This window comes from Rhizobium sp. BK529 (genome assembly GCF_014194105.1).
GTDB lineage: Bacteria > Pseudomonadota > Alphaproteobacteria > Rhizobiales > Rhizobiaceae > Rhizobium.
Genome location: NZ_JACIAU010000001.1, coordinates 1,281,786 through 1,336,900 on the forward strand (window position 1 = coordinate 1,281,786; position 55,115 = coordinate 1,336,900).

Annotated in this window: 58 protein-coding genes and 2 pseudogenes (2 of these 60 cut by a window edge); 31 read left to right on the plus strand and 29 right to left on the minus strand. The window is 60.7% G+C overall.

Annotated elements, in window-relative coordinates; translation table 11 throughout:
- Window positions 1-254, plus strand: partial view of a LysR family transcriptional regulator gene (locus tag FHX08_RS06545; protein WP_184327036.1) — the 3' portion only. The gene continues 652 nt to the left of window position 1, outside the view; only the last 254 of its 906 coding nucleotides appear in the window; its start codon lies off the left edge, out of view; it ends in the stop codon at window positions 252-254.
- Window positions 255-342: 88 nt separating this feature from the next.
- Here the strand turns inward: FHX08_RS06545 and FHX08_RS06550 are convergent, their stop codons facing one another.
- Window positions 343-810: a MarR family winged helix-turn-helix transcriptional regulator gene (locus tag FHX08_RS06550; protein ID WP_132651729.1), complete on the minus strand. Its 468-nt coding sequence runs from the start codon at window positions 808-810 to the stop codon at window positions 343-345.
- 45 nt (window positions 811-855) lie between these two features.
- Between FHX08_RS06550 and FHX08_RS06555 the strand changes: the two genes are divergently transcribed.
- Together FHX08_RS06555 and FHX08_RS06560 are read left to right on the plus strand one after the other, a co-directional pair.
- Window positions 856-1,806 carry an alpha/beta hydrolase gene (locus FHX08_RS06555; RefSeq protein WP_184327037.1) on the plus strand — a complete coding sequence of 317 codons (951 nt, stop codon included), beginning with the start codon at window positions 856-858 and terminating at the stop codon, window positions 1,804-1,806.
- A gap of 48 nt (window positions 1,807-1,854) precedes the next feature.
- Entirely contained in the window at window positions 1,855-2,466 is a 612-nt protein-coding gene (locus tag FHX08_RS06560) for a pyridoxamine 5'-phosphate oxidase family protein (RefSeq protein WP_132651727.1), read from the plus strand.
- Window positions 2,467-2,574: 108 nt separating this feature from the next.
- On the opposite strand, the gene FHX08_RS06565 is transcribed toward FHX08_RS06560, so the two are convergent.
- Window positions 2,575-2,973: a cupin domain-containing protein gene (locus FHX08_RS06565; protein WP_184327038.1), complete on the minus strand. Its 399-nt coding sequence runs from the start codon at window positions 2,971-2,973 to the stop codon at window positions 2,575-2,577.
- Between the two features lie 273 nt (window positions 2,974-3,246).
- On the opposite strand from FHX08_RS06565, the gene cax reads away from it, so the two are divergent.
- From cax to FHX08_RS06595, 6 genes are all read left to right on the plus strand, one after another.
- Window positions 3,247-4,335, plus strand: coding sequence for a calcium/proton exchanger (cax, locus tag FHX08_RS06570; RefSeq protein WP_409527403.1), 1,089 nt, complete (start codon window positions 3,247-3,249; stop codon window positions 4,333-4,335).
- 68 nt (window positions 4,336-4,403) lie between these two features.
- Window positions 4,404-4,784, plus strand: a complete 381-nt coding sequence (locus tag FHX08_RS06575) for a potassium channel family protein (RefSeq protein WP_246698290.1) — start codon at window positions 4,404-4,406, stop codon at window positions 4,782-4,784.
- 88 nt (window positions 4,785-4,872) lie between these two features.
- Window positions 4,873-5,202 (plus strand): helix-turn-helix transcriptional regulator, encoded by a 330-nt coding sequence (locus FHX08_RS06580; protein WP_132651724.1) that lies wholly within the window; start codon window positions 4,873-4,875, stop codon window positions 5,200-5,202.
- Complete coding sequence (locus FHX08_RS06585; protein WP_184327040.1) at window positions 5,199-5,696, plus strand: SRPBCC domain-containing protein; 498 nt, start codon at window positions 5,199-5,201, stop codon at window positions 5,694-5,696. The genes FHX08_RS06580 and FHX08_RS06585 overlap by 4 nt, the downstream gene beginning before the upstream one ends.
- A gap of 17 nt (window positions 5,697-5,713) precedes the next feature.
- On the plus strand, window positions 5,714-6,127 hold the full coding sequence (locus FHX08_RS06590) for a GFA family protein (protein ID WP_132651722.1): 414 nt from the start codon (window positions 5,714-5,716) through the stop codon (window positions 6,125-6,127).
- A 95-nt stretch (window positions 6,128-6,222) separates the two neighbouring features.
- Window positions 6,223-6,759, plus strand: a complete 537-nt coding sequence (locus tag FHX08_RS06595; RefSeq protein WP_132651721.1) for a 2'-5' RNA ligase family protein — start codon at window positions 6,223-6,225, stop codon at window positions 6,757-6,759.
- A 15-nt stretch (window positions 6,760-6,774) separates the two neighbouring features.
- Here FHX08_RS06595 and FHX08_RS06600 read toward each other — a convergent pair whose 3' ends face one another.
- Window positions 6,775-6,936 (minus strand): DUF1127 domain-containing protein, encoded by a 162-nt coding sequence (locus tag FHX08_RS06600; protein WP_132651720.1) that lies wholly within the window; start codon window positions 6,934-6,936, stop codon window positions 6,775-6,777.
- A 169-nt stretch (window positions 6,937-7,105) separates the two neighbouring features.
- On the opposite strand from FHX08_RS06600, the gene FHX08_RS06605 reads away from it, so the two are divergent.
- On the plus strand, window positions 7,106-8,005 hold the full coding sequence (locus FHX08_RS06605; protein ID WP_165911833.1) for a LysR substrate-binding domain-containing protein: 900 nt from the start codon (window positions 7,106-7,108) through the stop codon (window positions 8,003-8,005).
- Between the two features lie 15 nt (window positions 8,006-8,020).
- Here FHX08_RS06605 and FHX08_RS06610 read toward each other — a convergent pair whose 3' ends face one another.
- On the minus strand, window positions 8,021-8,410 hold the full coding sequence (locus FHX08_RS06610; protein WP_132651718.1) for a YkvA family protein: 390 nt from the start codon (window positions 8,408-8,410) through the stop codon (window positions 8,021-8,023).
- A 174-nt stretch (window positions 8,411-8,584) separates the two neighbouring features.
- Here FHX08_RS06610 and FHX08_RS06615 point away from each other — a divergent pair, with 174 nt between their 5' ends.
- On the plus strand, window positions 8,585-8,881 hold the full coding sequence (locus FHX08_RS06615; protein ID WP_132651717.1) for a hypothetical protein: 297 nt from the start codon (window positions 8,585-8,587) through the stop codon (window positions 8,879-8,881).
- 28 nt (window positions 8,882-8,909) lie between these two features.
- On the opposite strand, the gene FHX08_RS06620 is transcribed toward FHX08_RS06615, so the two are convergent.
- The 5 genes and pseudogenes from FHX08_RS06620 to FHX08_RS06640 form a co-directional block, all read right to left on the minus strand.
- On the minus strand, window positions 8,910-9,059 hold the full coding sequence (locus FHX08_RS06620; protein ID WP_132651716.1) for a hypothetical protein: 150 nt from the start codon (window positions 9,057-9,059) through the stop codon (window positions 8,910-8,912).
- A gap of 87 nt (window positions 9,060-9,146) precedes the next feature.
- On the minus strand, window positions 9,147-10,025 hold the full coding sequence (locus FHX08_RS06625) for an NAD(P)H-binding protein (protein WP_132651715.1): 879 nt from the start codon (window positions 10,023-10,025) through the stop codon (window positions 9,147-9,149).
- A gap of 62 nt (window positions 10,026-10,087) precedes the next feature.
- Complete coding sequence (locus FHX08_RS06630; protein ID WP_132651714.1) at window positions 10,088-10,984, minus strand: helix-turn-helix transcriptional regulator; 897 nt, start codon at window positions 10,982-10,984, stop codon at window positions 10,088-10,090.
- Window positions 10,985-11,061: 77 nt separating this feature from the next.
- Window positions 11,062-12,611: pseudogene (locus FHX08_RS06635) on the minus strand (acetolactate synthase large subunit).
- 124 nt (window positions 12,612-12,735) lie between these two features.
- Entirely contained in the window at window positions 12,736-13,617 is an 882-nt protein-coding gene (locus FHX08_RS06640) for a LysR family transcriptional regulator (protein WP_132652008.1), read from the minus strand.
- A 97-nt stretch (window positions 13,618-13,714) separates the two neighbouring features.
- On the opposite strand from FHX08_RS06640, the gene FHX08_RS06645 reads away from it, so the two are divergent.
- Window positions 13,715-14,461, plus strand: coding sequence for a sulfite exporter TauE/SafE family protein (locus tag FHX08_RS06645; protein ID WP_132651713.1), 747 nt, complete (start codon window positions 13,715-13,717; stop codon window positions 14,459-14,461).
- A gap of 6 nt (window positions 14,462-14,467) precedes the next feature.
- On the opposite strand, the gene FHX08_RS06650 is transcribed toward FHX08_RS06645, so the two are convergent.
- The gene (locus FHX08_RS06650) at window positions 14,468-14,848 is read right to left on the minus strand and encodes a VOC family protein (protein ID WP_132651712.1); all 381 of its coding nucleotides are present in this window, start codon (window positions 14,846-14,848) and stop codon (window positions 14,468-14,470) included.
- Window positions 14,849-15,029: 181 nt separating this feature from the next.
- Between FHX08_RS06650 and FHX08_RS06655 the strand changes: the two genes are divergently transcribed.
- Window positions 15,030-15,341 carry a hypothetical protein gene (locus FHX08_RS06655; protein WP_132651711.1) on the plus strand — a complete coding sequence of 104 codons (312 nt, stop codon included), beginning with the start codon at window positions 15,030-15,032 and terminating at the stop codon, window positions 15,339-15,341.
- Between the two features lie 172 nt (window positions 15,342-15,513).
- Here the strand turns inward: FHX08_RS06655 and FHX08_RS06660 are convergent, their stop codons facing one another.
- Window positions 15,514-17,346 carry a chloride channel protein gene (locus FHX08_RS06660; protein ID WP_132651710.1) on the minus strand — a complete coding sequence of 611 codons (1,833 nt, stop codon included), beginning with the start codon at window positions 17,344-17,346 and terminating at the stop codon, window positions 15,514-15,516.
- Between the two features lie 85 nt (window positions 17,347-17,431).
- Here FHX08_RS06660 and FHX08_RS06665 point away from each other — a divergent pair, with 85 nt between their 5' ends.
- From FHX08_RS06665 to FHX08_RS06680, 4 genes are all read left to right on the plus strand, one after another.
- Complete coding sequence (locus FHX08_RS06665; protein WP_132651709.1) at window positions 17,432-17,878, plus strand: winged helix DNA-binding protein; 447 nt, start codon at window positions 17,432-17,434, stop codon at window positions 17,876-17,878.
- A 31-nt stretch (window positions 17,879-17,909) separates the two neighbouring features.
- A complete protein-coding gene (locus FHX08_RS06670; protein WP_132651708.1) occupies window positions 17,910-18,365 on the plus strand; it encodes a MarR family winged helix-turn-helix transcriptional regulator in 456 nt (151 codons plus the stop codon).
- A gap of 334 nt (window positions 18,366-18,699) precedes the next feature.
- On the plus strand, window positions 18,700-20,358 hold the full coding sequence (locus FHX08_RS06675; protein WP_132651707.1) for an arylsulfatase: 1,659 nt from the start codon (window positions 18,700-18,702) through the stop codon (window positions 20,356-20,358).
- 105 nt (window positions 20,359-20,463) lie between these two features.
- Window positions 20,464-21,906, plus strand: coding sequence for a transglycosylase SLT domain-containing protein (locus tag FHX08_RS06680; protein WP_246698291.1), 1,443 nt, complete (start codon window positions 20,464-20,466; stop codon window positions 21,904-21,906).
- 79 nt (window positions 21,907-21,985) lie between these two features.
- On the opposite strand, the gene FHX08_RS06685 is transcribed toward FHX08_RS06680, so the two are convergent.
- The 4 genes from FHX08_RS06685 to FHX08_RS06700 all read right to left on the minus strand — a co-directional run bounded on the left by FHX08_RS06685 (window position 21,986) and on the right by FHX08_RS06700 (window position 24,577).
- Window positions 21,986-22,795, minus strand: coding sequence for a hypothetical protein (locus FHX08_RS06685; RefSeq protein ID WP_132651706.1), 810 nt, complete (start codon window positions 22,793-22,795; stop codon window positions 21,986-21,988).
- Window positions 22,796-22,819: 24 nt separating this feature from the next.
- A complete protein-coding gene (locus FHX08_RS06690; RefSeq protein ID WP_132651705.1) occupies window positions 22,820-23,398 on the minus strand; it encodes an OmpA family protein in 579 nt (192 codons plus the stop codon).
- Between the two features lie 4 nt (window positions 23,399-23,402).
- Entirely contained in the window at window positions 23,403-23,825 is a 423-nt protein-coding gene (locus FHX08_RS06695) for a hypothetical protein (RefSeq protein ID WP_132651704.1), read from the minus strand.
- Between the two features lie 119 nt (window positions 23,826-23,944).
- Window positions 23,945-24,577, minus strand: coding sequence for a LysE family translocator (locus tag FHX08_RS06700; RefSeq protein WP_132651703.1), 633 nt, complete (start codon window positions 24,575-24,577; stop codon window positions 23,945-23,947).
- Between the two features lie 173 nt (window positions 24,578-24,750).
- Here FHX08_RS06700 and FHX08_RS06705 point away from each other — a divergent pair, with 173 nt between their 5' ends.
- Complete coding sequence (locus FHX08_RS06705; protein WP_132651702.1) at window positions 24,751-25,656, plus strand: DMT family transporter; 906 nt, start codon at window positions 24,751-24,753, stop codon at window positions 25,654-25,656.
- A gap of 125 nt (window positions 25,657-25,781) precedes the next feature.
- Window positions 25,782-26,993 (plus strand): chromate efflux transporter, encoded by a 1,212-nt coding sequence (chrA, locus tag FHX08_RS06710; protein WP_132651701.1) that lies wholly within the window; start codon window positions 25,782-25,784, stop codon window positions 26,991-26,993.
- A gap of 20 nt (window positions 26,994-27,013) precedes the next feature.
- Here the strand turns inward: chrA and FHX08_RS31370 are convergent.
- Together FHX08_RS31370 and FHX08_RS06715 are read right to left on the minus strand one after the other, a co-directional pair.
- Window positions 27,014-27,148, minus strand: a pseudogene (locus FHX08_RS31370) (acyl-CoA thioesterase); the annotation flags it as partial.
- Window positions 27,149-27,295: 147 nt separating this feature from the next.
- A complete protein-coding gene (locus FHX08_RS06715; protein WP_409527390.1) occupies window positions 27,296-28,033 on the minus strand; it encodes an ROK family protein in 738 nt (245 codons plus the stop codon).
- 120 nt (window positions 28,034-28,153) lie between these two features.
- Between FHX08_RS06715 and FHX08_RS06720 the strand changes: the two genes are divergently transcribed.
- Together FHX08_RS06720 and FHX08_RS06725 are read left to right on the plus strand one after the other, a co-directional pair.
- On the plus strand, window positions 28,154-30,595 hold the full coding sequence (locus FHX08_RS06720; protein WP_132651700.1) for a glucan 1,4-alpha-glucosidase: 2,442 nt from the start codon (window positions 28,154-28,156) through the stop codon (window positions 30,593-30,595).
- A 124-nt stretch (window positions 30,596-30,719) separates the two neighbouring features.
- Window positions 30,720-31,373 carry a LysE family translocator gene (locus FHX08_RS06725; protein ID WP_132651699.1) on the plus strand — a complete coding sequence of 218 codons (654 nt, stop codon included), beginning with the start codon at window positions 30,720-30,722 and terminating at the stop codon, window positions 31,371-31,373.
- 54 nt (window positions 31,374-31,427) lie between these two features.
- On the opposite strand, the gene FHX08_RS06730 is transcribed toward FHX08_RS06725, so the two are convergent.
- Window positions 31,428-32,498 carry a GGDEF domain-containing protein gene (locus FHX08_RS06730; protein WP_132651698.1) on the minus strand — a complete coding sequence of 357 codons (1,071 nt, stop codon included), beginning with the start codon at window positions 32,496-32,498 and terminating at the stop codon, window positions 31,428-31,430.
- Between the two features lie 363 nt (window positions 32,499-32,861).
- On the opposite strand from FHX08_RS06730, the gene FHX08_RS06735 reads away from it, so the two are divergent.
- Entirely contained in the window at window positions 32,862-33,083 is a 222-nt protein-coding gene (locus tag FHX08_RS06735) for a hypothetical protein (RefSeq protein WP_132651697.1), read from the plus strand.
- 16 nt (window positions 33,084-33,099) lie between these two features.
- Here the strand turns inward: FHX08_RS06735 and FHX08_RS06740 are convergent, their stop codons facing one another.
- Both FHX08_RS06740 and fumC read right to left on the minus strand, forming a co-directional pair.
- Complete coding sequence (locus FHX08_RS06740) at window positions 33,100-34,707, minus strand: fumarate hydratase (RefSeq protein ID WP_132651696.1); 1,608 nt, start codon at window positions 34,705-34,707, stop codon at window positions 33,100-33,102.
- A 219-nt stretch (window positions 34,708-34,926) separates the two neighbouring features.
- Window positions 34,927-36,318 carry a class II fumarate hydratase gene (gene fumC, locus FHX08_RS06745; protein WP_132651695.1) on the minus strand — a complete coding sequence of 464 codons (1,392 nt, stop codon included), beginning with the start codon at window positions 36,316-36,318 and terminating at the stop codon, window positions 34,927-34,929.
- A gap of 429 nt (window positions 36,319-36,747) precedes the next feature.
- On the opposite strand from fumC, the gene FHX08_RS06750 reads away from it, so the two are divergent.
- Window positions 36,748-38,646, plus strand: coding sequence for a murein L,D-transpeptidase (locus tag FHX08_RS06750; protein WP_132651694.1), 1,899 nt, complete (start codon window positions 36,748-36,750; stop codon window positions 38,644-38,646).
- A gap of 316 nt (window positions 38,647-38,962) precedes the next feature.
- Here FHX08_RS06750 and FHX08_RS06755 read toward each other — a convergent pair whose 3' ends face one another.
- Complete coding sequence (locus FHX08_RS06755) at window positions 38,963-39,697, minus strand: HAD family hydrolase (protein ID WP_132651693.1); 735 nt, start codon at window positions 39,695-39,697, stop codon at window positions 38,963-38,965.
- A 195-nt stretch (window positions 39,698-39,892) separates the two neighbouring features.
- Between FHX08_RS06755 and rpiA the strand changes: the two genes are divergently transcribed.
- The 3 genes from rpiA (at window position 39,893) to gor (ending at window position 42,804) form a co-directional block, all read left to right on the plus strand.
- A complete protein-coding gene (gene rpiA, locus FHX08_RS06760) occupies window positions 39,893-40,591 on the plus strand; it encodes a ribose-5-phosphate isomerase RpiA (RefSeq protein WP_184327041.1) in 699 nt (232 codons plus the stop codon).
- Between the two features lie 17 nt (window positions 40,592-40,608).
- A complete protein-coding gene (locus FHX08_RS06765; RefSeq protein WP_132651691.1) occupies window positions 40,609-41,190 on the plus strand; it encodes a DUF2059 domain-containing protein in 582 nt (193 codons plus the stop codon).
- A 228-nt stretch (window positions 41,191-41,418) separates the two neighbouring features.
- Window positions 41,419-42,804 carry a glutathione-disulfide reductase gene (gene gor, locus FHX08_RS06770; RefSeq protein ID WP_184327042.1) on the plus strand — a complete coding sequence of 462 codons (1,386 nt, stop codon included), beginning with the start codon at window positions 41,419-41,421 and terminating at the stop codon, window positions 42,802-42,804.
- A gap of 27 nt (window positions 42,805-42,831) precedes the next feature.
- Here the strand turns inward: gor and FHX08_RS06775 are convergent, their stop codons facing one another.
- A complete protein-coding gene (locus FHX08_RS06775) occupies window positions 42,832-44,175 on the minus strand; it encodes a pilus assembly protein TadG-related protein (protein ID WP_184327043.1) in 1,344 nt (447 codons plus the stop codon).
- Window positions 44,176-44,368: 193 nt separating this feature from the next.
- Between FHX08_RS06775 and FHX08_RS06780 the strand changes: the two genes are divergently transcribed.
- Window positions 44,369-45,742 (plus strand): class II 3-deoxy-7-phosphoheptulonate synthase, encoded by a 1,374-nt coding sequence (locus tag FHX08_RS06780; RefSeq protein ID WP_184327367.1) that lies wholly within the window; start codon window positions 44,369-44,371, stop codon window positions 45,740-45,742.
- Between the two features lie 141 nt (window positions 45,743-45,883).
- Here FHX08_RS06780 and FHX08_RS06785 read toward each other — a convergent pair whose 3' ends face one another.
- Together FHX08_RS06785 and FHX08_RS06790 are read right to left on the minus strand one after the other, a co-directional pair.
- On the minus strand, window positions 45,884-47,623 hold the full coding sequence (locus FHX08_RS06785) for a pilus assembly protein TadG-related protein (RefSeq protein WP_184327044.1): 1,740 nt from the start codon (window positions 47,621-47,623) through the stop codon (window positions 45,884-45,886).
- Window position 47,624: 1 nt separating this feature from the next.
- Entirely contained in the window at window positions 47,625-48,047 is a 423-nt protein-coding gene (locus FHX08_RS06790) for a TadE/TadG family type IV pilus assembly protein (protein WP_184327045.1), read from the minus strand.
- Window positions 48,048-48,319: 272 nt separating this feature from the next.
- Between FHX08_RS06790 and FHX08_RS06795 the strand changes: the two genes are divergently transcribed.
- Window positions 48,320-48,715: a GFA family protein gene (locus tag FHX08_RS06795; protein ID WP_184327046.1), complete on the plus strand. Its 396-nt coding sequence runs from the start codon at window positions 48,320-48,322 to the stop codon at window positions 48,713-48,715.
- Window positions 48,716-48,721: 6 nt separating this feature from the next.
- Here the strand turns inward: FHX08_RS06795 and FHX08_RS06800 are convergent, their stop codons facing one another.
- Entirely contained in the window at window positions 48,722-48,964 is a 243-nt protein-coding gene (locus tag FHX08_RS06800; protein WP_132651684.1) for a DUF6894 family protein, read from the minus strand.
- Window positions 48,965-49,063: 99 nt separating this feature from the next.
- On the opposite strand from FHX08_RS06800, the gene FHX08_RS06805 reads away from it, so the two are divergent.
- Window positions 49,064-49,783, plus strand: coding sequence for a Crp/Fnr family transcriptional regulator (locus FHX08_RS06805; protein ID WP_184327047.1), 720 nt, complete (start codon window positions 49,064-49,066; stop codon window positions 49,781-49,783).
- Between the two features lie 191 nt (window positions 49,784-49,974).
- On the opposite strand, the gene FHX08_RS06810 is transcribed toward FHX08_RS06805, so the two are convergent.
- The 4 genes from FHX08_RS06810 to FHX08_RS06825 all read right to left on the minus strand — a co-directional run bounded on the left by FHX08_RS06810 (window position 49,975) and on the right by FHX08_RS06825 (window position 53,617).
- A complete protein-coding gene (locus FHX08_RS06810) occupies window positions 49,975-50,805 on the minus strand; it encodes an alpha/beta fold hydrolase (RefSeq protein WP_184327048.1) in 831 nt (276 codons plus the stop codon).
- Between the two features lie 291 nt (window positions 50,806-51,096).
- Complete coding sequence (locus FHX08_RS06815; RefSeq protein WP_184327049.1) at window positions 51,097-52,335, minus strand: MFS transporter; 1,239 nt, start codon at window positions 52,333-52,335, stop codon at window positions 51,097-51,099.
- The gene (locus FHX08_RS06820; protein WP_184327050.1) at window positions 52,332-52,970 is read right to left on the minus strand and encodes a helix-turn-helix transcriptional regulator; all 639 of its coding nucleotides are present in this window, start codon (window positions 52,968-52,970) and stop codon (window positions 52,332-52,334) included. The genes FHX08_RS06815 and FHX08_RS06820 overlap by 4 nt, the downstream gene beginning before the upstream one ends.
- Window positions 52,971-53,080: 110 nt before the next feature.
- A complete protein-coding gene (locus FHX08_RS06825) occupies window positions 53,081-53,617 on the minus strand; it encodes a DUF1003 domain-containing protein (protein ID WP_132651679.1) in 537 nt (178 codons plus the stop codon).
- Between FHX08_RS06825 and FHX08_RS06830 the strand changes: the two genes are divergently transcribed.
- Window positions 53,616-53,762 carry a hypothetical protein gene (locus tag FHX08_RS06830; protein WP_165911832.1) on the plus strand — a complete coding sequence of 49 codons (147 nt, stop codon included), beginning with the start codon at window positions 53,616-53,618 and terminating at the stop codon, window positions 53,760-53,762. The genes FHX08_RS06825 and FHX08_RS06830 overlap by 2 nt on opposite strands.
- Before the next feature lie 44 nt (window positions 53,763-53,806).
- Window positions 53,807-55,115: the 5' portion of an NAD+ synthase gene (locus tag FHX08_RS06835; protein ID WP_132651678.1), read on the plus strand. Its footprint extends 371 nt past the window's final position; 1,309 of the gene's 1,680 nt are visible here — the first part of the coding sequence; its start codon is at window positions 53,807-53,809; its stop codon lies off the right edge, out of view.

Genomic DNA, 55,115 nt, shown 5'->3' on the forward strand with positions numbered 1-55,115 from the left:
TCGAGCGCCATGTCGCCATGACAGTCCCGAGCTTTGTCGCAGCCGCGGCTGTCGCGGCTGAAACGGATTTCGTGGCCACGCTTCCGGCAAACTTGGTCGATGTCTTTCAAGAGCAATTCGGCCTCAGCGTTCTTAAAGCGCCGGCGCCGACACTGAAAACTGCCGTAAACCTGATCTGGCACGACAGAACGAACGACGATCCGGCCTCCCGTGCATTTCGATTACTCATAGGCAGGTCGTTCGATCGATCGTAATCCTGCGGGCGGCGATTGACGACCTCGGTGGCGGAGCGGGGTGTCATCCGAAATCCCATATGATCCGGCATCCCGCTCCAGTTTCTAGCTATTCCTCGTCCCTCAAGTCCTGCAGCAGCACACCGATGATGCGCTCCATCGAATCGGCGGTTGCCATGCATTGCTCGATCGGCTCGGCAGACAATGTGCGCTCGATGAGGGCCGTCTGGATGGCCATGGCCTCTTCGGTCAGCTTGCGGCCTTCGGGTGTGAGGTGCAGGCGCAGTACGCGCTTGTCGCGCTCGTCGTCGCGGCGGATGATCAGCCCGCGCTTTTCCATCTGCGGCAGCAGCATGCTCATGTTGGAGCGGCCGACCAGCAGCTTTCTTGCCAGTTCCTGCTGCGAAATGCCTTCGAAGCGGTAGAGATTGACGAGAATATCGAGATGCGGCGGCTTGATGTCGAGATCGGAAAGCGAGCGCGCCAGGGACTGCTGCATGAGCTGGCAGGCGCGAGCCACCGCGATCCAGCTTCTAAAACGCGGATGATCCCAGGGCAGGGATTGATTTTTGTTCATCGTTGTACTTTATTGTTCAGTGTTGAACATTATCGGATTCCCATCATGGCAAACTTTGCGCTTGAGGTCACGCGCCTCGGATTTTCGCTCATGCAATCCGTTTCTCCGCGCCTGGCCGGCGAGGCGGCCTTCCGGCTGTTCTGCCGCACCCCCTCTGCAAGGCCGAAAGGAGAGAAGGCGAAGGCCGCCCATGCGGCTGGCGTCGCCAAGCTTGCCGGTGCGGAACAGTTCACGTTGCCGGTCGATGGCAAGCGTGCCCATGCCTACCGGCTGAATGGCGGAGCACTCGGCCGGCGCAAGCGCTATCTCGTCACCCATGGCTGGGGCTCCGGCATGGCCTATATGGCCGATCTCGTGACGATGCTGGCGGCCGCGGGTGCGGAAGTGATCGCGCTCGATTTTCCCGGCCATGGCCGCGCCGGCGGTCGCTTCCTGCATATGGCGCTGGCGGTGAAAGCAATCGCTGCAGCCGAGGCGCGGTTCGGCCGTTTCGATGCGGTCATCGGCCATTCCTTCGGCGGGGCGGCGCTCATGGTTTCAGCCTCCGCCATCCTGCCTGACGTCAAGGCGGTCTCGGCCGAGCGTTTGGTGCTGATCGGTTCGCCGAGCGAAATGCAATGGTTGTTTACGGATTTCGGCCGGATACTGCGGCTGAAGCCGGCCGCGCAGGCAGCTCTCGAGGATGTCGTGCAGCGGATCACCGGGCGGAGACTTGAGGATTTCGATGCCGGCAAGAAGGCGGCAGACATCGGCAAACCGGTGCTCGTCATCCATGCAGAGGACGACAAGGAAGTCGGTGCCGCCCATGCACGGCGCTATGCGGCCTCGGGCAATCATGTTCGGCTTTCCTGGGCGAACGGCTTCGGCCATCGCCGCATCATATCGGCAGGGCCGGTGCTCAATGAAGTCGTTGCCTTTCTTGCCGAAGAAGACATCAAGAAAGATGCTGAGATCATTCCGATTTTTGAGCTTCCGGCGCGCCGCGCATCGGTGTAGCGTCCGCCCGGTCGCAGGTCAGGCGACGGGCAGCATGGCGGGATATGGATGAAAATCATCAGCACGATCGAAGAGCTCAACGAAATCTATGGCGGGGGGCTTTCACAGGCGTCCGTCGACAAGGTAACGAAGAAGCTGACACCGCTCTATCGCGGCATGATCGAGGCTTCGCCCTTCGTGGCGCTGGCCACCGTCGGCCCGGAAGGGCTCGATTGCTCGCCGCGCGGCGATATCGGCGGTGTGGTACGCATTATCGACGATGCAACCCTGCATCTACCCGACTGGCGCGGCAACAACCGCGTCGATTCGCTCTCCAACATCGTGCGCGATCCGCGCCTGTCGCTGATGTTCCTCATTCCCGGCTCCAATACGGTGATGCGCATCAACGGCCGCGGCGTCGTCTCCAATGACGAGGCGCTGCTCAAGAGCTTCGAGATGGAGGGCAAACATCCGCGCACGGTCATCGTCATCGATATCGTCGAGGTCTATTTCCAGTGCGCTCGCGCCGTCATACGTGCCGAGCTCTGGAATACCGATCATTTCGTCGACCCGGCCAAATTGCCGACGCCCGGCCAGATGCTGAAGGACGCGGTCGGCGATTTCGATCATGAGACCTACGACCGCGAATGGCCGGCCCGCGCCGCAAAGACGATGTGGTGAGGTGAGGTGTCACCGTATGATGACGCTGGATCGTGCTGATCACGGTTCTGTCCGCCGAGCCCATGGCGGCGGCGAGAGGCGAGGTGGTCCCGCATCTTCCGCCTCCGGTTATTTTTCCGGCACGACGAGCGGCGAGCCCTTGGCGACGATATAGGTCGCCAGTTCCGAAGCCTTGCCATTGCCGACATTCCTTGCCGAATGGGCAACGCCCGAGGGGATGAAGAGCGACTGCCCGGCCTGAAGCGTCACCGGTGTCTCGCCATCGAGCTGATATTCCAGCGAACCTTCGAGGACATGGGCGATCTCTTCGCCGGGATGGTGATGTCTGGGGGCGAGGGTGCCAGGGGCGAAATCGACGCGGACCTGGACGGCCTCGTGGCCGGGCACATCAATATCGTTCTGCACGAGATCCGTGCGCTGAATGGGCTCTTCGGCGCTGGCCTTGGTCAGCTGCATTGCGCCGGCAACAATCAGTGCGCCCGCTGCCATGATCATGATGGTCCTCATCGGTCTATCCTTCCGTCAGATTGGTTGAAACCCCTTGGGGCGACGAGGGCCATTTGAACAGGGGAATGAATGGGGAATGTTTCCGCCATCAGGGCTTTTTGTATCGCTGTGTATCTGCGCGAAAACCAATGAACCGGTGCGGGATACCGCGACAACAAAAGGGGACGGTGGTAAAACTGGGCGTTGGTTGCTCGTCTTGTGGGGAGATGCAGCATGGGCAAGCTTGCGGAAGGACCTTCGGTTACCCCGTCGTCTTCAGCAGGAAGGGTCATCATGGACGAGGTCCATCAATCGCCTCTTCTTGCGCTGATCGTTTTCGTACCTGTCGTCATCGTGCTGGAACGGCTTAGGCCTGACTCGCACACGCTGTTATTCCTGTTATCGGTGGTGGCGATCATACCTCTTGCCGCTCTCCTGAGCCGGGCAACCGAGGCGGTTGCCGCGAAGACGGGAGACGCGGTTGGCGGACTGCTCAATGCCACCCTCGGGAACCTGACCGAGCTCGTCATTTCACTGGCGGCACTGCAGGCGGGGCAATATCTGCTCGTCAAGGCGTCCGTGGCGGGCGCGATCGTCACCAATACGCTGTTCATGCTGGGCGGTTCGTTCCTGCTGGGCGGACTCAAGCATCACGTTCAGGAATTCAACAGGGTTAACGCGCGTTTCCAGGCCTGTATGCTGTTCCTGGCAACGATCGCGGTTCTCGTCCCGTCACTAATCAGTGAAGTGGATCAACCGCCGGCCCCCGCAGTTTCACAGACACTGAGCCTCGGGCTATCGATCCTGCTCATCGTCGTCTACGCACTCGGCATGTTCTTTTCACTGCGCACACACAAGGAGCTTTTCGCCAGCGTCAGCCACGGCGGCGAAGAGGAAGAGAAGCCCTGGCCGATGACGCTGGCTCTCGTGCTGCTCGTCGTCGTCACTTTGCTAGTGGCGCTGGTCAGCGAAATCTTCGTCGGATCGGTGCAGGTCGCTGCCGAACATCTCGGCATGACGCCGGCCTTCGTTGGCTTCATCGTCGTGGCGCTGGTGGGCGCAGCTGCGGAAATGACGACAGCCTTTTCAGCGGCCCGTACCAACCGGCTGGATCTCAGCGTCGGGATCGCACTCGGCAGTGCTGCCCAGATCGCGCTCTTCGTCGCGCCTGTGCTGGTGGTCGTCAGCTATTTCGTCGGCCCGGAACCCATGACGCTGCAATTCTGGCGCGGCGCGGTGACGATGATGATCGTTGCCACGCTCGCCGCTACTCTCCTGTCCAATGGAGGACGCGGCGCCTGGTATGCGGGGGTCATGGCTCTGGCACTTTACGGGATTTTCGCCTTCACGCTGTTCGTTCTACCACCGGCAAATCCGTCCTGATCATTCGCCCTGCCGATCGACAGCTGGGGACAGGTTCCGGTGGATTGCGGAAAGAGAAAAGCAAGGACATGACGACAAAAATTGGCACGACATTTCAATCGAGTACACGGATGAGACGGCTGTTCTTCGCGGCGCTTTTCCACCAGATCCGCATCCTCTGGCCAATTTTTTCCGGCGTGCTGATCGTCATGCTCGGGGCCGGCGCCATCATCGGCTGGATCGAGGGCTGGGGCGTCGGCGAGAGCCTGTATTTTACCTTCGTCACCGGCCTGACGATCGGCTACGGCGACCTTGCGCCGAAGGCCACGATGGGGCGCATCCTGATCGTCCCGATCGGTCTTTGCGGCATTATACTGACAGGCCTTGTCGCCGCCGTCAGCGTGCAGGCGCTCGATGCGGCAGGCCGCGCCCGAACCGAGCCGGATGATCGCACCGACACCAGATCGTAAGGCATCACGCGCGTTGCTCCGCGTTTTTCGATGCGCAACACATTCAATAGTATTGACTAATTGATTAGTGTTGGCTATTTGATTTTCCATGATCGAAGCCGAAACCATAACCGCTGTCATGCGCGCCCTTGCCGATCCCACCCGGCGGGCCGTGTTCGAGCGCATCGTCAATTCCGAAGAAATCACGGTGGTGGAGTTGACCCGCGGCAGCAATGTTACGCAGGGCGCCATCTCCCAGCATCTCAAATCATTGAAACAGGCGGGCCTCGTCAGCGAGCGCCCCGAGGGCCGCAAGGTCTATTACCGCGCCGAACCCGGTGGCCTCGAGCCGCTGGCCGACTGGATGAGCCATTACGGCATCTTCTGGCGCGAACGCTTCACCGATCTCAGAAAGCTATTGAAGGAAATCGACCCATGAACCAAGCCATTAATCCCGGAAGGCACGCCGCCGACACACAGGCCATCGTGGTCGACGAAGTCTTCCCGCATGCGCCCGAGATCATCTGGAAGGCGCTGACCAGCGGCGAGTTGATCGGCCGCTGGCTGATGGCGCCGGACGGATTTGCGCCTGTCGTCGGCAACCGCTTCACCTTTCAGACCAAGCCGGCCGGCGAATGGGACGGCACCATCCAGTGCGAGGTGCTCGACGTCGTGCCGAACGAACTTCTGTCCTATGCGTGGAGGGGCGGCCACGAGAGCAATGATGACGGCTACGGCTCAAAGCTGGAGACGGTGGTTACCTTCACCCTCACCAGGGCCGATGCAGGCACACGCCTGCGCCTCGTTCATTCCGGCTTCGTGCTTCCGAAGAATGACATCGCCTATCGCAACATGGGCGAGGGCTGGAAAACGGTGGTCAAGAGGCTCGACGCCGTGGTCTCCGAACAGGCCTCTTCCCAGACCCAGCATTAAAAGAACAGGAGAAAGATATGAGCAAGTCCTACACGGGCGGTTGCGCCTGTGGCGCGATCCGCTACGAAATCGCAGCCGAACCGGCCGTCATGGTCGATTGCCAGTGCCGGCAATGTCAGCGCTCCAGCGGCACCGGGCACCAATCGCACCTGACGTTTGTCGCTGCGGACGTAAAGGTCGAGGGAGAGGCATCCACGTGGCAGACGGTCGGCGACGACGGAACCGTCAAGGACCGCGGCTTCTGCCCGACATGCGGCTCAGCGGTCTACATGACGTTCCCTGCCATGCCCGAGGTCTTCATCGTCACGCCGGCAAGCCTCGACGACCCGAGCCGCTACCAGCCCCAACTGGTATCCTGGACGGCAGCCGGATACGCGTGGGATCATCTCGATCCAGCAGTGCCAAAATTCGAGAAGATGCCGCCGGCATAGGGGAAAGCGAAGAGGCCGGCGGCAACCTGCTTGCCGCGCGGCTCCGATTGACCTGATAATGACGTTACCGATGCTGCCAACATGCTGGTGACGTCTTGCCCTTTGCCGTTTTTATGGAGCTGGATCCGTACAGCGCCGCAGAGCTTCAGCCGATCGTCGAGCATGTCGAGCGTGTTTCGCCCAATGCCAGGACCCCGCGTCGGCTGAGCATCGAGCCGCATATATCGCTTGCCGTCTATGACGGGCTCGACCCCGAGCCTCTTATCGGAGCGCTCGACCGGTTCAGCGACGGCATGCGCACGCCTGTCGTCAAGCTTGCGAGCCTCGGTCTTTTTCCCGGGCCGGCACCGGTCCTCTTCGCAGCACCCGTCGTCTCCGCCGAGCTGCTTGCCCTGCATCGGGATTTCCATGCGGCCGTCGACTCGGCTGGGGCGGCCTGCTGGTCCTATTATCTGCCCGGAAACTGGGTGCCGCATGTGACGCTCGGGGAGCAACTGACCCCGGAGGAGGCGGGAGCAGCAGTGAGCGGGGCGATGGGCCTCTGGCAGCCGATGAGCGCAAGCCTGCACCGGATTTCGCTGGTTGCCTTCCATCCGGTCGAGCTCTTGTGGCATCGGCAATTGCCGGCATGACCTCCTCTTCAGCGACTACGCGCGCCAGAAAGGCCGATGGCTCTGCTCGTAGGCGGCTTCACGGGTCATGCCGAAATCCCGAAGCGTCTCGTCGGGGAGCATATCCAGCTCGCGGGCGAAAAGGCGGCGTTCAGTCCAGCGTTCGCGCCACAGGCGGAGTGTCTCTGTCATATGCATGATGAAATTTCCTTTCTCTGTTGGCAAAACTCACCTATAGTTAACGGAGACCTGAAATCGTAATTCCACTCGTTTTGCTGATTTGTAATGGTTTTATGTCGGTTTCAGACGTTGGAAAAGCGCATTATCTTGACCTTGATTGTTACAAAAGCTCACATATGAGGAAGCCGTGGCCCGCAATCTGCCGCCCTTGTCCTATCTCCGGGCCTTCGAAGCCACGGCACGTCTCGGCTCGGTGACACGGGCCGCCGATGAATTGGGGCGTACCCATGGGGCCATTTCCAAGCAGCTGCAGCTTCTGCAGGAGCAGCTTGGTATTGCCGTCTTCGAGAAATCGGGGACGGGGCTTCGGCTGAACGAGGACGGAGCGGCCTTCTTTGCCACCGTGTCGCGCGCCTTCGATCTTCTGGAAGAGCGCTATCAGGAGCTGAAAGCGAGCCGAAACGAGGCGAGTGTGCATATTGCCTGCAGCGCCACCTTCGCCATGGTCTGGCTCGTGCCGCGTCTGGCGGAATTCTACAGCCTCCATCCGAACTGCCGTGTGCAACTTTCCATGTCGTCGAGCGCGCGTGACGGTGGCACGAACCGGGCGAGGGATGGCGTGGATTTCACGCTGAGCTGGGATCGTCTGTCACGGCCGCGGGTGGAGGGCGACCATGTGCCGCTCGCCTCCGTCTCTTTCGGTCTGGTGTCGGCGCCGGATTATCCCGTTCGTGCGGAAGGCGATGGATTCAGCTTCCAGACCCGCATTTCGCCCGACCATATGAGCGAACAATGGACGAATTGGCAGGCGGCGACAGGGCACAGGATCTCGGCGCAGTCGGAGCTCTATTTCCCGCATATGCATCTCTGTGTCAGCGCTGCCGTGACCGGGCTTGGCGTCGCACTGGTGGAGCGGCGTTTTGCTCTGAATGAGCTGAAAAGCGGGAAGCTGGTGGAGCGGTCGGAGTTCCTGACTTACGAGGATGGTTTTGTGGCGATCATGAAGCCCGGCCGAACGCTCTCACCGGCTGCGAATCATTTCCTCGACTGGCTACGCAGCGCCTTCGTGCGGGAGCAGGCCCGGTGAAAGCGTGGTTCCGCGTCAGCGATGCCACAGCTTCCACACAAACCAGATACCGAGGGCGGCCAGGAGCAACCAGATCAGCACGATCGCGACAAGGCCCGAACGACTGACTGGGCGCTGCGCCCGGTGTGCGGCCCTTTCCCTGAATTCCGCCATCAAAGGCACTGGAATGAGGCGGATGGCGATGAGGATGCCGAGCGGAACGATGATGAGATCGTCGAGATAGCCGAGCACCGGCACGAAATCCGGGATGAGATCGACGGGCGAAAGCGCATAGGCGGCAACCGCCCCTGCAACGATCTTGGCCATGGTGGGTGTGCGACTGTCCCGCGCTGCAATCCACAGCGCGACCACATCGCGTTTCACGGTTCGCGCCCATTGCTTCGCCGCCGTCAACCATTCACTCATTATCGCGCCGCCTGTCTGCTTGGGTATTCGGACCGGATCATCACAGGCGCAGTTTAACATTTGATCTATTAAAAGGGGCAGCGGAAACGGCCGAGATGTTTTCTGTTTGTTCTTTTTCGCCGTTAAGTTACATTGTCCTCGTACACGATGCCCAATTCGCGAAAAGGAGTTTGCATGAAGGCGGTTTTCTTTGGAATTTTCATGCTCACTGCCGGGAATGCGTCTGCTTCCTGCGAGCTGGTTTCGGCTCCGTGCTCCACTGACAGTTCAGAGAACACCTATATCAGAGAGCAGAATCTCGGCGGCGGCTACAACACGTATCGCAATGGAGATCTATACTCGCAGACGCATCAGCAGCTCAATGGCACCTATCGAGAGACCTTTTCAAGCGGCGGATACCGGACCTATTACAGCGACCCCAACCGCCGCGACCCTTATCGGGATGATCCCAAGGGCATGGTCGGCCGTTGAGGCGCGGCGATCCTCCCGCGGCATCGCTCTAGTGATGTTTGAAATACTGCACCTCGCGCTCATGCTTCTCGGCGGCTTCGCGTGTCTTGAAGGTGCCGAGGTTCTTGCGCTTGTGCGTTTTTGGGTCGGGCTTGCGGGAGTAGAGTCGATATTCGCCTGATTTCAGCTTACGGATCATGGGGACCTCCTGTTCCTGCGTGATAAACCTCCTTCACACGCACCCGGTTCCCTTATCGATCAACTGGGACGAAGCTGCGATCGGTCGTCACCGTACGGCGACAATAGGCCGAAGCGCGTTGATCAACTCGGTCGTGCCATAGCGGACATCACGCGCATTCGGTTCGACATCGATGAGACCACCCTTGCTGTGAACGTCGTAAAGCTCGGTCAAAAGATCCGCGGCGCTGGCGCTCACCATCCGGCCCAGGATTTCGCGCCATTGCGAACGGGGCAGCGCTCGAGCGGTGATCGTGCGCCCCGATAGCTCGCTCAGTGCGGCCGCCACATCGCTCGCGCTATAGCGGCGCGGACCTTCCGCGTGGATGATCTGCTCGCGCATTTCGATGTCGGGCCGCAGCAGGAGATCGGCGGCAATACGGCCGACATCCTGTGCAGAGACATTGGGGATCCGCTTTTCGACCGGGTCATGAAAGCTCGGCAGAATGCCGGTTGCGATCGCTGCCGGCGCAACGCGGCCCCAGCCTTCCATATGCTCGGCCGAGCGCAGGAATATCCGGTGCATATCCAGCTGGCGAAGGCGCTGCTCGAATATGTGGAACATGCTCGGCATCGCGAAGCCTTCGCCGAGATGGGCGCCGTAATCGGAAATGGCCAGTACGAGGGCGGGGCGCGCCTCTTCCAATGCCTCGGCGATGCTTTCGATGGAGCGGCGCATGTCGCCCTTTATATCTTCGGCCCGCGGGTTGGCTGGCAGAATGACCTGAACACGCTCCGCGCCCGATATCGCTGCGGCAAGTGCCCTGGCGTCCTGCAGATCGGCAAATGCGACGTCGCAGCCGGTGGCGGTCAGCCGGCCAGCCTTCGACGGATCGCGCAGAATGGCGCGCACGGGCACACCTGCCTCGCGCAGCACCCCGGCGGTCGAATAGCCGACCTTTCCGGCAGCTCCGAGGATTGCAATCATGTCCTTCTCCTTGCTGATGATGCGCAAGGACTAGAAGGCCGCACCGGAGGCGTCGCACAAATTCAGGCCAGTCTTTGCAATTTCGGGCGGAATTCGCCGACTTCGCGGAGGATTTCGCCGGGCGTCTGGCCAGTGAGCCGGCGCATCGTTGTTGCCATATGGCTCTGATGGGCAAAGCCTGCGGCGAGCGCGATCTCGCTTGCAGCCATATCGGTCGTTGTCATCAGGGCGCGGGCATATTCGACCCGGCGGCGCATGACATATTGGTGCACCGGAACGCCAGTGCTGTTCCGAAACAGGCTCTTCAGCCGCGTGACGCTGAGACCGGCAACGATCGCAAGGTCCGCCAGATGCAGCTTCCGGTCCAGGTTGGTTTCTATGAATTCCGTCAGCACCCGCAGCTGTCGTGCGGAAAGCTTCTGAGTGTTGCGAGTTTCGGGCATCCTTGAAGCACCGCTCGCCGTCTCGATCAGCCGGATGGCGAGAGCATTGGCGAGAAGATCGATATAGAGCGGATCGGACGGGATATCGGCTTCCAGATCCGCCTTGATCGCCCGGCAGATCGCCTCGATGCCGGCGTCTCGCAGCTGGAATCTCGGCTGCAGCTCGATCTGGCCGGCATCCCGCCCGAGTTCTCCGGCGACCTGAGCAAGCCGCCCGGGATCGAGCCCCACACGCAGGATCCGGCAGTCGGCATCATCCTCCCAGGACCCGTCGAGACCGGCGGGAATGACATCGATATCGCCGGGTTTCTGCACGCGGCGCATGCGCCGGCCGCCGCAGCGACAATCCGCATTGACGGGAGGACCGAAATGGATCCCCAGACGATGCATGTCACCGCCCGGTACACGGGAGAGGCCGCGCGGAATATGCAGGAATTCGGCCGCGAGCCCGCTCCACGCCCGCCCGGAACTGGTCAGCAGGATTTGCGGCGAGGTTTGCACGGATGACGCTGTCATTATCGGTCTCGGCTTTCGGTTTGAGACCGGAATGCTATGCTTCGAAGGCGGGATTGCCAACCGGGTTACCTGAACGCTCAGATGATCGCTTCGATGAGAAACGGTCCGCGGCGCCTGAGCGCACTTTCGAAGAGATCGGCAAATTGCTCGCAGCTATGCGCGCCCGCGGCATCGACGCCCATGCCCTTGGCGATCAGCACCCAGTCCCAGGCGGGGTGATCGAGGTCCATCATCCGCCGGGCGTTCTCGCCGATTCCGTGGACGCCGACATTGCGCATTTCGGCATGCAGCACGGCGTAGGCGCGGTTGGCGAAGATGATCGTCACCACGTCGAGATTTCGCGCGCCTGCGTCCACAGGCCCTGCACCGTGTACATGCCGCTGCCATCGGCCTGCAGATCGATGACCTTGCGATCGGGACAGGCGATCGCCGCACCCGTTGCAAGCGGTATGCCGCAACCGATGGAGCCGCCGGTGTTCATCAGGTAGTCGTGCGGCGCCGAAGCCGCCGAAAGTTCGAAGAAGCGGCGGGCCGAGGTGATGCCCTCGTCGCAAACGATGGCATTGTCGGGAAGTCTTTCCGCCACCATCACTGCGATCGCATCTTCGGTCAGATGCCCGAAGGGCGTGATATGGTCGGAAGCTGCACTTGCCCGTGGCAGGGGTTGCGACGGCCTGACGCCGAGTTCGTCGCTGAGTGCTTCGAGCGCGCCTTTCAGATCCTCGCCATGTCTTGCGAGCGTCAGGACCTTGCAGCCTTTGCGCACAAGCCGTCCAGGTTTGCCGGGATAGGCAAAGAAGGCGACCGGCTCGGGGGCGCCAACCAATACAAGCACATCGATATCGGCCAGCAGGTCCAGGGCGGCGTCGACCGGGTAGGGGATGCGGGTTACGGCGACACGGCCGCGGCCGCGCTCGATCCTCGGCAGTTGCATCTCGCTGAAGAGACGCACATCCCTGGCGGCCGCAATTGCTCCCGCGATCTCCAGACAATCGGCGCGGGCAGCCCTACCGCTGACGACAATTCCGGCTTCGCCGGGCGTGTCTCTGATGGCCGCGGCAACCGCGCGTACGGCGTCCATGTTCACCGCCGGCGGCACCGGCAGAGGCAACCTGATCGGCTGATCCGCTTCGACCTCGCCCCAGGCCGCATCTGCCGGCAGGATGAGCGTTGCCACACCGGGCGGTGACAATGAGGCACGATAGGCGGCCTCCGTCGCCCCGGCAATCTCTTCCGGGCTGCGGATGCGGTGCACCCAGTTGGACATAGCACCCGCCAGGCTTTCGATATCCGATGTCAGCGGCGCGTCGAGCTGAAGATGGTAGGAGGCATGATCACCGACGATGTTGATAACGGACTCGGGCGCGCCGGGCATTGTGGAGATTGGCAAGGCCATTGGCGAGACCCGGCCCAGTGTGGAGCAATGTTGCAGCCGGGCGGTCGGTCATGCGCGCATAACCATCGGCCGCGCCCGTCACGACGCCCTCGGAAAGGCCAAGAACGCAGCGCATCGCGGGCTTGCGGTCGAGCGCTGCGACAAAATGCATTTCCGACGTACCGGATTAGCAAAACATACGCTGACACTGTTTGCCAGAAGCGTATCGCACAGGCTGTCTGCACCGTTCATGACAGTTACCTCCCGCTTGCGGCAGCCTTGCACGGGAAGAGTATGAGCACAACCTTGAATAACGCGTCCGGCGAGCTTTCGTGGCTGAGCGGGAGCCGCCCTCAAAGGCGCTGGTTAGGCGTCTTTATGCGGGGGCAAGATGGTTCAAAAGGCTGCGGGCATGGAGCGACAATTCCGCCCGCTCTGCCGTGCAGACCACCAGCTGCCGCGTCGCCCAGCCATCCGACAAGCCGACAGTGACAATTCCCGACCACCGTTTCGCACGGTGAGCGGCTATTTCGGGCACGATGCCGATCCCGGCACCTGCACCCGCCAGCCGGCAAACGGCCTGAAAATCGCGCAGCCGCACGCGGGTCTTCAGCCTGATGCCGAGGCGGCCTGCCTGCGCATCGATATGATCCTGCAGGGCGCCGGCGGCAAGGCAGACGAAATGCTCGTCGACGAGATCGGCGAAACGGACGTTGCGCTCCCGCGCCAGGGGGTGTCCCTTGCTGACAGCGACGACGAGCCGATCGGTGGCGAATGGCCTTGCCGTCAGCCCGGCCATGTCAGCCGCGGCAGAGAGGATGCCGATCTCGGCACGGCCGGCCGCAACACTTCCGGCAATCTCGACGCTCTGCCGTTCCTTCAACTGCAGATCCACCTGCGGGTTGGCTGCCATCCAGTCCGCCACCTTCTCGGGCAGATGTTCCGATATGGCCGCCGTGTTGGCGAGAATGCTGATCGTCGAGCGCAGCCCGCGCGCATATTCGCCAAGCTCGCCATGCATCTGCCTGATCTGGCTGAGGATGATGCGGGCGTGGTGGGCCAGGGCTTCTCCGGCCTCTGTCTGCGAGACGCCGCGGCGGCTGCGCTTCAGCAGAATGACCTCACCGAGCGTCTCCATATCGCGCAGGCGCTCGCTTGCTGCAGCCAGAGACAGCCCTGCATCTGCCGCCCCATGAGTGATGCTGCCGGCATCGACGACGGCAAGAAACAGGCGAAGGTCGGTGAGATCGAAACGCATTTTGCGAGAGTAGGCCATTTTCTGCCTTCGGACCAGCCGAAGGAAGGCTGAGGGACTTCCGCATTGTGCCGATCTCTGAAGCTGCTAGCAATGCGTCATGTCCGATCTTTCCTTCACCTTCCTGTCAGCAGTCACCGCCACCTTCTTTGCCGCCGGTATCGTCAAGGGTCTCGCCGGCATGGGACTTCCGACGGTCGCCATGGGCATATTGGGTATTTTGACCTCGCCGCTGACGGCGGCAAGCCTGCTTATCGCGCCGTCGTCGGTCACCAATATCTGGCAATTGCTCGCAGGCCCGAGCTTCGGCGCTCTCCTGCGGCGGTTCTGGCCGATGATGACGGCCATCGTTGCGGGGACGATGCTTGGTTCGGAATGGCTTGCGAGCGGCGATAGCGGCCTGACGACGCGGGGCCTCGGTGCTGCGCTGGTGCTCTATGCTGCCTATGCGCTGTTTGCCCGTCAAATCCGCGTGCCAGGCGCGATGGAGCTCTGGCTTTCGCCAGTCATTGGTGCAGTAACGGGACTGGTGACCGGCAGCACCGGCGTCTTCGTCATCCCCGCCGTACCGTATCTGCAGGCGCTGGGGCTCGCCAAGGATGATCTTGTGCAGGCGCTCGGCTTGTCCTTCACCGTCTCCACCATCGCGCTCGCAGCGTCTCTCGGCTTTCGCGGCGCATTCGACGGCGGCAATCTTGCATTCTCTGTGCTTGCGATCCTGCCGGCGCTGGCTGGCATGTGGGTGGGAAAGGTGTTGCGCGATCGGATTGCGCCGTCAACCTTCCGCCGCGGGTTCCTCGTCTGCCTGCTGCTGCTCGGCGCGGAAATGTTTCTGGGGCCGCATTGAACTCTGCTAGGGCTCCACGCCCGTCACGTTTCCGTCGGCATCGGTGGTGAACGTACCCTTGCTTTGATCCAGCATAGTCAGAACATTGCCGAAGGGATCACGCACGACAGCCGCTATGCCGATCGGCAGTTCGAAAGGTTCGCAGACCCGTTTCCCGCCGAGTGCCTCGAAACGCTCGAGGGCGGGAGCAAGTTCGGGTACCAGAAGATCCACCTCGGGGCCTGCTTTGGTGTGCAGCACCAGTTCGGCGTCCGTATCGGCCATGGCAAGGCCGGCCGCATCGGCTGTGCGCCAGAGCAGTCTATGGCCGAGGGCATGCTGGTAGAAGGCGAGGCCTTCGCCGAGGTCCGGCACCTTGAGGATGACGCAGTCGACTTTCTGGAACATGGATCTGTGCTTGCCTCTTGAGCCGCCGCATGCCGTGGAAATAGCGGTCGGTGCGCGACGGGCAAGGTTTGTAAAGCTGCGGCAGTAGGCGACAATCCGCCGCCTTTTTTTAGCCTCGCTCGCTTCTCACAAACAGTTTGCCAGGCGAAGGGCGATTCGTCCGTTGTAATAGGTTTGAAAAATGATCAACAAAATGACGATCACGGCAGCCGTGATGCTGCTCTCGGCTCACTATGCCGGCGCCTCCAACGATGCCGCGTGGAATGCGCTCTTCGCCAAGGTGAACGGCACCTGCATCGGCCAATCAGGCATGGATACGCCGGAGGCTACCGCTCCCATCGTCTTCGACGATGCGACAGGAAAGGTTGCGGTGCTCCTGCGCGGCTCGATGGGCAAGGGCAAGAGCAAGGTGAAGAACGTCAACCTGATCTGCCTCTACGACAAGAAGACCGGCAAGGCTTCGATCCAGGAATACCGCTGGCTCGGCCGGTAATGGGGTACCGGCGGGCCAGCGTCCTTGTTGGCGCTGCCGGGCACTGACGCCGGTGGCTTAACTAGGTAACGATCGCGGTGCCGAAGAGGGCTAGCCGTCGTCTGCTGAGCGAGCAGTTCATCGCCGTCATAGGCTGACGGCGGTTTTCGCTGATATCATTGGTACTCGAGCTTCAGGCGCGTCCTTTGTCCACCTGCGTTTCGCCCATCTGCCTTCGCGGTCCTAAATAGGGCTGGCGCTCCGTCTCGGTTGCCCTCAGCGAATGGCGCAGCCGCAGCAGATCCTTGCGGGCGACGAGGCCGTGCAACTGCCCGGTTTCCGGGTCGACGATCGGAATGCGGCCGGCATCGGTCGCCAGCATCAGATCGGCGACATAACCGACCGTATCGTCGGGATGGGCTGCCGGCAGTGACGTATCCGAGACGAAATCGCCGAGCATCTGGTCGGCGAGCGTGCCATCCTGCTGCCAGCGCAGCGCATCGCCACGCGAGACCAGCCCCCTCACGATCCCCTTGGGATTGACAACCGGATAGACCCGATGGGTCTTCGGTGTAGTAACGAAGAAATTGATCGCTTCTCCGACCGTCATGTGCGCCGGGAAGGTATCAACCTCCTTGATCATGATGTCGCGGGCCCGGGAAAACTCGAAAGGATCGATACCGTATTCGCGGGTGATGTGCTGGCCGCGGCGGGCGATTTTCTCGGTCAGGATCGAGCGGCGCAGCAGCAGCACCGTGACCGCATAGGCGGAGACGGTCGCGGCCAGCAGCGGCAGCAGCGATGAGACATCGCCCGTCAACTCCACGGCGAAGAAGGTGCCGGTCAACGGCGCTCGCATGGTGCCGCCCATCATGGCGGCCATGCCGAGCAGGGCCCAGAAGCCGGGATCACCCGGAAGGAAAAGGCCGACCAGCCAGCCGAGCGCGCCGCCGAAGATCAGGAGTGGCGCCAGAACACCGCCCGACGTACCTGACGACAGGGCGATAAGCCAGATCGCAGCTTTCACCAAGAGAATGGTCAACACGGCGGCGGGCAGGATGGAACTATTCAGCAGGGCGTCGATGATATCGTAGCCGACGCCGAGCGCGCGGGGCTCGATCAGGCCGCCGAGGCCGATGAAGAGACCGCCGAGGGCTGGGCACCACATCCAGTGGATTGGCAGCGCCTCGAAGAGATCCTCGATCTTGTAGAGCAGAGTCGTCAGAAGGCCGGATTGCAGGCCGGCGATGATGCCCATCGCCGCGCAGAGCAGGATGCCCCACCAGGGCAGGTCCATGTGAAATTGTTTGGGGAAGAGCGGGCCGGCCTGGAACAGGAAGGGGCGCCAGCAGATCGATACGCAGGCGGCGACCGCGACCGGGATAAAGCTGCGCGGCTTCCATTCGAATAGCAAGAGTTCGACGGCGAGCATGATGGCGGCAATCGGCGAGCCGAAGATCGCCGTCATGCCGGCGGCAGCACCTGCGACCAGCAGCGTCTTGCGCTCGGCCGAACTCAGGTGGAAGCACTGGGCAAAGAGCGAGCCGATCGCTCCGCCCGTCATGATGATCGGGCCTTCCGCACCGAAGGGGCCGCCGGTGCCGATCGAGATCGCCGAGGAGAGCGGCTTCAGCACCGCCACTTTGGGCGACATGCGGCTGCCGCCGATCAGGATCGCCTCGATGGCTTCTGGGATGCCGTGGCCGCGGATCTTTTCCGAGCCGAAACGGGCCATCAGCCCGATGACGAGGCCGCCGATGACAGGAATGAGCACCATCCAGACGGAGCGTGGCGCCAGGGCCAGCGAAACGGCCGTTATGCTGAAGCGGTGGAACCAGACGAGATTCGTCACCAGCGAAATGAGGCTGACCAGAACCCAGGCGGCAAAGGCACCGCCGGTGCCGACGATCAGTGCCATGCCGACGAGAGCAAGAACACGTTTGTCCGTGGTGAAATCCCCGGCTTCGCGCCGGGAGAGGCCGCCCATGAAATCATGGGGGCGATGTGCATTTTTCTGAGGGGGCATTGCAGGTCCTGTTGACGGCTTCACTCAATCGGCAAATATATCGCAGTACGATATAAATCAACAGCCAAAATCGGGAGCTGGAACCATGCAGAATAATGATCGCGCGCTATCGGAAATCGAATATGAGGCGCTCGCCAATCTCAGATACAGGATCCGCAAGTTCCGCCAGTTCAGCGGCAAGGCCGCGGAAAAACTCGGCCTGACGCGCCAGCAGCATCAGGCGCTGCTAGCGATCAAGGGGCTCGGCGTCGGCGGGCGAATGAGCCTGTCGAACCTCGGCGACAAGCTCATTCTTACCGCAGTTGAGAATGCCGAATTGGCCGCTTCGCTGCGGGAGGCCGGCCTTGTCTCCATAGATACGAAGCACAAGCGCCGGCAGACGCTCATGTTGACAGAGCAGGCAGAAGAGCTATTGCGTCGACTGACATCAGCCCATCTCTACGAGATCCGCGAGATGGCACCGGAACTGATGCAGGCACTGCGCATGCTGCAGGATCACCGGAGGATGGAAGTGGCTGCGTGGATGCAATGAGCGCACTGAAGGCGCCGGGAGTAGGGGACGTATGGGGAAAAAGCCGAAGGACGATCTGACGGATGCCGATTACGAGGCGCTCTCCAACCTACGCTATACGCTGCGCCGCTTCATGGATTTCAGCGCTTCCGCCGCGCAGGAGGAGGGCCTGCCGGCGCAGCAGCATCAGGCGTTGCTCGCCATCCGCGGCCATCGCGGAGAAGATGCCATGACGATCGGCTTGCTTGCCGAGCGTCTGCTGATCGCGCCGCATTCGGCGACCGAACTCGTCGGCCGGCTGGTTGCAGCGGGCTACGTCTCCCGCCGCGCGGATCCTGCCGACAAGCGCCGCCAGACGCTGGAACTGACCGAAAAGGCCGATGATGTGCTGAAGCGATTGACGGCCATTCACCTCACCGAAATCAGAGAAATGGCGCCGCAGCTCATCGCTATCCTGCAGGGTTTGCAGGCGGGCGACGAGCTCGAAGCCGACCCCTGGCCGCGCTAGAGCCCTTCCAAGCCGGATTGAATCATCCTGTGCCTCAAACGGAAGCGGCCGATCGACGGGCGCGCGTCGTAGCCCAGTTCTACAGCCGGAATGGTATGATGATGCCAGAGCACTGAAACACCGGATCGGCTGTTTCGAGAAAGTAGAGCTGTTGTTGGAAAAGAGCTTTCCGCGCGGTTTGCAGCACAGCTTCGGGCACGGCAACAGCACGTGAGATAAAGACCCCGGACCGTTAACGGGGCCGTTTACGCCTGACGTTTACCGTAACGTACTTCCGTGACCATGGAATTTAGCGGAGCATTCGCGCGCAGGTTTGATCTCAAGGAGGAATTCGATGAAAGACGTCGAAAATCAAAAGCAGGATGATAGGTTGGCATCCGTCAGTCGCCGCAATCTTCTGCTCGGCGGCACGTCGCTTGCGATCACGGCTCTCGCCGTCTCATCCGCGGTCAATGAGGCCGCAGCACAGACGCAGCAGACGGCGGCCAGCGGCGGTTCGGGAAAACTGCCCAATATCCTTGTCATCTTCGGCGACGATATCGGCATTCCGCAGATCAGCGCCTACACGATGGGGCTGATGGGCTATCGCACGCCGAATATCGACCGCATCGCCAAGGAAGGGGCGATCTTCACGGATTCCTACGGTCAGCAGAGCTGCACGGCGGGCCGCGCCTCCTTCATCCTCGGGCAGGAGCCGTTCCGCACCGGCCTTCTGACGATCGGCATGCCGGGCGACCCGCATGGCATCCAGGACTGGATGCCGACCATTGCCGACGTGATGAAAACCAGGGGCTATGCGACCGGCCAGTTCGGCAAGAACCATCTTGGCGACCAGGATCAGCACCTGCCGACGAAGCATGGCTTCGACGAATTCTTCGGTAATCTCTATCACCTGAATGCCGAAGAGGAGCCGGAAGGCTATTTCTATCCGAAGGACCCGGCTTTCCGCCGGCAGTTCGGTCCGCGCGGCGTCATTAAGTCCACGGCCGACGGAAAAGTCGAAGATACGGGCGCGCTCAACACCAAACGGATGGAGACGATCGACGAGGAATTCCTGGCTGCCGCCAAGAATTTCATCGATAGGCAGGCGAAGGCTGACAAGCCTTTCTTCTGCTGGTTCAACTCGACCCGCATGCACATTTTCACTCATCTGAAGCCCGACTCGCTCGGCAAGACCGGCAAGGGCATCCATGCGGACGGCATGGTGGAACATGACGGCCATGTCGGCCAACTCCTTGACCAGTTAGATCAGCTCGGCATCGCCGACAACACGATCGTTCTTTACACGACCGATAACGGCGCCGAACTCGCACTTTGGCCGGACGGTGCCCAGACCATGTTCCACGGCGAAAAAGGCACGACATGGGAAGGCGGCTTCCGCATTCCGATGATGGTTCGCTGGCCGGGCGTGGTAAAACCGGGCACGGAGATCAACGAGATCGTGACCCTGATGGACTGGATGCCGACATTTGCGGCCGCCGCCGGCATCGACGACCTTAAGGAGCAGATGAAGGCAGGCTTCAAGTCGGGCGCGAAGGAGTTCAAGGTGCATCTGGACGGTTACAATCTGCTGCCGATGCTGAATGGTGACAGCACGAGCGGGCCGCGCGATTCCGTCTATTATTTTGACCAGGGCGGCAATCTCAACGCCATCAGGTGGAACGACTGGAAGCTGAGTTTTGCGGTCAACAGCGAGGGCAATATCGCTACGGCCACCCGCGAAGTGCCGGCCTGGGCTAGCATCGCCAACCTGCGCATGGACCCCTATGAGCGCGGATTGAAGGAGGGTGGCGGCGCCGTCGAGTTCCTTGCCCGCAATATGTGGCTGATCGTGCCGGTGCAGGGCAAGATCAAGGATTTCTTCTCCGACTTCAACCAGTACCCCTATCAGGAGGGCAGTTCGCTGAATGCGAGCGGCATCAACTACGGCCTTCTGCGGCAGGAGGCGGCGCTGAAGCGGCTCAACGAGCTGGAGCGCCTGACGCCACAATAACCTTCCAAAGCCGCCGCAGGAGTGCGGCCGGAGCTCCCGCGGCGGCAAGATGTAAAACCGCAATATTCACCTGATGCGTTCAGGGCCGATGCTGGGGAGGCCTCGATGAGCTCGTTTCTGAAGGTGCTGTTCGTGCTGCTGCTCGCTGCCGTCTCGCTGGGGACAAGGCCGGCGGCAACCGAGGAGGCGGGTTCTCCCGGCCTCATTCAGAAGCATGTCATTGATCTCGGTGCGATGAAGGAGCGCCGTATCGTGCGAGTGCTGGTGCCCTACAGCAAAACGATCTACTTCGTCGACAGAGGGCGCCAGTTTGGCACGGCGGTGCAATTCGGGCTGGAGCTCGAAAAGGTTCTCAACAAGGACCGCAAGAAGCAGATCGACCATATCAATATCGTCTTCGTGCCGATGCCACGTGACAGGCTGTTCGACGCGCTGAACGAGGGCTATGGCGATATCGTCATGGCGAACCTGACGATCACCGACGAGCGGCTGAGCCAGGTGGATTTTACCGATCCGCTCTATGACAATGCCGAGGAGGTTCTGGTCGCTGCGCCAAACAGCCCGACGGTATCCACGCTCGACGATCTCTCGGGCCAGCACGTCGCCGTGCGCGCCTCCAGCAGCTATCATGAGCATCTTCTGGCGCGGAACAAGGAACTCGCCGCGGCCGGCAAGGCCGAGATCGTCATCGACCTCATGGATGAGAGCCTAGAGGAAGAGGATCTGATGGAGATGGTCAATGCCGAGCTTCTGCCCTTCACCGTCGTCGATGCCTATAAGGGGGATATCTGGACGCATGTCTTTGCCGACATGAAGGTGCGACACGATATCGTGCTGTCATCTCAAGGAAAGATTGCCTGGGCGATCCGCAAGAACAGCCCCGAGCTAATGGCCGAACTCAACGCCTTCGTCGCCAGCCACAAGGTGGGCACGACCTTCGGCAATATCCTGCGCAATACCTTCTACAAGCAAGACAAGATCATCAAGCGTGCCTATTCGCCCAACGATGTCGCGCGCTTCCAGAAGCTTGTCGAGATCTTCCGCAAACATGGCGGCAGCTATTCCTTCGACTATCTGATGTTGCTTGCGCAGGGCTATCAGGAATCGCAGCTCGATCAGTCCAGGCGCTCACCGCGCGGTGCCGTCGGAATCATGCAGATGCTGCCCTCGACGGCAAAGGACAAGGTGATCGGCATCAGCGGCATCGACAAGGACCCCGACCGCAATGTCGAAGCGGGCGCCAAATATCTGCGCCATCTCATCGACACCTATATCGACGACGAGGGGCTTACGCCCAAGGACCGGCAGCTTTTCGCCTTCGCAGCCTACAATGCCGGGCCAGGCAACCTGCGCAAGTTCCGCGACAAGGCAAAGGCGATGGGCCTCGATCCCAATGTCTGGTTCGGCAATGTCGAGAATGCCGCTTCCGAGATCGTCGGGCGGGAGACGGTCCAATATGTCAGCAATATCTATAAATACTATGTAGCGTATTCACTGCTCGTCGCGCGGATGGGGGCACACGCGCAGGCCGGTCATTCCGTCCAGTGACAGGGGTATTCGGGTCACGCTGCCTGTCGGCAACATCGTCATTGGTCGGTGACAATGATCGAAGGCAATCGGACACTCGTCACTGCGATTCTGCCGGCGGCAAGCCCATCCCCGAAAATCCCTGACGCGTCCATTCGTAGACGGCGGCATTGGTGCGGAAATTGCCGACCCTCGGCGATGCCAGATCCAGAATATTGACGATTACGGCGGTCCAGACCACCGTCAGAAGAAGGATAAGCACACGGACTGGCCGGCCGCGCAAACCGAACTGATAGCCGAGAGAGGCCATACTGAGCAGCATGACGCCCGTGAGGAGCCAGAAAATCTGCGACGGCAGGCGGATGCCCATGGCGAAACGCTCGGCTGTGCCGGCATCGAAGGCCTCGTTGACCGCCGACATCAGCGAAACCGAGACGGGGTCCGGACGATCGCGAACGATGGCGCTGACACCGCGCCATATCGATTGCTGCAGCCTGGACGTATCCTGGTTTGCGCTGGCAATCGCGTCGTTGTCGAGCCCGGCATCGACGAAGGCTCGTCGCGCCTTCAGGTAATCTTCAAGCAGCCGTGCGACCTCGACCGCCTGCGGCGAGCCGATCGCGCTTGCCCGCAGAAAGGCGGTACCGATGGCATTGGCTTCGTTCAGCGTCCCCTGGCGCCGCTCGCTGAAGCGGGCAGTCGAATAGGAAAGCGTGAGCGCCAGAACGAAAGCCAGCAGGCCGAGCATGCCGGCGACGACCACGCCGACGTTTTCCGCCTGGCCCTGAACGCTCGTCTTGCGGCTTGAGCCGATACGATAGCCGATCTCATGCGCAAGGAGCTGCACGATCAGCAATATCGCAGCGACGGCCAGGGTGCTCCACCCGGCAAGATCGCGAAGGAAGTCCATAACGACAGCTCCGATTGCGGCTGGTCATTGCTTCTTGGTGAAGACGCCGAGATTGTAGAGCTGGACGCGCCTGTTGTCGGCGGCTTTCGCATTGGAGCCGTCGATCGGAAAATATTCGCCGACCCCGACCGTGTAGAGACGCCCGGCATCGACGGCAAAGGTCGTCGAGAGGATTTCCTTGATGGCTTCCGCCCGCTGCTGGCTGAGTTCGAGATTATGCTGGTCGCTGCCGGTCGAGCTGGTATGACCGACGACGAGGAACTTATAGGCCCAGAGGTTCGGGTGGTGCAGGGCATCGGCGATCATGCCGAGCGTGCGATAGGATTCCGGTTCGATGGCAATGGAGTCGTTGGCAAAGGCGATCTCGACCACCATCTGCGGCAGGCGCGCGACCTTGCTCCAGTTCGGCAGACCCGACATCTCCTTTCCGGATCCGTTCATGGCCTCTTGTCTCAGCAGTTCGACATCGACAATCGGCGCTGCCCCCTGGAGCTTTCCGAGACCGGCGACGATCCGCTCCTGGGAGACCTGTTGCGCAAAGGCGAAGGTGGGCAGCAGGAAGGCGGCGGCAAAGCCGGCGAGGGCGGTTTTTCGCATAGTCATGACCTTACCTCCATCCTGCATCTGATATCGCCTGATTGCACTGGGCACTGATCGTGTTCTGCTTTTTGGCCAGGCATGCAAGAATGTAGCCGTCGCCGACGACGCCATTGCAGCGCCGGGCCATGTCGGTGGCGCAGACCTTGCTGTAGGCTGTCTGCGCCTGCTCGCGCTTCTGGATCGATGCCACGACACTCGCAAGCGAGGATGTGCAAGTTGGCGAGACCTTGGCCGCATTCTGAGCGAGGCAATCGGCGATCCTGTTGTTGCCGAGGTTCAGCCCCTTGCAGAGCTTCTTGATATCGGTGCCGCAATCCTTTGCCAGTACGCTCACCGCATCGGCATAGCTGATCGTGTCTGCCTTCGCTGCACCCGTCCAGGCGATGACGGCGATCACCGCCGCGCCAACCGGTCTCCATACTCCAGGCATGCATTACCCTCCTGTTGTGGCCGCCGGAATGGCGCCCCTCCGGGCTATGGAATGCAGATCAGGAGACTTTGGTTAAGTACGTTACTGTAAACTCACTGTAAATCGGCAGGTAATGCCGTTTAGGTGCTTGCCCGCCGGTAGAGCGCCAGCGAGCCGGCGAGCGTCAGCAAGACGCCGCCGCAGATCCGGTCGAGCCAGAGCGCGCCCGATTTCCGCAACAACCGGACGGCCTGCGAGCCGAGAGCCGCATAGCCGAACATGACCATGAAATCGATGGCGGCGAAGACGAGGGCAAGCATGGCATATTGCTCGACCTGCGGACCGCGTGGATCGATGAATTGCGGCAGGAAGGCCGAAAAGAACAGATAGCCTTTTGGATTGGTGACGGCGACGAGAAAGCTCTTCAGGAAGATCGCCACCGCTGAGCCGGATGCGTTCTCTTCGGAGCGCAGCGCGACATCCAGCGTTCCCTTCGACCGCAGCAGCATGACACCCAGGAAGGCGAGGTAGCAGACGCCGACCCATTTGATGACGGTGAACCAGAATTCCGAGGCGGCGAGCAGGGCACCAAGACCCAATGCGACGGCACCGATCAGCACGAAATCCGACATGACGGCACCGATCATGCCAGATGTCGCCCGGCGCACCCCGAATTTGGAGCCGTTCGTCAGGGCGAGGAGCACAGTCGGGCCGGGCGTGGCGATGCCGACGAATGCCACAAGCGCAAATGCAAGAACCGTCATTTCAGTCATATCGTTCTCCTCCGTTGCCACCACCTATGACACCGACGGGATATTTCCGGAAGAGCCTTCGTCGCCGGTCTCAGTTGCATTCCCAATCGTCGATAGTTCGGTCTGCATCGAAGCATTCAGCACCCGTTGCAGCTAGAGAGAAGCACAGGCTGTCTGACTAGGACCGGAATACGATGGACAACAAGACTGACATGACACGGGAACTGGTGCTGCTGCTGGCGCTCTCCGCACTCTGGGGAGCGTCCTACACATTCATCAAGATCGGCGTTGAGACCATCGCACCGGTGACACTGGTCGCCGCGAGGACGCTGATTGCCGGCCTGCTGCTTCTCGCCGTCATCCGGTGGCGCGGCCTCAGGATGCCTCGCGACCGACAGACCTGGATCTACTTTCTGTGTCAGGCCTGCCTGAACAGTGTCTTGCCCTTTACGCTGATCGCCTGGGCCGAGCGCACGACCGATGCCGGTCTTGCCGCGATCCTGAATTCCACGACGCCGATCTTTGCCTTTCTGATCACGGCACTGATCACCCGGCACGAAGCGATGACAAGCCGCAAGCTGTTCGGCGTATCCTCGGGATTGATCGGGACCGCCCTGATCATCGGCCTCGGTGCGCTCGACAATATCGGACAGGCGCTCCCGGCACAGCTTGCGATCGTGGCCGCTACGATCTGCTATGCGGGCGCGGCGGTCTTCGGCCGGAATTTCAGGGGGCTCGATCCCATGCTGCCGGCTGGCGGCTCGCTGATCTCGGGCGCGGTGATCCTCATACCTGTTAGTATCGTCGTCGATCACCCCTGGACCTTGAGCCCGAGTCTGCATTCCTTGCTCGCGCTCCTTACCCTCTCTGTCTTCTCGACGGCACTCGCCTTCGTGATCTATTTCCGTCTCATGCAGACGCTCGGATCGGTGGGGGCCACGGCCCAGGCCTATCTGAGGGTCCCGATCGGTGTTGCGATCGGTGTCATCTTCCTTGGCGAAACGCTGTCTTCCACGGCGGGGCTTGGTCTTGTCTTCGTCATGGCCGGCGTTGTCGCCATGACGTTGCCCGCACGAGCGCGTGTCCGTCATGTTGTCTGATCCGCACCTTCACGAGATCTGTGCCTATTCGACTGACATCGAAAATCACCTGTTGTCATCGTGCCGTCATTGATGGTGAGGATACGGGTCGGCACAATGGGGATGTTGGCGTGGATACAGGAAAAATGACCGAGGAGAAGACCGCTATTGCGCCGGCTGGCACGCCCGCGGAGGTTTTCGGCGCCTTCCTGAAGCTTGGGCTCACCTCGTTCGGCGGACCGATCGCGCATCTTGGCTATTTTCGCGACGAGCTCGTGACACGGCGCAAATGGATCGACGAGAAGGGCTATGCCGACCTCGTCGCCCTCTGTCAGTTTCTTCCCGGTCCTGCATCCAGCCAGGTCGGCTTTGCCATGGGCTTGTTGCGCGGCGGACCTCTGGGCGCGCTTGCGGCGTGGAGCGCCTTCACGCTTCCCTCCGCGCTGATCCTGTTCATCTTCGCAACCGCCGCCACCGCGCTCGACAATCCGGCCGGGCAAGGCCTGCTGCACGGGTTGAAGCTCGTTGCGGTCGCGGTCGTGGCACAAGCCGTCTGGGGCATGGCACGATCACTGACGCCCGACAGGCCGCGCGCCGGCATCGCACTGGCCGCGATTTTCCTGGTGACATCAATAGGGGCACTCGGCCAGCTCGCAGCCATCGTGCTGGGTGCCGTTTCGGGACTCGTCCTTTGTCGCGGGGCCGCCGCCGAGCACAAGGCCGGTTTCTCGTTCCGAATATCGAGATCTGCAGGCCTTACCTGTCTGCTGGTGTTCCTGCTCCTGCTGTTCGGATTGCCGCTTGTTGTTTCCATCCTGGATTCGCAGGGACTGCGCCTTTTCGACGCTTTCTATCGCTCCGGCGCGCTCGTATTCGGTGGCGGACATGTCGTCCTGCCGCTGCTCGAGACGGAGGTGGTGAGACCGGGCTGGGTTTCTGAGAACGCATTTCTCGCCGGTTACGGCGTTGCGCAGGCGGTGCCTGGCCCTCTCTTTACATTTTCGGCCTATCTCGGTGCGGTCATGGGGCCGTCGCCCAATGGGGTCACGGGGGCCGCCATCTCCCTGGTCGCGATTTTTGTGCCCGGCCTCCTTCTGCTGCTCGGCACTCTGCCTTTCTGGGACAGGCTCAGCGCCTATCCGCTGGCGCAGGCGGCCATGCGTGGCGCAAACGCGGCCGTGGTCGGCGTGCTAGGAGCTGCCCTCTACAATCCGGTATGGACAAGCGCGGTCCTTACCCCAGTCGATTTTGCTCTTGCCCTGTCGGGCTTCCTGCTGCTGGTCGTCTGGAAGGCGCCGCCGTGGATTGTCGTGCTGCTGATAACGGCGAGCGCCGTCCTGCTGCAGCTCGCCGCCTGAACCACGTCACGTCAGGTCGGTCAATCCTTCACCGGCAAGGCCGCTTTCATCGCCGTCCATGCTGCCCGGCCAAGCCTTACATCCGCAAGGTCGGTGCCACCATGAGCATGAAGGCTGGAGCGAGGCGTGGTTTCGCCAGGGAGCAGCACGCGATGACGAGAAACTGCGCGAAATGCTCGCTCGCTATGCGTCTTCGGGAAAACTGAGTTTCGCCGCCAAGAGAAAACTGGTTTTGGGGGGTCGATCAGCCGTAATCGGCTTGTGGGCAAAGCAGTCGTCAGACTTGCCCGATCGCCTGACGTTCACAGCCGCAGGCTGTCATCCAACCAGACCCGGAAACCGCCGCGGAAGGCGTTGTCATTGCTGCCGCGCCGGCACTTCGGCGGCATTTCCTTGAGGCGGTCAACATTGCCGCCGCCGATGACGATATAATCGGGCTGCAGGGCGGCAGCCAGGCGATCGGCGACGTCGAAGACCGACTTTCGCCATCTGCCTTTGCCGCGACCCTCGAGGCCGCGTTCGCCGACATAATCCTCGAAAGTCGCTTTCCTGTAAGGCATATGCGCCAGTTCGAGCGGAATGCAGACATTCTCGGCAATCATGGCCGAGCCCAGTCCCGTGCCGAGGCCAAGGAAGAGCATGCGACCGCCCTCGTAACTGCCGATCGCCTGCATCAGCGCGTCGTTGACCATGCGGACGGGCTTGCCGAGCGCCTTCTCGAAATCGAAACCTTTCCATCCCGACCCGAGGTTGAACGGATCGGCTGCGGGACGGTGGCCAGCGACGGGACCGGGATAGCCCATCGCGATCAGGTCATAGTGCCAGTCGGCCGTGAGATCGCGGAGCCCAGCGACCATCGCTGCCGCCGTCATCTTTGAACCGGATACGACCTTGCGCCGTTCGCTGCCGCTGCTGAGCTCTGCTTTCACATGCGAACCGCCGATGTCGACAGCCAGAACCACGGGCTTGGCGGATGCCGCCTTCGCCTTGCTGTGTTCACGCGTCTGTTTTGCTTCAGATATTTCCGTCATGTCAGCCATGCTGGCACTCCTCCTGTGCGATGCTCGCTTCCCCGCATATTCTTATCCGGCGCAAGATCGTAACCGGTCAAGGTCGGTATATTGCGGATCGCTGAATTTCGTCTCAGGATGGTGTGCTCAATGAGGAGCCTAGCCCGAGCGGAGGAACTGCACTTGGCCGTTGCGATATTGCCACCCGGTTCCGTCGTGCCGCCGGGCGCGCCGGGCATCGAGCCCCGCTGGACCTCCAGCGACAAGAGCGCGGTCGGGACCGCCGTGAGTGCTGCGAGCTGTGTCTGGTTTACAGTGAGTCATGGCATCCTCAATGAGATCTATGCGCCACGGCTCGATATGGCCTGCGTGCGCGATTTCGGCTTCATCGTCACGGCAGAGGACTATTTTTCTGAGGAGAAGCGCGATGCCGAGCACCGGGTGGAGGCGATCGAGGACGGCGTTCCGGCCTTCCGCCTCGTCAATACCGCCGGCGACGGCCGCTATCGTATCACCAAGACGATCTTCTCGGATCCGGAGCGCGAAGTGGTGCTGCAGGACATTCGCTTTCAGGCGTTGAAGGGCAATCTCTCCGACTACCGGCTGCATGCGCTGGTCGCCCCGCATCTCGTCAATGGCGGCGCGAACAACACCGGCTGGTACACCGATTTCAAGGGCAGGCCGATGCTCTTTGCCGAAGGGTCGGGGCGCTCTCTCGCAGTTGCCAGTTCGGTGCCGTGGCTTGCCCGTTCCGTGGGTTATGTCGGTTTTTCCGATGGCTGGCAGACATTGTCGCGCGGCGAAGGGCTGAGACAGGATTATTGCTGCGCCGCTGACGGTAATGTCGCGCTATCGGGCACGCTCGATATTCAGGCGGGAATGGGGCGCGCGCTGATCGTCATCGGATTCGGCACTCAGCCGGAGGAGGCGGCCTTGCGGTCGCTGCTCAGCCTCGAACAGGATGTCGAGCCGGCACTGAAACACTACCGCAACGGATGGCGGGAATGGCAGGCCGGTCTGCTTGCGCTCGACGAACCGCATGATCCGACCCAGCTGAACCGCTACCGCGTCAGTACCAGCGTGCTTGCCACCCACCGCGACGATGCCTCGGGCGCCATCATCGCCAGCCTTTCCATCCCCTGGGGCTTCAACAAGAGCGACGATGATCTTGGCGGTTATCATCTGGTATGGACGCGTGATCTGGTGGAGACGGCGGGCGGTCTGCTTGCCGCCGGGGCGGCCGCGGACGCACGTTCGGTGCTCGACTATCTCACCGTCATCCAGGAGGCGGACGGCCATTGGGTGCAAAATGCCTGGCTTGACGGGCGGCCCTACTGGTACGGCATACAGATGGACGAGACGGCCTTTCCGATCCTGCTCTATGACATGCTGCTGCGGTCGGGCGAAATCGGCACGTCGGAGGCCCACCGCTACCTGCCGATGATCGAGGCGGCGGCTGGCTACATTGTCAAAAACGGCCCCGCCACGCAGGAAGATCGCTGGGAGGAGGATGCCGGCTATTCGCCCTTCACGCTCGCCGTCGAAATTGCCGGCCTGCTCGCAGCAGCCGATGCCGTCGAAGCGGCCGGGCGGCTCGATGCGGCACACTATCTGCGCGAGGTGGCCGACGGCTGGAACGAGCGGATCGAGGAGTGGACCTACGCCACCGACACGGAACTGTCGCGCAGCCTGGGCATCGAGGGCTATTACGTGCGCATCGCTTCGGCCACCAATGGCGCCATGTCACTGAGGCGTGACTTTATTCCGATCCGCAACCGCGACGATCTCGGCGAGGTGCTTGAAGCGGACCTGCTGATCAGCCCGGATGCGCTGGCGCTGGTACGCTTCGGCCTTCGCGCCGCCGACGATCCGCGCATCCTCGGCACGATTGCGGCGATCGACGCGCAGTTGCGCCGGGAGCTGCCGGCCGGCCCCTATTGGTATCGCTACAACGACGACGGCTATGGCGAGCGCATCGGCGGCGCGCCGTTTGCCGGCAGCGGTGTCGGCAGGCTCTGGCCGCTCCTGACCGGAGAGCGCGCCCACTATGAGCTCGCCGCCGGTCGCGCAGACGAGGCGCGGCGGATGCTGGCCGCGCTCGAAGCCTCCGCAAGCGAGGGCGGGCTGTTGCCGGAGCAGATATGGGATAGCGAGGACGTGCCGGAACGAGAGCTTTTTCTCGGCCGCCCCTCTGGCAGCGCCATGCCGTTGGTCTGGGCGCATGCCGAGCATATCAAGCTGCTGCGATCGCTGCGCGACGGCGTCATTTTCGATATGCCACCCCAGACTTTTGCCCGCTATGTTGCGGCGAAGCCCGCGTCGGCGCCCTTCGCATGGCGATTGACCGGTCGGCGCGACCAGATGCCGGCAAGCCGGCGGCTTCGCATCGAACTGCCCGCGCCCGCACTGGTGCGCTGGTCCGCCGACGGCTGGGCAAGCGCCACCGACAGCCCATGCCGCGACACCGGCTTCGGCATGCATGTCTTCGACCTGCCGACTCAGGCACTCAACCCTGGCAGGATCGATTTCACGATCTTCTGGACGGATGTGAATCGCTGGGAGGGCGAAGATTACCGGATCGAGGTGGTTTGAGCCGATCTATCACAGCCAATCTTGTCGCGATGGGTAATGATGGGGCCGCCGACCCGTTTCTGTGTGGCCTCAGACATGATATCGGCTATGTCCGAGGGCGTTGCCAACACCGAGGAGCTCGTGAATGTTCGTTTCAAGCACGCTGATCCCGTTTTTCCTGGCGCTTCTTGCCCTGCAGCTCTCGCCGGGTCCGGATATGCTGCTGGTTATCGGGCGCGGCATAGGGCAGGGCCGGCGTGTAGCCTTTCTGACAGCCGTCGGCGGGACGCTCGCGGCAGGGCTGATCCAGCTTCCGCTTCTGGCGCTTGGGGTCGCGTCGATCATCCAGAGTTCGCCGCTCGCCTTTGCGGTTCTTCGCTGGGCGGGGGCTGCCTATCTCATCTGGCTCGGCCTGAAGCTTCTGCTGAAATCACGTGGAAAACTCGATCCGACCGTCGAACGCAGTCCTGTCTCCAATGTGACGGCGCTGCGCGATGGCATGGTCAGCAATCTGACGAACCCGAAGGTATTGGTTTTCATGCTGGCGTTTCTCCCGCAATTCGTAGATCCACACAATGGCTGGCCCGTTGCCGCTCAGCTTCTGATCCTCGGAGGGATTCAGAAGCTTTCCGGCTTCGTCGTGCTTGCGCTTGTGGCTCTTGGCGCTGGCGGTCTCGGCGATTGGCTTTCCCGTCGCCCGCATTTGCTCATCTGGCAAAAGCGCTTCACCGGGCTTGTGATGCTCGGCCTCGGTATTCGTCTGGCGCTGACCGGGGAGGCGCGGCCGGTCACGGCATAGTACCGGCGCAGGCGGCGGGCGCCTGAACCGTTTCCTGAACGTACTCCGCCGATATCACGACTTGTAGATCAGCCAGCTCTTGGTGAACTCCTTCTGCATTCCATCCTCGTAGACGACGGTGCAGTTGCGGCCGGCATTCTTGGCGCTGTAGAGGGCGATGTCGCTCTTGGAATAAAGCTCGCCGGAATCTTCGGCGTTGGACGCCATGCAGATGCCGATGGAGACCGTGACCGGGCCGTAATTGACGCGCGTCCGGGAATTCTTGAAGGGCGTGGCCTCCAGCGTCCGGCGGATGCGCTCGGCGATCGCCGTCACTTCCTCCAGCGTATTGCCGTCGATGATGAGGGCAAATTCCTCGCCGCCGGTGCGGGCGACGAAAACATCACGGCGGACGTTACTGCGGATGACGGAGGCGACCGTGGCCAGAACCTTGTCGCCGACCGGGTGCCCATAGGTGTCGTTGATCTTCTTGAAATTATCGATGTCGGCAAGCACCAACGCGGTGACCGGGCGTAGCGCCGGATTGTTGAAGATGGCGGCAAGCCGGTCGTCGAAGGCGCGGCGGTTGGAAAGGCGTGTCAGCGAATCCGTATTAGCGATGCGTTTGTATTCGTCGAGTTCCTTGCGAACCTCGTCCATCTCCTGCGAGCGCTGGACCATGTCCTCGACGGTCTTTTCGCCATGGGTGATAGTGTCGCCGGTGGCTCGGGTCAGAAGGTCGATCGCGTTTTCGATCAGGTCGGCGCTCGTCGTGCTTTTCGAGCTGATGCGCTTGCAGGTCTCGCTGAGCAATCGGTTATAGCTTTCGAGCGATGTCTGCTCCTGGCGAAGCACACGCAAGAGGCCTTCGAGCTCGCCGGCAATGCGGCTGTGGGCATCGTCGAAGATTTTGGCGGGTGAGGTGTGTGCGCAGTGCTGCGCGCCGAGCGCATCGAGCTCGGCCTGCGTCGCCTGGCTGCCGAGAGCCGCAAGATCGCGGGTGAGCGCGGGATTGGAGCCGATATAGGCTTCATAGAAGAGTTCGTAGTTGCGGGGAATTGGCGCAACGCCCATAGCGCGCATGGCATAGGTAATCTGACCTGCCACATCGGGAACCTGCACCTTGGGCGCAACGGCCGTATTCATTCCGGCAACTCCTCATCCAATTCTTAAGCAATCTTCTATTTGTTAGCTTAGATTTCTTGGGAAAAGATTAAAGCGACATATACCAAAGATTACATACGATAAGTTTGACGGGCATCATTACTAAGATCAGCCTTATGATTTCTCTCGGGATTTTGTAAGTACGACTGAGAGTGAGACACCTCTTATGCGCGAGGCGTCTCAAAAAAGTTCAGTCGTTTTCTCTTTTCAGGGATCGTTTTTGTTTTGTCGACGGTCGGTGTCTGTTCTCTGATCTACTGGCGGACAGGGCGAAATGACAGATTCTATTTCATCAAACCTGGTTTACGGGAACCGGATCGCGGCTCCCTGCCGAAGGCATGAGTCATGGAATCGTCTCGCCATACTTCGCCAGCCATTCTTGCATTCGCCGTCGTTGCCGGCGGCGTCTTTCTCCTGCAGCAGAGCGGCTTCTTCAACGGCATCTTCAGGACCGACATTCTCGCCAGCGTGAAGGCTGAGGACGTTTTGAGCGCATCCGATATCGCCGCGATGGAAAAACCAGTGGCGGCCGACATCGATACGGCGCAGACGGCGTCCCTGCGGTAGCCAGGCGCCTTCAGTCTCAGCCGAGGTTCAGTTCCTGAAAGAAGTCATTGCCCTTGTCGTCGATGACGATGAAGGCGGGAAAATCTTCCACTTCGATCTTCCAGACGGCTTCCATACCGAGCTCGGGATATTCCAGCACCTCGACCTTTCGGATGCAGTCCTGCGCCAGGCGCGCGGCCGGCCCACCGATCGAGCCGAGATAGAAGCCCCGATGCGTCTTGCAGGCTTCGCGCACGGCGCGCGAGCGGTTGCCCTTGGCGAGCATCACCATGGAACCGCCGAAGGACTGGAACTGGTCGACATAGCTATCCATGCGGCCAGCTGTTGTCGGGCCGAAGGAGCCGGAGGCGTAACCGGCGGGCGTCTTGGCAGGGCCAGCGTAATAGACCGGGTGGTTCTTCATGTAGTCAGGCATGCCTTCGCCTTTTTCCAGCCGCTCGCGGATCTTGGCGTGCGCAAGGTCACGGGCCACGATGATCGTGCCCGTCAGCGACAGGCGCGTCTTGACCGGATGCCTGGAAAGCTCGGCGAGAATATCGGCCATCGGCTGGTTGAGATCGACGCGTACGACGGATTCAGAAAGCTTCGCCTCGTCGATCTCGGGCATGTATTTCGACGGATCGGTTTCCAGCTGCTCAATGAAGATGCCGTCGCGGGTGATCTTGCCCTTGGCCTGACGGTCGGCGGAACAGGAGACGCCGAGACCGATCGGCAGCGAGGCGCCATGACGGGGCAAGCGGATGACGCGCACGTCATGGCAGAAATATTTGCCGCCGAACTGGGCGCCGACGCCGAGGCTCTGCGTCAGCTTGTGGATTTCCTTCTCCATCTCGATATCGCGGAACGCGTGGCCGCTTTCGGAACCCTCCGTTGGCAATTCGTCGAGATAGCGGGTGGAGGCGAGCTTGACCGTCTTCAGGTTCATCTCGGCCGAAGTGCCGCCGATGACGACAGCCAGATGGTAGGGGGGACAGGCGGCCGTACCCAAGGTGAGGATCTTCTCCTTGAGGAAGTCCAGCATGCGGTCATGCGTCAAAAGCGACGGGGTGCCCTGGTACAGGAAGGTCTTGTTGGCCGAGCCGCCGCCCTTGGCGACGAAAAGGAAGTCATAGCTGTCGGTGCCTTCCTCATAGATGTCGATCTGCGCCGGCAGATTGTTCTTGGTGTTCTTCTCCTCGAACATCTTGATGGGCGCGAGCTGCGAATAGCGCAGGTTCTTCTTTTCATAGGCGTCGAGCACGCCCTTCGAAAGGGCAGCCGTATCGCCGCCTTCTGTCCACACACGACGGCCCTTCTTGCCCATGATGATCGCAGTGCCCGTATCCTGGCACATCGGCAGCACGCCGCCGGCGGCGATATTGGCATTCTTCAGAAGGTCATAGGCGACGAAACGGTCGTTATCGGTCGCTTCGGGATCGTCGAGGATCGCGGCGAGCTGCTTCAGATGGCCGGGGCGCAGCAGATGGTTGATATCGGCAAAGGCGGTTTCGGCGAGGAGGCGAATGCCCTCCGGATCGACCGTCAGGATCTCCTGGCCCTTGAACGTATCGACAGAAACATAGTCGCTGCTGATCTTGCGGTAAGGGGTGGTGTCGGCGCCGAGAGGAAAGAGATCGTCAGCCATCGAAGTGACCTTTCTGGTGGGATAGTTTGGAAACGGTCTAAATGTGGCTGGGGGTAAAAGCAATTGGGGAGGGTGAGGGATTGGCGGCGAAAACGCCGCGGTCCTTTTTGCTCCTCCCCAAGTCGGACAAGAAGCACCGCAGCCCCTTGAGGCGCCGAACTTACCTCGAAAATCAAAAAGGCCGGCATAGGGCCGGCCTCCGAAACTCATGCAACCCGATCACTTCGGGCTGATCATCGTCTCCGGCCGCACGATCTCATCATATTCCTCAGATGTCACGAGCCCGCTTGCCAGTGCCTCCTCCTTCAGCGTCGTGCCGTTCTTGTGCGCCGTCTTGGCGATCTTGGCGGCCGCGTCGTATCCGATCTTTGGCGCAAGTGCGGTCACCAGCATCAGCGAGCGTTCGAGACCGGCCTTGATATTGTCTTCGCGGGCCTCGATGCCGACGACGCAATTGTTGGCGAAGGAGACGGCGGCGTCGCCGAGCAGCTGGACCGACTGCAGGAAGTTGTAGGCCATCATCGGGTTATAGACGTTGAGCTCGAAATGCCCCTGGCTATCGGCGAAGGTCAGCGCGGCGTTGTTGCCGAAGACGTGAATGCAGACCTGCGTCAGTGCCTCGCACTGCGTTGGGTTCACCTTACCGGGCATGATCGATGATCCGGGCTCGTTTTCCGGCAGCGCCAGTTCGCCGAGGCCGGAGCGCGGGCCGGAGCCGAGAAAGCGAATGTCGTTGGCGATCTTGAAGAGGGCAGCCGCTGCCGCGTTGATCGCGCCGTGAGCGAAAACCATCGAATCATGCGAGGCGAGCGCCTCGAATTTGTTCGGCGCGGTCACGAAGGGCATGCCGGTGATGGCGGCGATCTCTTCGGCGACCTTCTCGGCGAATCCGACGGGCGCATTGAGGCCGGTGCCGACGGCCGTGCCGCCCTGGGCGAGTTCGCAGAGGCCGGGCAGGGTCATCTCGATGCGCTTGATGGCGGAGCCGACCTGCGCGGCATAGCCCGAAAATTCCTGGCCAAGGGTCAGCGGCGTCGCATCCTGCGTATGCGTGCGGCCGATCTTGATGATGTGGCTGAATTCCGTGACCTTCATGTCGAGCGCAGCATGCAGATGCTTCAGCGACGGCAGAAGGTGATGGGCGATCTGCTCGGCGCAGGCAATGTGCATGGCCGTCGGATAGGTGTCGTTCGACGACTGGCTCATGTTAACGTGATCGTTCGGGTGCACCGGCTTCTTGGAACCCATGACGCCGCCAAGCATTTCTATAGCGCGATTGGAGATCACCTCGTTGGCATTCATGTTGGATTGCGTGCCGGAGCCGGTCTGCCAGACGACCAGCGGAAAATGGTCGTTCAGTTTGCCGTCGATCACTTCCTGGGCGGCATCCACGATAGACTTGCCGATGTTGGGATCAAGCTGGCCGAGCGCCATGTTTGCGCGCGCCGCTGCCTGTTTGACGATGCCAAGCGCACGTACGATCGAGAGCGGCTGCTTCTCCCAGCCGATCTTGAAATTGCCGAGAGAACGCTGCGCCTGCGCGCCCCAATATCGGTCGCTGGCAACTTCAATCGGGCCAAATGTGTCGGTTTCGGTGCGGGTGGAACTCATGGCTTCGTGCCTTCCTGTCGCATGCTGTTAAGAGCAGTCCTTGAAGATGAGAGACTTATAGGATGGAACGCTTACCAAGAAAACCGGATCCCACGCGAAATATTGAAAACGGGGCTCATGTTTTGCATCGCCTACCAGCGCTTCGCCAGGCGTGTTCTTTCGGCCACGCCGGAAAATTAATGCAAAGAGCGTCAGAAAGCGCACTTTCTCGCGGAGGAAAATTCGGTAAAAAATTAACTAATAATTTCATAATTTTGTGTGAACTGCTGCGTGGCGTCGCGTTCGATTCCGTCACACGAAGTTGAGCGCTGAAAGCACTGGCATCGCCGGCCGATTTCTGATGAATGGGCCGCGGCTGCCGGGAATTCTGGAAGAATTGATCTGAGCCTTTTTGCTCGACAACAGCATGATACTGGAACTGGAAAACAGATGAAGTTCATTTTGAAAAGCGCGGTTTCCGCATTGGCACTTTCCTGCGTGATTGGCGCGGTTCCTGCGCATGCCTATACGCTGATGGACATGCTGCGCGGCGACCGGGCAAGAGGCCAGAGCACCATCATCATGGACCCGTCGGCTCCGATCCGCGGCAATCCGGGAAATCGCAACGGCGGCCTTGGCGGCGATCTCGATCCCGAAGCAGCACTGCCGAAGGTTTCCAGCCCGCGCTACTATACCTATAAGGCCGAGGCGCTGCAGCTCGTCGATACGACCAAGTTTGCCGATCCCGTCGTGACCGGCGCCGTTGCCGATGTCTCGGGTACGGCGACCACCGACGGCGCTCCGCAGCGTCACTTCCTGACGGAAGCCAAGGTTCGCGCCAACGCCGATGTCGCCAAGGCCCTGCAAGCCTACTATGGCGACGGCAAGAATCCGCTCGTCTGGGTCTCCGGCGAGGGCGTCAATGAGCGCGGCAAGGCGGCGATGAGCGTACTTGCCGATGCTGCAAGCGTTGGCCTCGATCCGGCCGACTATGCCGTCGCCGAGCCGACAATCGATCAGGCCAATCCGGACCCGGATGCTCGCGACCGCGCACTGACGCAGTTCGAACTGGCGCTGTCCTCGAAAGTTCTCGCTTACGTGCAGGACACGACACGTGGCCGCGTCGATCCCAACAAGCTGTCCGGCTACCATGATTTCCAGCGCAAGGTCGTGAAGCTCGATCCCGTGCTGAAGCTTTCCCGCCTGAGCCCTGACGTTGCGGCCTATCTCTCGAGCCGCAATCCCGACAGCATGCAATTCCTGGCGCTGAAGGCCGAGCTTGCCAAGCTGCGCGCAGCCGACGGAGGCAATGAAGAGAGGGTCACCATTTCGCTCGATTCCCTGCTGCGTCCAGGCGACAGCTCGCCGGAAGTAGCCAACATCGTCAAGGCGATCCAGATTCATGGTTCGGAAGAGCTGAAGACCGCACATGCCGCCACCTTCTCGGCCTATGCCGGCAGCAGCGATTATTCGCCTGAGATCGTGTCACTGGTCGAGGACTTCCAGAAGGAGCGCGGCCTGAAGCCCGACGGCGTGATCGGCCAGGCAACCGTGCGCATGATGACCGGCGGCGACAACAATGCCTCCAAGATCGGCAAGCTTGTTGTCGCGATGGAGCAGCTGCGCTGGCTGCCCGCCGACCTCGGCCCGCGCTACGTGATGATCAACCAGCCGGCCTTCATGGCCTACTATTTCAACGACTCCAAGCAGCAGCTTGCGATGCGCACCGTGGTCGGCGGCAAGAATAACCAGACCTATTTCTTTGACGACGAGATCGAAACGGTCGAGTTCAACCCGTTCTGGGGCGTGCCGCAGTCGATCATCATCAACGAGATGCTGCCGAAGCTGCGTTCCAACCCGGACTATCTCGATCAGCTGGGTTATCAGGTCGAAGTCGGCGGCCATGCCGTCCCGTCTTCCAGCGTCGACTGGTATGGCTCGACACAGAACATCTCTGTGCGTCAGCCGCCGAGCAGCGACAATGCGCTGGGTGAATTGAAGATCCTGTTCCCGAACAGCCACGCCATCTACATGCACGACACGCCCTCGAAGAGCTTCTTCAAGCGTGACATGCGGGCGCTGAGCCACGGTTGCGTGCGTCTTTCCGATCCGCGCGCCATGGCAGCGGCGGTTCTCGGCACGACGGTCGATGAGGTCGCCAAGCAGATCGCCACGGGCCAGAACCATGCCGTTAAGGTGCCGCAGAAGATCCCTGTCTATGTATCCTATTTCACCGCCTGGCCGAACAAGGATGGCATGATCGAATATTTCGACGACGTCTATGGCCGCGATGCTTATGTGGAAAAGGCATTCGATGTGACGACGAAGTCGCGCGAGGCGCAGATCTGACGGTTGGTGTTTGATAGGAATTTGACGGGCGGTCTTCGGGCCGCCCGTTTTGTTTCTGGGGTTGGCTAACTGCGGGAATTAGGAGGAGAGGCATACCGTGTGGCCCCCCCCTCTGGCCTGCCGGCCATCTCCCCCACAGGTGGGGAGATTAGCTGGCAGCGCGGGCTTTCCCAAACAACCAACGTCTCAAACTGCGCGACGTTGGTGATGTGCGAAGGTCAAGCTTCTGGTCGATCTCCCCACCTGTGGGGAGATGGCCGGCAGGCCAGAGGGGGGTATCACACGCTACAACAGCAACGGTGTGAGAGCGTCCGCCTCAAACAGCAATTTTCGCCGCAGATTCCCGCAACAACATCTCCACCAGTTCCGGTGTCAGCTCATCGAAATGCGTGATGATCACATCCGGATCGAGGCTCGACACCGGCACATCCGAATAGCCGAAAGGCACGGCGATGGAGGGCACGTTGGCATTCTTCGCGACCGCAATGTCATTGATGCTATCGCCGATCATCACTGCACGGGAAACATCGCCCCCGGCGCGTTCGATGGTACCGGTCAAATGCCGTGCATCGGGCTTGCGGTATTCGAACGTGTCGCCCCCGGTGATCGCGTCGAAATAATGCATCAAGCCAAGTTTCTCGATGAGGCCGGCGGCAAGGCCTTCCAGCTTGTTGGTACAGACAGCAAGACGGTAGCCCGAGGCCTTCAGCCGGTCCATGGCGGCGATGAGGCCGGGATAGGGCTGGGTATGGCCCGGCATGTTGGCATTATAATGGGCGACGAAACGCTCGACGAGATCCGGAACCTCCTTTGATGTCAGAGGGTGACCCTGCAGCCTGCAGGCACGCTCGATCATCACGCGGGCGCCCTGGCCAACCAGGTGCGTGAGGTCATCATAGGTAACGGGCTCAAGCTTCAGTGCTGCGATCGTATGGTTCAGGCTTTCGACCAGATCGACATGGGTGTCGAGCAGCGTACCGTCGAGATCGAAGACAACGATGGCCTTATTCTCAGGAAGAGCTTGGCCGGCATTTTCGGGAGCAGGGGTCACGGTGATGCCTCTTTGCGGAGTAGGATTTTCAGGGAGTAGGCGATGAACTGACGAAAAGCAACGCAGCGAGATCAGATAGAAAAGTCGCAGCCAAAACGCGTGGCTTTCAATTGCAGGACGATGATTTTGGCTTTCGTTTGCAATACGAGCCGTGTAAACAGCACATCCAACGAAAACATCAGGAGCTGGCGGCGCATGGATGCCCGCGAAATGAAGATCAAGGCCGCCGAGGCCGCACTTGTTCATGTTGAGTATGGAATGCGCCTCGGGATCGGTACGGGAAGCACGGCGGAAGAATTCGTTCGTCTGCTTGCCGAAAAGGTCGCAGCCGGCTTCAAGGTCGAGGGCGTTCCCACGTCCGAGCGCACGGCGCGGCTCTGCGTCGAACTCGGCGTTCCCCTGAAATCGCTGGACGAGCTGCCGGAACTCGATCTCACCATCGACGGCGCCGACGAAGTGGATCCGGCGCTGCGGCTCATCAAAGGCGGCGGCGGCGCGCTGCTGCGCGAAAAGATCGTCGCTGCAGCTTCGACGCGGATGATCGTCATTGCCGACGAGAGCAAGCTGGTGCACACGCTCGGGGCTTTCGCCCTGCCGATCGAGGTCAATCCTTTCGGCCTCGTTTCGACGCGCATCGCGATCGAAAGAACTGCCTCGCGCCTTGGTCTCTCCGGCGCACTCACGCTTCGTCAGTCCGGTGACGGGGAGTTTACCACGGACGGCGGCCACCACATCATCGATGCATCTTTTGGCCGCATTCCTGATGCAGAGGCGCTCTCGAGGGAGCTGAATTCCATACCCGGTGTCGTGGAGCACGGGCTTTTCATCAACATGGCGGCGCTTGCGATCATTGCTGGTCCTGCAGGTGCCCGCACGCTGCAGGCAAACAGATAACAGGAGCATAGAAACTCATGATGAATATTGCAGGTCTTGGCCGTCTTGCCGCTGCGACCATCGTTCTTTCCGGGCTTGCCTTCGGCTCTGCCGCAAGAGCGCAGGAAGTGTCCGAAGAGCAGCTCAAGGCTGCACGCGCAGCCATGGACGCGATCGGCGCAACCACCCAGTATGACAACATCCTGCCGGGTCTGGCCGAACGTCTGAAGGCCGGCCTGATCCAGGATTCGCCGAACTATCAGGACATCATCACCGCAACCGTCGACAAGCAGGCACTGGCCCTGGCGCCGCGCCGCGCCGACCTGGAAAAGGAAGCGGCACTTACCTATGCCAAGGCCTTTACAGTCGATGAACTGAAGGCGATCGCCGATTTCTACAATTCCGATGTTGGCAAGAAGCTGCTGCGTGACGGCCCGGTCGCCTCGCGCGAAACTGCCAAGGCTGCCGATATCTGGGCGCAGGGCATTTCCCGTGATCTGGAAAAGCAGAGCAATGCCGAGCTCTCCAAGGTCATCAAGGCTCCGCCGCCGGCAACCGACAGCCCGGTAGCGCCTGCTCCGGCAGCAGCACCGGCTGCCCCGGCACCTGCCAAGAAGTGAGACCATCCTTGATTTCGGCAAAAGCCCGGCCTCGTCCGGGCTTTTGTTTTTATGGGGCTGCCCTTATCTCTTTGTTCTGACGCAATTCCGGACGCAGAACCGCTGCACACTTCTGCTGGAATTGCTCTCTTTGCCTAACGCAATTCCGAACGCAGAACCGCTGCACACTTCTGCTGGAATTGCTCTATATGTGAACGACCCATCCAGCGATTCCCTCCGGAGATCATCATGCCTTCCTACGACTACGACCTCTTCGTCATCGGCGGCGGTTCCGGGGGGGTGCGCAGCGCGCGCGTCGCCGCTTCGCTCGGCAAGAAGGTGGCGATCGCCGAAGAATACCGCTACGGCGGCACCTGCGTGATCCGCGGCTGCGTGCCGAAGAAGCTCTTCGTTTACGCTTCACAATTCCACGAACATTTCGAGGATGCCGCCGGCTTCGGCTGGACGGTTGGCGAAAGCTCGTTCGACTGGAAGAAGCTCGTCGCCGCCAAGGATGGCGAGATCGCGCGCCTCGAAGGGCTTTACAAGAAGGGGCTTGCCGGCGCCAATGCAGAAATCCTGGAAACACGCGCCGAGCTCGTCGACGCTCATACGATCAAGCTCCTGAAGACAGGGGAAACCGTCACCGCAAAGACCATAGTCATTGCCACCGGCGGCAGGCCGAACCCGCATCAGGCACTGCCCGGCCACGAGCTCTGCATCTCCTCTAATGAGGCCTTCCATCTCGAAGAGCTGCCGAAATCCATCCTGATTGCCGGCGGCGGCTATATCGCCGTCGAATTTGCCAATATTTTCCATGGGCTCGGCGTTGAGACGACGCTGATCTATCGTGGCACCGAAATCCTCTCGCGCTTCGACGAGGACCTGCGCCGCGGGCTGCATGAAGCCATGGTTGCCAAGGGCATTCGCATCATCTGCCAGGATGTGATGGAGAAGGTAACCAAGGGCGAAAACGGCCTCGTCATCGAGACGATGAAAGGCGAGACGCTGAACGCCGGCGTCGTCATGCTGGCGCTCGGCCGCGATCCGAATACGCAGGGGCTGGGGCTCGAAAAGGCGGGGGTTGCGCTGAACGAGCGCGGCGCCATCATCGTCGACGATTACTCGCGCTCCAACGTCGAGAATATCTACGCACTCGGCGATGTCACCGATCGGGTACAGCTGACCCCGGTCGCGATCCACGAGGCCATGTGCTTCATCGAAACCGAGTACAAGAACAATCCCACAAAGCCGGATTACGATCTCATTCCGACCGCGGTCTTCTCGCAGCCGGAGATCGGCACGGTCGGCCTTTCCGAGGAAGAGGCGGGCAAGCGATACAAGGAGCTGGAAGTTTATCGCGCCCAGTTCCGGCCGCTGAAGGCGACACTGTCCGGCCGGGCGGAAAAGATGATGATGAAGCTGATTGTCGATGCGGAAAGCCGCAAGGTGGTCGGCGCTCATATCCTTGGCCACGATGCCGGCGAAATGGCGCAGATTCTCGGCATCACGCTGAAGGCCGGCTGCACCAAGGACGATTTCGATCGCACCATGGCACTGCATCCGACGGCGGCCGAAGAGCTGGTGACCATGTATGCGCCGAGCTACAGGATCAAGGACGGCGCGCGAGTATAAAGCCCGCGCCGCCGGTAGTCGGTCAGGTCAGCCGGTCAGGCGCGGCGCGCGGACGACCTTGAGGAAAAGGGCGTTCATGGCGTCGGTGATGCCGTCGGTCGGACTTACCTCGAAATAGAACCCGGGAGAGGCGCAGGCCGACATGCGGGTCGGGATCTTGGCCTGGAACGGCTTGATCCACGTATTGTACCAACTGTTGGTCGGCAGCGGCAGGTAGGTGGTGTAAAGCACGGCGATCTTGATTCCCCGGTCCTTGAGCTTTTGGCAGAAGGTGACGTCGATCGGTTCCTGGCAGCGCTGGCCCGTAACTGGTTCGGTACAGGTCGTCGCCTTGTAGCTGTCGCCGACACCGTCGGAGACGAAGAAGATGATTTTCTGCGCGTCGGCGGAACTCGTTCCCGAGCCGACGGAGGTAATCTTGTTGTTGAGCAGGGTCAGCGCGGTGTCGAAGCTCGTCTGGGTGTCGTTGTTATAGCCCTGCTGGGGGATGGTCATCAGGTCGAGGACATATTCGCTGTCGCCGGGCTGCGGGTTCAGCGTCTTTTGGGAAACCTTGTTGCCCACCTTGTCGAGATCACTCGTCAACGACACGACCTCGGTCAGTCCCGCCGTTTCCGCCGCTACGCCGAAAGTATAGACGGCCATGCGGAACTGGTTGTCCGTATCGGCCTTGGCCGTCTTGGTCAGCGCCTGTGTCGCTTGGCGCACCACGTCGATGCGCATGGTGACGTTGTTCTTCTTGGCAAGCGTATAATAGTCCTTGCCCTTGTTGGCGCCACTTTCGTGACAGGCGAAGGCGCATGAGGGGTTCGATTTGTTGTTCGCGGTGAGATTGACCATCTTGGTGACATCGGCGGGCGTGGCGCCGACGCCCATCGAAGGCGTGTTGTCGAGCAGGATGTAGAAGTCCATGAAGGAGGCGGTCTGGTATTCCGCCGTCGCGGTGCCGCTGATATCGACGCTGTCCTTGCCGAAGATACGCATGAACGACGTCGGCATCGTTGTCTTGAAGGTAACCTGCGAATGCAGTTTGTTGGCGGTCTTGGTGACGTCTATGCTGGTGTCGACGTTGAGTTCGGCAAGTTCCGGGGACATCTGTCCGAAGAAGATGTTGTGCGCCTCGGTCTGGCCGACGGCGACGGTGCCGTCCTGCAGCATACTTGTCGCGGCCGCGGCGGCGCTCGATTTCTGGGAGACGGCGCCGACCGCCGCGGCGTCGGCCGCCGCGTAAAGCTCACTGCGGAGACTCAAGGCATGGGAAAAATCGATCGCAAGGCCCGCCGCTCCGACCAGCGGCACGACCAGCAGTGCCGTCATAATGCCAAAATTGCCAGATCGGTCCGAAAGGAAAGCGGACGGAAGGATACCCATGCTGAACCCCTACATTATTAGGGTACGCTTTACATGGAAAATCTAAAACAGATGGAAAATAGCATAGTATATACCGCCTTAACGTCAGTTTCGATGCGCTACTAGGCAAGGGGGGCCGAAAGGGTTATAAGCCGCCGGACTATTAAACGGGCAGGCATCCGAGGCAAACCGGATGGGGAAGCAGATGAGTGACATGGCACAGAATTGGACCCCGAGCAGCTGGCGGAACAAGCCAATCCAGCAGGTTCCGGAATATCCTGACGCGGCCGCGCTGGCGGCGACGGAAGCCATGCTTGCCACCTATCCGCCGCTCGTTTTTGCCGGTGAAGCCCGCCGTTTGACAAGTGCACTCGCCAATGTCGCCGAAGGCAACGCCTTCCTGCTGCAGGGCGGCGACTGCGCAGAGAGCTTCCTGGAACATGGCGCCGACAATATCAGAGACTTCTTCCGCGCCTTCCTGCAGATGGCCGTCGTCCTGACCTTTGGCGCCCAGCTGCCAGTTGTGAAGGTTGGCCGTATCGCCGGTCAGTTCGCCAAGCCGCGTTCGGCGCCGATGGAAACGCAGAATGGCGTCTCCTTGCCGAGCTATCGCGGCGATATCGTCAACGGTATCGAATTCACGCCGGAAGCCCGCATCCCGAACCCGGAGCGCCAGCTTGACGCCTACCGTCAGTCGGCTGCGACGCTGAACCTGCTGCGCGCCTTCGCGATGGGCGGCTATGCCAATCTCGACAACGTGCACAAGTGGATGCTCGGCTTCGTCACGGATAGCCCGCAAGGCGAGCGCTACAGCAAGCTTGCCGACCGCATCAGCGAAACCATGGATTTCATGAAGGCGATCGGCATCACCTCCGAAAACAATCCGAGCCTGCGCGAGACCGATTTCTTCACCAGCCATGAAGCATTGCTGCTCGGCTACGAAGAGGCGCTCACCCGCGTCGATTCCACGTCCGGCGATTGGTACGCGACGTCAGGCCACATGATCTGGATCGGCGACCGCACGCGCCAGCTCGACCATGCGCATGTGGAATATTTCCGCGGCATCAAGAACCCGATCGGCCTCAAATGCGGCCCGTCGCTGCAGCCCGACAATCTGATCGAGCTCATCGACGTGCTGAATCCGGCCAACGAAGCCGGCCGCCTGACGCTGATCTGCCGGTTCGGCCATGACAAGGTGGCAGACAACCTGCCGAAGCTCATCCGCGCTGTCGAGCGCGAAGGCAAGAAGGTCGTCTGGTCCTGCGACCCGATGCACGGCAACACGATCACGCTCAACAGCTACAAGACCCGTCCCTTCGAGCGGATTCTCTCGGAAGTAGAAAGCTTCTTCCAGATCCACCGCGCCGAAGGCACGCATCCGGGCGGCATCCATATCGAAATGACCGGCAAGGACGTGACTGAGTGCACCGGCGGCGCCCGCGCTGTCACCGCCGAAGACCTGCAGGACCGCTACCACACCCATTGCGACCCGCGCCTGAACGCCGACCAGGCGCTGGAGCTTGCATTCCTGCTCGCCGAGCGCATGAAGGGCGGCCGGGACGAGAAGCGGATGGCTGCCAGCGCCTGAGGCGATGTGAGCAGCGAATAGTCAGTACTGAGTAGAGAAAAGCCCAGCCTCGCGCCTTCGTGTTGCAGCGCCGGGCGGACGATGGCTGGAAGATCGTCTTCGGTCAGGGGACACTCGCGCCCTGAGCCGACGCTGCTCCTGCTACTGCACCAGTACCGATTGCTGGCAGCGCACATCCGTGACCCGCACATCGGCTTCGCCGATCTTGATGCCGAGCAGGGTCAGGGTGTTGTAGAGCAATTCGTCGAGCGGCCCGGTGAGGCCGGTCAGCGTATCGGCGACTGCGCCCTGGATGACCGATTTCGGCAGGCCGATGCCGAGGCCTAGGATGGTGACCTGGATTTCGGTGTTGCCGAGCAGGGTGGCGACGGTCGAGGTCAGCGTGTCCTTGGTCGAGACATTCTTGATGGTCTTGGCGGCAATATCCTGCGGATGAAAGGTCAACCGGGTCTTGCTCTGATTGGTGATATTGACCTCAGCGAGCGCGGAGACGCTGAGAAGTGTGGCATCGATGATCTTGGCTCTGACAACGCGCGGCTTGCTGCCGAAATTGGCAAAGGCGCTGGTGTCGACATCACCGAGATCGACTTCGGCTACACCGGGAACGACATCGATGCCGACATCGGCATTTTGGGCAGTGGCTCCAAGGCAGGAAATGCTCGCGAGCTTGGCTTCCGCATAGGCGACCTCGACATAGAGCGGCACGCGCAGCTTGATGCCTGCAATAGAACCGATGCCGAGAGCATTCACCTCGATTGCAAGCCGCACCTGGGCCGTGCGGACGACGGCACCCGTCGTCCCGACCCTGTTGGAGGCCATTTCCTTCGGAGGTTCGCCGATCGCTAGCGTGAGTTTCGCGGCGGCAAGACCGGGGACGGCGGTATTCAGATTGACGGCGACCTGCTTCTTCTGGTTGGCGGCGATAGCGGCGGCCGAGAGTATATCCATCACGCTGGCATCGACGGAAAGATGCGAGCCGCTGCCGATCATCCTTTCGCCCGCGGACCCGAGGTTCAAAAGATCTTCGAGCTTCAGCTTGACCTGCGTGGTGCCGAGTGCCTTCTCGATCGCATCGAGCGCCTTCGTTGTCGTAGATGTCAGGCCGGTGGTCTTCTTCAGCGTTGTGAGCAGGCGAGGGTAGGAGATCTCCGTCGCCAGTACATCGTCATAACTGCCGGCGGTGAGATTGAGATCGGTCGCCAGAGTATCGAGGAAGGAGAGCAACTCGACATTGGCAGCCGCCAGTGCGGTGTAATCGGCGACCTTGAGGGAAAGTGTGGTTCCGAGCAGGCTTCCGAGCAACGCATTCAGCACACCGTCATTGAGGCTCGCGAGCCGCGAGCCGATGGAAAAGGCGGCGAGCTTCGCGGCGGAGGCCGTGCCCGTGGCGCTCAGGGTCGGCGCAGGGGCAAATACAGCGGCAAATGTCAGCTCGGCCTTCTGGCTAAGGTTCACTCTCGCTGCATCGTAAGGTTGTGCACCGGGCGAGAAACGGCTGCTGAGCGCCATGGACGTATCGGCAACATAGGTACCGGGCACCAGGTTTGCGATCGCATCGAACGTTTCGAGATCGGCCTCCGAAAGCTGCCTTTCTCCCTGTTTCGTTTCATAGCCACTTGCGGTTTTGACCGCGACGTTCAAGCCATTCTGGCTGAAATTGGTCACTAGGTTCTTAGCCGCATGGTTGATGTCGGAGGCAGCGACGATAGCGCCGACATCGCTCAATTCCTGCAGGCGGCGCTGCTGCAGCGTCATCATGCCGTAGTCGATGCCGAGGCCGAGCGTATAGAGTATGAGCGGCGCGCAAAGGGCAGAGATGATCGCGATATTGCCGCCCGTATCGGCTGCGAAGCGGGCTGGCCAGGCACGAAATGTCGACATGTCAGATGCCCCCCATCCGGATCGTCGCGAAACGGCGGATCATGTGGCCGGGCAGGGGAAATGTGTAGAGATTCCAAATCGGAAGGTTCGAGGCGTCATAAGTCGCGGAGACAGTGAACTGGTTGGCATTGGCCGGATCGGTGGTAACGCTGACCTGCAGCTTCGAGCGGTCGAGCAGCGGGTGGTCGATCGTCGATCGGGAAATGAAGTCGTTGACGAGCTGCGTGCGCTCCTGGCTGGTAAGACCCGCGACAGCCGTGCGCGCGGCATCCGCAGTCAACTGCTGAACGGAATGGGCCGCGCTGAGATAGATACCATAGGCGATCATCGTCAGCATGATAAGGATGAAGACGGGTGCGATGATCGCAAACTCGATGGCGGCGGCGCCCGCATTATTAGCGTGAAAATTGCGATACAGCTTCATATTTCACCTCGCTTGCTGCCGAGCCCTGTTCCCGATCAGTTGCAACGACTGTAAATCAGAATTTATTAATTTTGATTTATCTAATAAACGTAATGGCTGTATTTTAATGAGCGATACCATCCGGGCGCCGCCATAAGCCTTAATGAGCGAGCCTGCAGCTGAGGATCTCTGCTTTTCCACCGGATCAGTTTTCCTGAAACCTTAGATCAGCGTTTTGGATTTGACCCACGATTGCGCCGACGCCACTCTCCCGAATGGTTTCGGAGATGGCAATGAGTGAACGTTATACGGGTGGGTGCCTGTGCAGCGCGGTGCGGTTCGAAGCGAGGGAAAAGCCCGATGTCGTGGTTGGCTGTCATTGCTCGCAGTGCCGGCGGCAGACCGGGCTTTATTATGCCTCGGCCGACGTGCCGGCTTCGGCTGTCTCCGTCACCGGTGAGGAAAACCTGCGCTGGTTTCAGTCGAGCGATGCGGCAAGGCGCGGTTTCTGCTTACAATGCGGCTCGGCGCTCTTCTGGCAGCGGATCGGCGGGCGGAAAATTTCTATCATGGCCGGCGCCTTTGATCAGCCGAGCGGGCTTACGTTCGGCTATCATATCTTCTGTGCCGACAAGGCAGATTTCTACGGGATTCCCCCAGGCGTACCACAATATGTAAGGCGCCCTTAGCGCCCATTATCGTACGTCGATCCACTCATGGCGGAAGAAGAGGGTCGATACCGAGAGCACCTTTCCGTCCTCGTCTCGCACCTTGACCGAAATTGTCGCCCGATCCGTTGTCGGCAGTTCGTCGCTTGCGAGCCCCACCAATATCTTGGTGACCTCATGTACAATGTCGCTGCGTGTGCCGATTTCGATACCATGTTCGTCTCGCAGAGGTCCGTCGCCATTGCGCAGGTCAAAGTAATACCGGCTCATTGAAAGCTCCTCATTTCTGCTGGAGCTAAAGCCTCGCATTGAAAAATGTTCCTTTCGACTAAGTTTTCATTGGAGCACGAACAGATCCAACGGACTCCCATGATTGAGGCACTTTTGCTGAATCTTCGAAGCCGCGATGTTCTCTCTGCGGCGGAATGTACCCGCTTGCGCGAGATGATCGTCAATGGCCGCACCTTCGTGCCGGGTGAAGACATCGTCGTCGAGGGTTCGCGTCCAAGCTACAGTACGTTGATGATCGAAGGGCTGTCCGCCCGGTATAAGAGCTTGAGCGATGGCTCAAGGCAGATTACGGCACTGCAGGTTGCAGGCGACTTCGTTGATCTGCACGCCTTTCTACTGAAAAAACTCGACCATGGCATCGTCGCCTTGTCGCCTTGCCGGGTCGCATTCGCAGATCACGCCGACTTGAGGAATATTTCCGACACGATGACACATCTGGCGCGGTTGTTGTGGCTGACGACGATCATCGATGCCGCCATCAATCGCGAGTGGATCTCGTCGATGGGGAGGCGATCAAAACGGGCTCACATCGCTCACCTCATTTGCGAATTGTACCTTCGCCTGCGGACGGTGGAGCAGGTTGACGACTGGTCTTTTCGACTGCCATTGACCCAAGCGGAACTCGCCGATGTAATGGGAATTTCGCTTGTCCACGTCAACAAGACGCTCCAGACGTTGCGACGCGAAAACGTCTTCACCTGGGAAAACAGGACACTGAGAATCATTGATTGGACTCGGCTGCAGGAAATTGCCGAATTCGACGACTCATATCTGTCGTTGAGAGTGGAACCGCGATAAGAAACGTCTGCCGCAATTGCGTTGTCTCTTCACCGCCGACGGCCGGCCTTTTTTCCGTCATGCTCGGGATCTTAAACTCTATCCGTGACGACTCCTTGACACGACTGGATGACGTTGCGTCAGCGTAGGCCGTTTATAACAAACGATGACGCGCCAAGAGGCGCGCCTCGCATTGCGTTTCAAGGAAAAATTCAGCCCTGGATGAAGGCCAGCAGATCCGGATTTATGATTTCCGGATGCGTGGTGCACATGCCGTGCGGCAGGCCGGCATAGGTCTTCAGCGTGCCGTTCTTGAGCAGCTTGGCAGAAAGCGGCGCGGAGTCGGCATACGGAACGATCTGGTCGTCGTCGCCATGCATGACGAGAACCGGCACGGTGATCTTGGTAAGATCGTCGGTAAAGTCGGTTTCGGAGAAGGCCTTGATGCAATCGTAATGGGCCTTGGCGCCGCCCATCATGCCCTGACGCCACCAGTTTTCGATGACACCCTGGCTGACCTTGGCGCCCGGACGGTTGAAGCCGTAGAAGGGGCCGGTCGGAACATCCAGGAAGAACTGGGCGCGGTTGGCAACGAGCGCTGCACGGAAACCGTCGAAGACTTCGAGTGGCAGGCCGCCTGGATTCTTGTCGGATTTGACCATGACGGGCGGTACAGCGCCGATGATCACAGCCTTGGCGACGCGGCCTTCCTTGGCGCGGGCAACATAGTGGACGACTTCGCCGCCGCCGGTCGAATGGCCGACATGGATAGCATTCTTGAGGTCGAGCGCATCCGTCAGGGCGGCAACGTCGGCAGCATAGGTGTCCATCTCGTTGCCTTCGAAGGTCTGAGTGGAGCGGCCGTGACCGCGGCGATCATGAGCGATGACGCGGAAACCCTTGCCGAGGAAGAACATCATCTGGTTGTCCCAATCGTCGGCGCTGAGCGGCCAGCCGTGATGGAAGACGATCGGCTGGGCGTCCTTCGGACCCCAATCCTTGTAGAAGATTTCAGTTCCGTCCGTGGTCTTGATGAAAGGCATGGTCTGACTCCGATTTTTTGAAGTTACTGGATTGGTTGCGGCAAGCGTGGCTTTCGGCAGGGCGAGAGCTGATGGCTCAGGCCCGTCTGCGGAAGGACGTTCTGCCGTGTAGTATCCGTCGTCAATGCAATGCTGTGTTCATTCATAAGTGTGGCATCGTCACCTCGGTGTGGCATCTCCGCGCCTCTTCGACGAGAACAAGCTCACTCACTTCTGGCAGCGATACGAATTAACCCTCGTAAATTGATGCAAAGCAAAAATGACGGCAATGCGCCATTAGACGTAATAGGCTCACAAAGACAGTATGTTATCCGCAAACTTTTTCTTTTCGAAGCCACGGAAGCTGCCGTGTGCGAGCGGCGCGAGCGTGGCTGCGAAATAGGCCAGGCCCATCACGAGCAGTGCCGCGGAAAGCCCGCAGGCCTTGATCAGCAGGCCGCCGACCAGCCCGCCAAAAGGCAGCAATGCCCAGCAGAATGCGGCATTCAGCGAGGTAACGCGGCCGATCAGCGGCTTTGGCGTACGCTCGAAGAGCACGGCCGAGAGAATGGGATTGAGGAATCCCGAGGCAAAGCCGCCGATGGCGAGCGTGACAAAGATGAGGGCGAGCGGCGAATCGAGCGCAAAGACGAGGAAGCGCGGGAGGCCGGTCAAAAGGAAAGCCACCGTGTAGACGGCAAGGCGCGGCAGCCGTTCGCCGATCATGGTAGCAATGACCGCGCCGACAATCGAGGCGCCGGAGAAGATCGCAAAGAGTGTTCCGAGCAGGACGGGGCCATGGCCGGAGCCCTGTATCCAGACGGGCAGGAGTACGGTGGCAAGCGCCTGATCGAACAGATTGGTTGTCGCCACCATCAGGGTCATTGCGACCAGGACCGCATCCCGGCGCAGGAAAAGCCAGCCCTCCGCGAGTTCCCGTCCATAGGCGGTGATACCAGCAGCTTCAGCTTTTGGAGCGTGCCGCAACCTCGGAATGCCGGCTGCAACGATCACGGCGGCAGCGGCGAAGGTGAGGGCGTTGACGGCAAGTGCCTGGCTGGGGCCGATCAGGGCGATCAAAGCACCGGCGCCGGCCGCACCCGCCGTCGATGCCAGGCGCTCGATGGCGCCGACGACGCCGGTCACGCGTTCCAGCGGCACGGAGGCAAGCTCGGCGATATCAGGCACCATGGATTGTTTGGCGGCATCGGACGGACCACGCAACAGGCCCATGACAAAGACGATCGGCAGCAGGATCGGCATGGTCAGCATGCCGATGAGATGGAGCACAGGCACAAGGCCGACTGTCATCACTGAGGCACTGTCGCAGATGAGGGCGATGCGCTTCGGGCCGAGGCGATCGATCAAGGGGCCGCCGAGCGCCTTTGCGACGACATAGGGCAGCATTTCCATCATGGCGACGAGGCCGGTCAGCATCGGGCTGCCGGTCGTGCTCAACACGAGCCAGGGGACCGCGATGCCCGACAGCCGCGTGCCCGAAATGGACAGGGTTTCCGCAATCGCGAGCGCGACAAAGGGGCGGCGGCTCATGGCTCGTTCTCGTCCTCGTCATGCGGCAGGCGGCCCGGATAAGGGAAGGCGTGCAGCATGATCGTGAAGGGCACCTTCGCGGGCGGCAGGGGTTCGCCCAGTGGCGGGGCCTCGCTCATTGCTTCGAGCAGGATATCGTTCAACCGCTTCGTGAGGGCCTCTGCCTTTTCAGAGGTCAATGGAATGATGATGTCGCTTGCGGTGCTCGCCTTGCGCCATTCGAGTGGCAGCTCCGCATATTCTTCCGCGGCCTTCTGCATCTGGCTGACCTGCTGCGAGAGGATTGCCTGCGCAAAGGCAACGTCCATATCAAAAGCCTCGCCTTTGGTTTCCGCGGGGCGAACCGAAGTCAGCTCGTGGCATGCCCTCCACCGGCGGTCGCGGCGCGATGGTCCGGGCGCATCCTCGATGAAGCCGTATTGGGCGAGCTGGCGCAGGTGATAGCTGGTCGCGCCGCTATTGAGGCCGAGGCGCGTTGCAAGCTGCGTTGCCGTGGCCGGCCCATCGACGCGGAGCATGCCGAGCATTCGCAAGCGGACGGGATGGGCGAGCGCCTTTAAGGCGGTGACATCAGGGACAACCTGGCTAACGCTACGGGATGTCGGTGACGCAGGTGGCGGAACGGGTGTTTTCATGGCGGCAGTCTAATACCGCAAACAAATCTTTGCAAAGTTTTCTTTGCAAAAATAAAAACATGAATTTCCTCGGCAATTTTAGATGTTTAATTCTTTCCGTTTCAACGGCCTCAGGCCTGCCCGCGCTCCGCAAGGACGGCATTCAGCCGGGAAACATCCTCGCGCAGAGCGGTCAGTTCCGTCAGCACTCGCATATCGATCTTCTGGTGCAGAGACAGCACTTCCAGCTCGGCCTTCAGGTTCACCTCATAATCCTTGGCGGCCTCGAAACGATCGCGCTCGGCCTGCCGGTTCTGCGACATCATGATGATCGGCGCCTGGATGGCGGCGAGCATGGAGAGGATGAGGTTCAGGAAAACGAAGGGATAGGGGTCGAAGGCGCGGGTCATCAGGAGCACGGTGTTGACGATCGTCCAGAAGATCAGAAAGGCGAGAAATGCGATGATGAAGGACCAGGAGCCGCCGACGCGGGCGATGCTGTCGGCCAGCCGCTCGCCGAAGGAGGCTTCGGCGGAAAAGGCGGCATTGACGTCGGTGGAGATGATCTTGCGCTCATGTGCCTTGGCGAGCACTCGCTTTTCTATATCACCCAGCTCGTCTGCCGGCTTGCCGAAATGCAGATGAACGAAATTCGGAAAATTAGACATGGCACTGTCCCATAAATGGATCGCTGTGGCGCGCAGTATTTCGCCGCAGCGGCAAATTGCAATGCATATTGCCATCGCGCAAGGTAAACACAGAGGTAGCAGTGCCGTTCATCAAAAATTCGTCGCTGCCGGCTACGGCTTTTGAAGCGGCTTATTGCGGTGCACGAAGGGGCGGATTAAATGAATGACATGACACAAGAAAACGCTCTCTCCCATACGTTCAACATCGCCATCGCCCAGCTGAACCCGACCGTTGGCGATGTCGCCGGAAATCTTGCTAAAGTGCGCGAGGCGCGTGCCGATGCCGCGCGGCAGGGCGCGCATCTTTTAATGATGACCGAGCTTTTCATCTCCGGTTACCCACCGGAAGATCTGGTTCTAAAGCCGGCCTTCATCCGCGCCTGCTGGAAGGCGGTAGAAAGCCTCGCTGCCGATACTGCAGATGGCGGGCCGGGCATCGTCATCGGCTTCCCGCGCCAGGACGAGACGGGCCGCTATAATTCCATCGCCGTACTCGACGGCGGCAAGGTGATCGCGGTCCGTGACAAGATCGACCTGCCGAACTACGGTGAGTTCGATGAGAAGCGCGTCTTCGACCAGGGCGCCATGCCGGGACCTGTCAATTTCCGCGGCGTACGCATCGGCATTCCGATCTGCGAAGATATCTGGGGCGACCTCGGCGTCTGCGAGACGCTCGCCGAAAGCGGGGCGGAAATCCTGCTCGTTCCGAATGGCTCGCCCTATTATCGCGGTAAGGTCGATATCCGCCATCAGGTGGTGCTGAAGCAGGTGATCGAAACCGGCCTTCCGATGATCTATGCCGCCCAGCTCGGAGGCCAGGACGAACTCGTCTTCGACGGCGCAAGCTTTGCCTTCAACGCCGACAAGTCGCTCGCCTTCCAGCTCAGCCAGTTCGAAACGGCGCTTGCGGTCACCACCTGGAAGCGCACCGACAATGGCTGGCATTGCTCGGAAGGGCCCATGGCACGCATTCCGGAAAGCGAAGAGGCCGATTACCGCGCCTGCCTGCTCGGCTTCCGCGACTATGTGAACAAGAACGGCTTCAAGAATGTCGTGCTCGGCCTTTCGGGCGGTATCGATTCGGCAATCTGTGCAGCGATTGCCGTCGACGCGCTCGGCGAAGAGCGGGTGCGCACGGTCATGCTGCCGTACCACTATACATCAGAGGATTCGCTGAAAGATGCGGCCGATTGTGCCAAGGCACTCGGCTGCCGCTACGATATCGTGCCGATCGAAGGACCGGTGACGGGCTTTTCCTCGGCATTGTCGAACCTCTTCGAGGGTACCAACAGCGGCATTACCGAAGAAAACCTGCAGAGCCGTGCGCGCGGCACGATCCTGATGGCAATCTCCAACAAGTTCGGCTCGATGGTGGTGACAACAGGCAACAAGTCGGAAATGTCGGTCGGTTACGCCACGCTTTACGGCGACATGAATGGCGGCTTCAACCCGATCAAGGACCTCTACAAGATGCAGG

Coding starts and splice junctions, on each gene's coding strand:
- FHX08_RS06550 (WP_132651729.1), bottom strand. CDS start 810: ATGAACAAAAATCAATCCCTGCCCTGGGATCATCCGCGTTTTAGAAGC.
- FHX08_RS06555 (WP_184327037.1), top strand. CDS start 856: ATGGCAAACTTTGCGCTTGAGGTCACGCGCCTCGGATTTTCGCTCATG.
- FHX08_RS06560 (WP_132651727.1), top strand. CDS start 1,855: ATGAAAATCATCAGCACGATCGAAGAGCTCAACGAAATCTATGGCGGG.
- FHX08_RS06565 (WP_184327038.1), bottom strand. CDS start 2,973: ATGAGGACCATCATGATCATGGCAGCGGGCGCACTGATTGTTGCCGGC.
- cax (WP_409527403.1), top strand. CDS start 3,247: ATGGACGAGGTCCATCAATCGCCTCTTCTTGCGCTGATCGTTTTCGTA.
- FHX08_RS06575 (WP_246698290.1), top strand. CDS start 4,404: ATGACGACAAAAATTGGCACGACATTTCAATCGAGTACACGGATGAGA.
- FHX08_RS06580 (WP_132651724.1), top strand. CDS start 4,873: ATGATCGAAGCCGAAACCATAACCGCTGTCATGCGCGCCCTTGCCGAT.
- FHX08_RS06585 (WP_184327040.1), top strand. CDS start 5,199: ATGAACCAAGCCATTAATCCCGGAAGGCACGCCGCCGACACACAGGCC.
- FHX08_RS06590 (WP_132651722.1), top strand. CDS start 5,714: ATGAGCAAGTCCTACACGGGCGGTTGCGCCTGTGGCGCGATCCGCTAC.
- FHX08_RS06600 (WP_132651720.1), bottom strand. CDS start 6,936: ATGCATATGACAGAGACACTCCGCCTGTGGCGCGAACGCTGGACTGAA.
- FHX08_RS06610 (WP_132651718.1), bottom strand. CDS start 8,410: ATGAGTGAATGGTTGACGGCGGCGAAGCAATGGGCGCGAACCGTGAAA.
- FHX08_RS06615 (WP_132651717.1), top strand. CDS start 8,585: ATGAAGGCGGTTTTCTTTGGAATTTTCATGCTCACTGCCGGGAATGCG.
- FHX08_RS06620 (WP_132651716.1), bottom strand. CDS start 9,059: ATGATCCGTAAGCTGAAATCAGGCGAATATCGACTCTACTCCCGCAAG.
- FHX08_RS06625 (WP_132651715.1), bottom strand. CDS start 10,025: ATGATTGCAATCCTCGGAGCTGCCGGAAAGGTCGGCTATTCGACCGCC.
- FHX08_RS06630 (WP_132651714.1), bottom strand. CDS start 10,984: ATGACAGCGTCATCCGTGCAAACCTCGCCGCAAATCCTGCTGACCAGT.
- FHX08_RS06640 (WP_132652008.1), bottom strand. CDS start 13,617: ATGCGTTTCGATCTCACCGACCTTCGCCTGTTTCTTGCCGTCGTCGAT.
- FHX08_RS06645 (WP_132651713.1), top strand. CDS start 13,715: ATGTCCGATCTTTCCTTCACCTTCCTGTCAGCAGTCACCGCCACCTTC.
- FHX08_RS06650 (WP_132651712.1), bottom strand. CDS start 14,848: ATGTTCCAGAAAGTCGACTGCGTCATCCTCAAGGTGCCGGACCTCGGC.
- FHX08_RS06655 (WP_132651711.1), top strand. CDS start 15,030: ATGATCAACAAAATGACGATCACGGCAGCCGTGATGCTGCTCTCGGCT.
- FHX08_RS06660 (WP_132651710.1), bottom strand. CDS start 17,346: ATGCCCCCTCAGAAAAATGCACATCGCCCCCATGATTTCATGGGCGGC.
- FHX08_RS06665 (WP_132651709.1), top strand. CDS start 17,432: ATGCAGAATAATGATCGCGCGCTATCGGAAATCGAATATGAGGCGCTC.
- FHX08_RS06670 (WP_132651708.1), top strand. CDS start 17,910: ATGGGGAAAAAGCCGAAGGACGATCTGACGGATGCCGATTACGAGGCG.
- FHX08_RS06675 (WP_132651707.1), top strand. CDS start 18,700: ATGAAAGACGTCGAAAATCAAAAGCAGGATGATAGGTTGGCATCCGTC.
- FHX08_RS06680 (WP_246698291.1), top strand. CDS start 20,464: ATGAGCTCGTTTCTGAAGGTGCTGTTCGTGCTGCTGCTCGCTGCCGTC.
- FHX08_RS06685 (WP_132651706.1), bottom strand. CDS start 22,795: ATGGACTTCCTTCGCGATCTTGCCGGGTGGAGCACCCTGGCCGTCGCT.
- FHX08_RS06690 (WP_132651705.1), bottom strand. CDS start 23,398: ATGACTATGCGAAAAACCGCCCTCGCCGGCTTTGCCGCCGCCTTCCTG.
- FHX08_RS06695 (WP_132651704.1), bottom strand. CDS start 23,825: ATGCCTGGAGTATGGAGACCGGTTGGCGCGGCGGTGATCGCCGTCATC.
- FHX08_RS06700 (WP_132651703.1), bottom strand. CDS start 24,577: ATGACTGAAATGACGGTTCTTGCATTTGCGCTTGTGGCATTCGTCGGC.
- FHX08_RS06705 (WP_132651702.1), top strand. CDS start 24,751: ATGGACAACAAGACTGACATGACACGGGAACTGGTGCTGCTGCTGGCG.
- chrA (WP_132651701.1), top strand. CDS start 25,782: ATGACCGAGGAGAAGACCGCTATTGCGCCGGCTGGCACGCCCGCGGAG.
- FHX08_RS06715 (WP_409527390.1), bottom strand. CDS start 28,033: ATGGCTGACATGACGGAAATATCTGAAGCAAAACAGACGCGTGAACAC.
- FHX08_RS06720 (WP_132651700.1), top strand. CDS start 28,154: ATGAGGAGCCTAGCCCGAGCGGAGGAACTGCACTTGGCCGTTGCGATA.
- FHX08_RS06725 (WP_132651699.1), top strand. CDS start 30,720: ATGTTCGTTTCAAGCACGCTGATCCCGTTTTTCCTGGCGCTTCTTGCC.
- FHX08_RS06730 (WP_132651698.1), bottom strand. CDS start 32,498: ATGAATACGGCCGTTGCGCCCAAGGTGCAGGTTCCCGATGTGGCAGGT.
- FHX08_RS06735 (WP_132651697.1), top strand. CDS start 32,862: ATGGAATCGTCTCGCCATACTTCGCCAGCCATTCTTGCATTCGCCGTC.
- FHX08_RS06740 (WP_132651696.1), bottom strand. CDS start 34,707: ATGGCTGACGATCTCTTTCCTCTCGGCGCCGACACCACCCCTTACCGC.
- fumC (WP_132651695.1), bottom strand. CDS start 36,318: ATGAGTTCCACCCGCACCGAAACCGACACATTTGGCCCGATTGAAGTT.
- FHX08_RS06750 (WP_132651694.1), top strand. CDS start 36,748: ATGAAGTTCATTTTGAAAAGCGCGGTTTCCGCATTGGCACTTTCCTGC.
- rpiA (WP_184327041.1), top strand. CDS start 39,893: ATGGATGCCCGCGAAATGAAGATCAAGGCCGCCGAGGCCGCACTTGTT.
- FHX08_RS06765 (WP_132651691.1), top strand. CDS start 40,609: ATGATGAATATTGCAGGTCTTGGCCGTCTTGCCGCTGCGACCATCGTT.
- gor (WP_184327042.1), top strand. CDS start 41,419: ATGCCTTCCTACGACTACGACCTCTTCGTCATCGGCGGCGGTTCCGGG.
- FHX08_RS06775 (WP_184327043.1), bottom strand. CDS start 44,175: ATGGGTATCCTTCCGTCCGCTTTCCTTTCGGACCGATCTGGCAATTTT.
- FHX08_RS06780 (WP_184327367.1), top strand. CDS start 44,369: ATGGCACAGAATTGGACCCCGAGCAGCTGGCGGAACAAGCCAATCCAG.
- FHX08_RS06785 (WP_184327044.1), bottom strand. CDS start 47,623: ATGTCGACATTTCGTGCCTGGCCAGCCCGCTTCGCAGCCGATACGGGC.
- FHX08_RS06790 (WP_184327045.1), bottom strand. CDS start 48,047: ATGAAGCTGTATCGCAATTTTCACGCTAATAATGCGGGCGCCGCCGCC.
- FHX08_RS06795 (WP_184327046.1), top strand. CDS start 48,320: ATGAGTGAACGTTATACGGGTGGGTGCCTGTGCAGCGCGGTGCGGTTC.
- FHX08_RS06800 (WP_132651684.1), bottom strand. CDS start 48,964: ATGAGCCGGTATTACTTTGACCTGCGCAATGGCGACGGACCTCTGCGA.
- FHX08_RS06805 (WP_184327047.1), top strand. CDS start 49,064: ATGATTGAGGCACTTTTGCTGAATCTTCGAAGCCGCGATGTTCTCTCT.
- FHX08_RS06810 (WP_184327048.1), bottom strand. CDS start 50,805: ATGCCTTTCATCAAGACCACGGACGGAACTGAAATCTTCTACAAGGAT.
- FHX08_RS06815 (WP_184327049.1), bottom strand. CDS start 52,335: ATGAGCCGCCGCCCCTTTGTCGCGCTCGCGATTGCGGAAACCCTGTCC.
- FHX08_RS06820 (WP_184327050.1), bottom strand. CDS start 52,970: ATGAAAACACCCGTTCCGCCACCTGCGTCACCGACATCCCGTAGCGTT.
- FHX08_RS06830 (WP_165911832.1), top strand. CDS start 53,616: ATGGCACTGTCCCATAAATGGATCGCTGTGGCGCGCAGTATTTCGCCG.
- FHX08_RS06825 (WP_132651679.1), bottom strand. CDS start 53,617: ATGTCTAATTTTCCGAATTTCGTTCATCTGCATTTCGGCAAGCCGGCA.